The sequence below is a fragment of the Rheinheimera baltica genome (assembly GCF_030731985.1).
In the GTDB taxonomy this organism is placed as follows: domain Bacteria; phylum Pseudomonadota; class Gammaproteobacteria; order Enterobacterales; family Alteromonadaceae; genus Alishewanella; species Alishewanella baltica.
The window spans coordinates 288,358-346,028 of the sequence record NZ_JAPJDY010000005.1; the positions used below are offsets into that span (position 1 = coordinate 288,358).

Genomic DNA, 57,671 nt, shown 5'->3' on the forward strand with positions numbered 1-57,671 from the left:
AGACCTGAACCAAAACCTTGGTATGCCATATCAACTAGCGGCGTAAATCCACGTTCATTAGCAATATCAGTAAAACGCTGCCACTGAGCAAAGGTTAAATCCATACCACTGGGGTTATGGCAACAGGCATGTACCAGTACCACATCACCCGCGGGCACAGTAGCTAAATCAGCAAACATCGCCTCTTCGTTCAGGCCTTTAGTTGCGTAGTCATAGTACGTATATTCCTTTACATTGAGACCCGCGGCTTTAAACATGGAAATATGATTCGCCCAGGTTGGGCTGGTTACCCAAATTGTTGCATTTGGGTTCGCTTTTTTAATAAACTCAGCGGCAACACGAAGTGCACCGGTACCGCCAGGGGTATGTGCGGTAGTAATGCGGTTGGCCAACAATGCTTTATGTCCAACACCAAATGCCAGTTTTTCAATATGGTTATTAAAACCTAAGTCACCCGCCATGCCGATGTACGTTTTACTGTCTTCATTTTTTAGCCGCAGCGCTTCAGCTTCTTTCACACATTTAAGCACTGCAGTGTGGCCCTGCTCGTCTTTATACACACCAACACCAAGGTCAACTTTGTTTGGGTTAGTATCTTCTTTGTACGCTGCCATCAAGCCTAGGATGGGATCGGTGGCCACCGGTTGTAACTGAGCAAACATAAGGTTCTACCTGAATTAAAGTTGCATGAAAAAAGACTGCGCTTAAGGCAAATAAGCCGGTATGGTTAAACATACCGCCACTAACAATGCCATAGCATCAGCAGTAAATACGTTTTTATTAAAATCTTCAGCGTCAACAATGCCACATATTTTGCCTGATTGGTCAAACAGAGGCAAACATGCTTCAGCCTGAACTTTTGGATCACAGGTATAATACTCGCCACCAGAGCCTAAGTACGCCGCCACGTCATTAATCACTTTAGCCTTACCGCTTAACCCAACCGTGCTGTTATTACTGATCTGAGCAAAGGTCGCATTTAGCGGAAATTCCGCCCGAGACGCCGCGCCGTAATAGGCTAACTTCACCAAAACATTATCACCGCTCATGTTTGCTCTGGCTTGATAAATGCCAAACCAGTCTAAGCCAGAATGTTGACGATAAAATGCAGTAATTAATGATAACTGTGTCAGCGCACGTTGATTAACATCAGTCTGTCCACCTAAAATTGCAGTAAGATCATAGGGTTCATCAGCAAGTTGACCAAACAGTGAACACGCCCCGCCCTCACCCAATTCCGGTACGCGGTATTGCCACTGCAGCTGAGGTAACTCGGCATTAGCAATATATTCGTTTAATGCACGTTGAAACTGCTCAACCTTGGCCGCGATATCACCAAATTGCTCAGCCAAGCCTGAACGTGCTACATAATCAGACGCTGAAAAAACATGTTGAGACATTATAGCCATCCAGATTTCTAAAAATTAGAGGCATTTTAGCAGAAGTGATTAAAAAACCAAGCAAGCAACGCAGATCTGAGAGAAATTATTGCCGCACAGCAAAGGGATGTTTAAGCTGGCACTATTGTTAAGTAATCAACATTAAAACTTTATGGCATCCAATAAAATTTCACTCGCTGACTGGCAAAAAAAAATGAACCCGCAAGGCAATAAAGCTGCGGTAAAAGATGACCCTAACCTTGTGTTTAGTACCCAAAGTGGCCGGGTAACCCCAAAGCCAGTAGTTCAACAAGTAGCAGAAGCCTTTGCCGATGGTGCAATTCGTATTCGTCGTGAAACGAAAGGTCGCGGCGGTAAGGCTGTGCTAACCATAACGGGCATAGCCAGGACGCATGATGAATTAGTACTGCTAGCGGCAAAACTAAAAAAGAAATGTGCTTGTGGCGGCGCGGTAAAAGATGGCGTCATTGAAATTCAGGGCGACAAGCGCGAGCTGGTTGAGCAATTGTTGCAGGCAGAAGGCTTTAAAACTAAATGGGCCGGTGGCTGATCATTTAATTATGCTCAGCACCGACATCAGTGTTTCCGAACCAATTTGCTCACACTAACACGCCGTAACCCCATCCCTGGGGGCTCGTTTCAGCCCGTCCAGGGCTTCAACGGTTAGCTTAGAGCAAACTGGTTCTCACTGCGGCTAAAGTGATGGGCTGCTCACTTTACCGCTTCGCGATTATACGACTTGCCGAAAACCCCATTAAAGAAGCTGTCTTTTAGCCAGTAGGGCCGCTGCTCGGTATTGGCAATATCCAGCGCAATATTAAAATTAATATTAGTGAACACCGCCCCCGCATCGTAACGGATAGGGCCATACTCTTTGGTCAAACTAGCAATGTCATCCGATGGCTTGTGGTAATGCTTGGCAAAGAAGCTGCCCCATATTTTGCCACCGTCCTGGTTTGGGTCTTTCGACTTAAAACCTGTCATTAAAAATACTGCCGGTACGCCCTGCTTTACTAGGGTGTAGTGATCTGAACGGGTAAAAATGGCTTGCTCAGGCATGGGATCAGCGCTTAACGCGATACCTTCTTTTGCCGCAGCCTGCTCCACCACTTTGCCAAGCGATGAGTGGTTGGCGCCAAAGGCTATCATGTCGGCAAACGGATACAGCAACACCGGCATATCTAAATTAACATTACCTACCAGCGCTTCAATTGGCCGGGTCGGGTTATTAGCGAAATAGTCTGCGCCTAGTAAACCTTTTTCTTCACCCGTTACCACCACAAATAAAATAGAACGCTTTGGTGCCTCTGGCAGCTGAGCAAATAACCGTGCAGTTTCAAGCAAAATAGCGACACCAGCAGCGTTATCCATCGCGCCATTGTTTATTTTGTCATCACTGCGTAAGTCATTACTTAAGCCAATATGATCAGAATGTGCGGTAACCACAACATACTCATTTTTTAATACCGGATCAGAGCCGGGCAACACAGCAATCACGTTTGGACTGGAAATTTCTTCATGGCTGCTGGTGCGCTGTAATGTCGCAGACACGGCTAAATCAAACCCCTTTGGATTTTGTTTGTTTTCCAACTGGGTAAAAATATCAGCCAGCGATAACGGCGCCTTGGCAAATAAAGCCGCTGCAGCATCAGGATGCACATAAGCACCTGCCTTTAAATTTGGGTAACTATCTGCAGGTGAACCATCAGCTTGAAGCCATTCCATGCCAGGGGCTGTTAAATACAATAAGCTGTTGGCGTAAGGCCGGCTTTTTTCCTGTTTAGGGGTGTGTATGGTAACAACACCCACTGCGCCTCGTTCAGCAGCCAGCCTGGTTTTTAAACTGTTAAGATGGGCCGCTTCTTCACTGGGCAAACTGTCCGGACGGCCAGTTAATATCACGACGATTTTCCCTTCAACATCTAAGCCAGCATAATCATCCAGACCAAACTCTGTGGATACCAAACCATAGCCAGCAAACACCATAGGTGCAGTCACATCGGTTTGTGTGTACTGCATGCTAGGGCCGGTAAAAAACGCTTTTGGATAAGCTAGCGCGGTACTTTTACCATCGACATGTAATACAAATTTTGCACTGTCCTGCGCCAAACGCGCCTTGCGCATAGGTACGCGCTGAAAGTAACTGCCATGCTCTCCTGCAGGCTCTAAGCCCAATGCCTGCAGCTGGCTAGCGATATACAGAGAGGCAATCTCGTGCTCTTTACTGGCAGTCTCTCTCCCGGCAAGTGCGTCAGATGCCAAAAATTGCATATGCGCTTCAATGGCTTGAGCATTGGCAGTTGAGCCTGTTTCTGCAATATGTGGCGCATTGCCGGCACAGCCGGTAACAGCAGCAAAAGCCAATGCAGCAACTAAAAACCTGTGTTTCATCTTACTTCCTTAAAACAGCAGTGCCAGCGAAGGCTGGCACTGACAATGACACTAAAGCGGCACAATTAATAATGACTTAATTAATGCGCTGCTGATATTTATGATGCAATTGTTTGTGACGGTTATTGAGATCCACTTCACGACCATCAATCCATAGATGTGTAACCTTATGGCCTAAATAGTCAAAAATATCACCGTCGGAAACGACCAAACTAGCCGCTTTTCCAACTTCAATACTGCCAATTTTATCGGCAACACCGGCAATTTGCGCGGCATTAATCGTAACAGAACGTAACGCCTGCTCTGGCGTTAAACCAAAACTAATCGCTTGCCCTGCTGCAAACACCAAATTACGTGTATCCCAAAAACCATCCAATGACAGTGCATATTGTACGCCTGCATCTTGCAAAGTTTTGGGTACGATAAATGCTTGCTGATAATTTTCGTCGCCACGGCTGGGTAAGCCATAAGGCGCAGTATAAATCACGGCAACCTTTGCCGCAGCTAACTCATCAGCCATACGCCAACTGTCCCGACCGCCAACAATGGTTAACTTAAGGCCGTACTCTTTAGCCAGCAATATCGCTTGACGTATTTGCCTTTCATCGTCGGCATGAACAAATAAGGGGCGTTTGGCGTCAAACACGGCCAGCATTTCATGCCAGCGTGAATCTAGTCCGGTGTTTAATCCTGCCTTTTCAGCGTCATAATAAGCTTTTGCATCTTTAAAATACTGCTGCAGCTTTTCCAACTGTTCAGCATTGGCTTTACGAACTTCATCAGCCGGTTTCGGATTCCAGCGCGAACCTAAGGTACTGGCGTTTGGCCAACGAATATGCAAGCCAGTACCCTCTGCAACTAACGCATCCTGATGGTTCCAAGCGTCTAATTGCATCAGGCTGGATTGTCCCATCAGCATACTGCCAGAAGGGTATACCATACTGTAGGCGAAGCCGTTACTGCGGATCGTTGGTATCACTTCAGAATCTGCGTTGTAAGCTAGCCTGGCTTTAATATCTGGATTCGTCTGCGTCACTTCAGTCGTGTCATCAGTCGCACGTACGGCTTCAATCTCAATAAGACCCAACTGATTCGCCAGCGCGATTAATCCCGGATACAGATGTTTGCCGTCCAGGGCCATTACAGTGGCCCCGTCTGGTGCAGTTAAATCTTTGCCCACAGCGGCAATTTTGCCATCAACAAGCAACACATCGTTATCCACCTTCACGCCGTTGGTTACGGTGTGTACAGTAAGGCCGGTTAATAGTATTGGGGCTTTTTGCACCTGGCCCGGTACCATGTCATGTGCCAAAATAGCGCTTGTAGTTAAACTGCTAGCTAAGGCGGCAAACACGTTTATACAGATTTTCGTTAATTTCATGCTGCTACTCCTTAGTGCTTATGGCCATTGGCGTGAATATGACTACCTATCTGCCACCAGTCACCCTGGTCCTCGCAATGCCACTCGGGTTCGTCCTGTTTGAAACCTTCTTTATCACCCGCTTTAGCTGCGTCACCCGAGGTCAGTACTTTTTGTACCAGTGCGATTTTTTCCGCTTCCAGCTGCTGCTGCAGCTGCTTGTCTGTGTTGATATCAAAGTATTTGGTACCAGCAATCCAGGTTTGTTGGGCCTGACTATACACAGATAACGGATGCGTATTCCACAACACAAAATCAGCTTGCTTACCTTCTTTAATAGAGCCGGTAACGGTATCTATTTTTAACTGCATAGCAGGGTTAATCGTAACCATTTTTAGCGCTTCATGCTGATCCATACCGCAGTACATAACCGATTTAGCCGCTTCCTGATTCAAACGACGCTGCAAGCCTGCATCATCAGAGTTAATACTGACATTCACGCCCTGCTCTGCCATTAAACACGCATTGGTTGGAATAGCGTCCTGTACTTCAATCTTAAACCCCCACCAATCAGCAAACGTTGATGCACTTGCACCATGTGCTGCCATTTCTTTGCCGGTTTTGTAACCTTCCAGAATATGCGTAAAAGTGGTGATGTTAAAATCCATGTCATCTGCCAACTCAATCAGCATTAATATTTCAGAGGCAACATAAGAGTGAGTATGCACAAAACGTTGTTTATCCAGAATTTCCACCAACGCTTCTAAGCGATAATCTATGCGCGGTGCAGCAACTTGCTCGCGCTGACGCTTAGTCAATTTGTTATAGGCCGCCAGTTTGGCTTTGTATTCTTTGGCTGCAACAAAAGCATCACGAATTGTTGTTTCTACGCCTATGCGGGTTTGCGGGTAGCGCTCAGTAAAAGCATCGCCCCAATTTGCCTGTTTAACGTTTTCACCCAATGCAAACTTAATGCTTGGTGGTGCCGCTTTCATTTTCAGGCCCTGTGCATTTTCGCCCCAGCGAAACTGAATAACCTGCGCCTGCCCACCAATGGGGTTGGCACTGCCGTGCAAGAGTTGCGCTGTGGTTACACCACCAGCTAAACCACGATACAGGTTAATGTCCTCTGGATTTAACACATCGCCAATGCGAACTTCTGACGTAACAGCATCGGTCCCTTCGTTGACGCCAGCTTCTATGGCAACGTGTGAGTGCTCATCAATCATACCTGGAGTCAGGTGCATACCGTTGGCATCAATCACGTCAAAGCCGCGTGGCGTAGTTAAGTTTTTACCGATCTTATCGAACTTACCATTACGCACAATAACGTCGGTGTTTTGCAGCACACCTTCTTTCTCAGCTGTCCACACCGTCGCATTTTTAATATGTACGTTTTGCTGTTTTGCTAACTCAGGAAGACCATAAGCACGATTTGGAAACGTTATCTTTGACAGCATATTAATATCAACGCTGTCATCGGCTTTGTCATCAGTTTCAACACTAACTGGCGGTTGGCGTTTCGCAGTCAACATTTCAGTACCTGACATTAACTGCCATTTACCTGTCAAATTGTTGTCCAACAGCTGGCCACTAAATTGGGCAATCTGCTTATCGCCCGTTAAGTCAGCAAGATTCAAATTAAACTGCAACAGCTGCTGCTGTGTCTTTACCTGTTCGAGTTTTACAATTTTGGCTTCAGCATCGCCAGCATCTACCTTGACACTGCCACTAAGCATTTCTGCATCGCCGGTCAAACTAATTGTAAAAGGTTTACCCGCAACAGAGACTTGGTAATCACCAGCAAATTCAATCGGCGTTATCGGTTTAATGCTATGTTGTTTGCCGCGCACCCAAGTGGCAACAATTTCACCATCAGCAAATAAGTCACCACTGGCCAGCACTAAATCTGCCTGAAAACCAGGTGCAATTTTACCCAGCTTGTCTGACACCCCAGCAATAGAAGCGGGTACCGTGGTAAGCGCGGCTAACGCCGTATCCTCGGATAAACCGTGTTTTACCGCTTTACGTAAATTTGGCCAGAAATCTTTCTTGTCTTTTAACTTAAAGGTAGTTAATGCAAATGGGACACCCGCTTTTGCCAATGTTGCTGCGTTCGCTGGGGCACGCTCCCAATGCCGCAAATCTGCAAGATTTACATCAATCTGGTCTGATAGCTGCTCAACTTCTGGCGCTGCCGGGAAATTCAATGGCAGTATCAGCTTGCGCTGCATCGCTTTAACGTCATCAAGTCGCACATATTCATAACCCGATCCCACCATAGTGGCATTGGTCAGGTTGAACTCATTTAACAACAGATGTGCACGCAACATCGATCTGTCATCAGTGGTTTCAAAAATGGCACCTTGCTGATTAATGTTACTTAAGCCTTGCAGTGCAGCATTATACTCAATCGGCGCATTAAAGTAGCGCACATCTGTTTTTCCGTAAGCCTGGTTATACCAATTAGCGTCACTTAAAGTTTGACGAATCAGTGCAATACTGCCCATAAGAGAAGACGGATAACTTTGCTCTGACGTCCCTTTGCTAAACGCCATAAACTGCGGTCCCCTGGCGTTTAATACAACGTCGTTTGGCAAACCGTCCACTAATGCGCTGACAAAAGCCTGCCCACGAAAAATACCGTCAAATCGCGCTGATTGCGCAGCAGTAAAGCCTAACTGCCGCAGCGCTTCTGCTGCTTTCGCATCAGGTTTAAACTCGCTTATCCAGTCAAGCTCCGCATGGATAGCGGCATTGCTGGCATTGCCTCCTTTGCGGTCATTTTTGTAGACCGGCGCATCACGATAGCTACCACGAGCCGCCGGTTTTGCTGCCTCAATACCATATTGAGTATAGGGGTCAATAAAACCTGGATACACCGTGTAGCGGCTAGCATCAATTTGTTGATAACCCGCTGGAACGGCAACGCTTGTGCCAACAGCACTGATACGGCCATTGGAAATTAAAACGGTGGCGTTTTGTAGTTTTTTGCCCGGTTCGGTGTAAACAGTAGCACCGGTCAGGGCAATTAAATTAGGCGTTTTATCAATGATACCTTGTAACGGAGAGGTCTGATCAGCTTGGCTGCTCGCGGCAAAAGCGATAAGCAACGCAGAACCAACCTTCGACAGGCGGCTTATGGTCATAACGTGTTCCTGAATTAAAAGTTAACTACTAATAACAAAGTTCAGCCGACTAAGCTCTTGCTCTGCCAATGGCATGCTGTAGTAATAGCCCTGAACCTGGTAGCAAGCATTTTTTCTTAAAAAATCGGCTTGTTCGACTGTTTCTACTCCTTCGGCCACAACACGAAGATTCATCTTCTGTGCCATAGCGATAATTGCCGCGACAATATCCATGTCATTGCGGTCTTCAGGAATATCTTTGACGAACGAGCGATCTATTTTCAGCTCATCTACCGGAAATCGCTTTAAATAACTAAGCGACGAATAGCCTGTACCAAAGTCGTCAATAGATAAAGACACTCCGAGGCGCTTTAACTGATTTAGTTGGTTAATAGCCGCATCGGTGTCTCCCATTAACATACTTTCGGTAATTTCGAAAATTAAGTACGCCGGATCGGCCCCTGTGCGTTTAATAATTCGCTCAACAATTTCTGGCAAATTGTCATCATTAAATTGGCGAACAGATAAGTTAATGGATAACGATACGGTGTAGCCACGGCTATGTTGGCGGGATAAAAAGCGGCACGCTTCCCAAATAATCCACTCACCAATTTGTACAATTAACCCTGTACTCTCCGCCACGCCGATAAACCTCAACGGTGGCACAAGCGTATTGTCCGGCCGCAACCAACGCAGCAGGGTTTCATAACCTATGATAGTGTTATCGCGAATATCAATTTTTGGCTGGTAATAAAGTAAGAACTGGTGCTCACGAATCGCTTCACGCAATTGATTTTCAATGAGTAAGCGTTCATTTGCTGCTTCATTAAGATCAGGACTGAAAAAATGAAAGGTGTTTTTTCCACGGGCTTTAGCTTCGTACATCGCAAGGTCTGCGTGCTTTAACAGTAACTCTTCTTCTGAGGCATCTTCTGGCGCCACGGTAATACCGATACTGGCACTTATGGACACATCATGATTACCCAGTTTTACCGGTGCAGCGAATGCCTGTTGTAAATTTGCGGCTATCGTTGAGGCCTGAGCACGATCTTTAATGCCGCTTAATATTACCGCGAATTCATCACCGCCAAGACGGGCAATAGTATCTTCTTCACGTAATCGCGCCATCAAGCGTTTGGATATTTCTTTTAACAGCTCATCACCGGCATCATGGCCCAGTGTATCGTTTATGCGTTTAAACTCGTCTAAATCGAAATACAACAAGGCAAAGTTGTAGTACCCCCGGTGAGCCATCGCAATCGCTTTACGTAATTGATCTCTGAAGTAGCTTCGGTTAGCTAGCCCGGTAAGCACATCATAGTAGGCTAATTGCTCCATTTTCTTTTGGCTTTGCTTGATAAACGAAATGTCCTGCATTGCACAAACGTAATTGCTGATATCGCCTTTATCATCGCGAATAGGCGCAATAGCTAGCGACACCCAGAGCTGGCGTTGCTGGAACTGCAATAGCATGTCACCTCGCCAATGCTGACGCGCCAATACCGTTTGAGTTATCTCCTCACCAACATGATGCATTTCGGTGGCAAACAAACTATGTACAGGTTGCTGGTTAAGTTCATCTGCACTGGCGCCAATCATTTCCGTTAAAAACGGGTTAATGTATTCGATATTAAGGAATTGGTCGGTTAGTACGATACCCGAGCTGGAAAACGACACCGCTTTACTAAGTTTTCGCGCTGAACGTTCGGCCTGTTCTTTTTCTTCAATCCGCGCATTTAGGCCACTAACAAGCTCGGTAATTTCGGCAGACATGCGTCCAAAAGCGCGATTCAACAACCCGATTTCATCTTGCTTGTCATCAAGCATTACCTGCTGCAAATCCCCGCGAGACAACCGATTTATGGCTGCAGACAAGCGGTTTAATCGCTTAAGCAAAAAGTGATACACCACTAACTGCAAAAATAGTGCTACCAATATGGCGACAATAAAGAACGTCAGTAACAGCCGGGAACGTGACGCCGTTAATGCATCCAGTACTTTAGATTTTTCTGTATACACCGCGATATACCAATTTAGCCGTGTTAACGGCGCGGCATATATTAGCTGATCAGGTGTAATAGATGCAGCCCGACTCACTGCATTAGGCGTCGCCGCAACTTGAGTTGCGTAACGTTGCAACGCTTCATGCTCTGGTTTAACGCCACTGTAACGCGTATTCATTGCCGTATTTGCACTTAGTTGCTGCTCTGAAGCACCAAAAACAATGCCGTTTTCATCAAACAAAAAGGCACGGCTCTGAAACTGAGTGTCTGTGGGCGGCAATAATTCAATAATGTCATTCAGACTGTAATCAAAACCCGTAACACCGATAAACTCATCGTTTATATACAATGGAATTATCAGGCTCGTCATCCACTTTTTCCAAATGCTGTCGTAGTATACCGGGGTCCAGCGAGGCTGACGGGTAGGGTTTTGTTCAGGTAAGGCAACGCTGTAGAACAAATCGTTATTGAAATCATGTTCAACATTTACCTGCAAGGCCCAGTCACCTGGAGATATGCGGATAAACTGCTCTTTTGAAATAAAGTAAAAATTGAAGAAGTCTTGCAACACCAATGGCGACAATTGCTGCCATATCGGCGCTGTTCTGTCGAATAATGCGGCGGTGCGACGGTTATATTCATTGGCAGAAATAAACGCAGCGGAATAATCATCTTGTGAGCGGACACTACCATCTGCCAGTGCTTTTTGAGTTTTGGCAGCAACAAGTGGTTGCGATGCCAGCTCGCGCATGACTATCTGGTTTACTGTTATCGCTTTTTGCTCTTTTTCTACAAAGTCTTGGTTCAGCTGTCTGGCATAACGCTGAGCATATTGCTCCGTGACCTGTTGCTGCTGCTGCAACGCAATGCTCTGTTGCATTACCAGTACGGTATATCCCACCGCAAAGCCGGCAATAATAATTGCGACAAAAACCACCAACGCAAATTTACGCCCCAGTGAATCCATTCCGCTTGGTTTAATAAAAGTAACGTCCTTCACTCACTCTGCCTGTATTTTTAAAGACTATTGATTATTGGCAAGATATTGCATTCTGTTAAGATATGACGAATCCATTATTGCATGTAAATTCAACAAAAGAGAACGAATCAATGAAAAAACAACTAATAACGGCCCTTTTTATCTCAATCGTTTCGACCTCGGCTAGCGCCGGTAGTGCCTTTTCTGACGCGAAAGACAGTGTCACGTATCGCCAAGCCAGCTTTCAACTTATTCGCCACAACATGGCAGACATAGCAGACATGTTAAAAGGCGAAGTGAGTTATGACGCTGAACGTGTTACAAAACGCGCAACGGCACTTGCTACCTTAACATCGTTGCCTTGGGAGGCGTTTACAGTGCCAGGTGCGGAACAAGGCGGTGGCGATGCTAAGGCAGCTATTTGGCAGAATTTAGACGACTTTAATAGCCGTGGAGCGAAATTAGTCAGTGATGCAGCAACATTAAAAGCCGCTGCAGATGCGGGTGACCAGGCTGAAATTCGTAAAGCCTTTGGCAACTTTGCCCGCAACTGCAAAGCCTGCCACGAACAATACAAAGAATAATCAACCAGCAAACTGGTGGTGCGTTTACAGTAGCGCCACCAGTGCGGCGCCCTGCCACCAATATAGCAACACTAATATTGCTGTTAACAGTAGAAAAAACCAGCGGTTTTTCTTTAAGACTATCTCTTCAGATACCCCACTGTCTTTGCCGGTTATCATGGTCAGAATAACATTATGCACCCGTAAGCTATGCCACACAGCGGCAACGACATGAATGGCAATTGCCGCCATCAAAATATTAATGTTAATGCTGTGCACATCTGATGCTACCTCAACCCAGCTGGCAGGTAGCACACTCACGAGCGGGCCATCACTGAGGTAACTGTTATCAAAGGTAGCCAACCCACTTAGCAGCTGCACCAGTAGCAGCAACAGTAATAACACAATCATATAAAACGAAGCAGGATTGTGACCTGCAACAGCGGACGGTTTGCGCAAATAGCGCAGCGCTTTAGCCGGTGAGGCAGAAAAATGGCTAAATCTGGCCGTGCTGCTGCCGAAAAATCCCCATACTAGACGCGATATTACTAATGCCAACAAGCTAAAGGCACACAACTGATGTAACGCCATCATCCCCTCTTCGCCGGTATACCAAAGCAGCGCGACCAAAAGCAGCTGGCTCCAGTGAAAAAATCTGACAGCGATATCCCATACTTTTACTTTTTGTTGCATTGGTCTGGCTCTCCGTTATGCTAAGTTTCTGATTTTATACCAGAGAAGCTTAAATATGAATTGGTGGAAGTGGACCCTTAGCATCTTAATCGGGCTATTAACCGTAATCGTAGTGTTAATGTACACCCTGTTACGCCTTAGTTTACCCGCTTATGAGGGCGAAAAAACCAGTAATATAAGCAACACCACCCGACTTGAACGTGACGCTTTAGGCTATCTTAGCATCCATGCTGCTAACCGAGACGATGCCGCCTTCGCGCTGGGCTTTGCGCATGCACAAGAGCGCTTCTTTCAAATGGACATTTTGCGCCGCAACGCAGCCGGAGAGCTGTCAGCACTATTTGGTGAACGGGCATTAAACACAGATCAGGCGCAGCGGCGTCATCGTTTTCGCTTCCGGGCTGAGCGAGCATTGGCATTGCTAAACCCATCTGAACAACACCTTCTGAGTGCTTATACTAAAGGCGTCAATGAAGGCTTAACTTCACTTACACTGCCGCCGTTCGAGTATACCTTGTTACAACAAAGCCCTGAGCCTTGGAAGCCAAGCGATTCTTTTTTAGTGATCTATAGCATGTATATCGACCTACAAAGCAAAGTTGGTCGCGATGACTATGCGATGACCGTACTTAAACAGTCTTTGCCAGCACCATGGTACGATTTTTTACAGCAGCACTCGGATATTTGGCAAGCCGCGCTGGATGGAAGTGTTATTGCCCCTGTGCCGATGCCCACCTCAGCCTATCCTGAATTACTGCAAACGCAGAAAACCGCATGTAATGATTGCAGCTTAATGGATAGTGCCGATATTGGTAGCAATAACTTTGCCGTTGCAGGTACTTTAACCGAGCATGGTAGCGCAATTTTAGCCGACGATATGCATCTGGGTATTCGCGTGCCAGGCACCTGGTATAAAGCGCAGCTTAACTGGCGGGAAAACGGCAACCTGCATACCGTTAGCGGCGTGACGTTACCCGGCACCCCCGCAGTAGTTGCGGGCTCTAACGGCCATATCGCCTGGGGTTTTACCAACAGCACTGCAGACTGGCATGACTTAATCACACTGACACTTTCTGATGATGGCAAACGCTACCTCACACCTGAGGGCTGGCAACCTTTTATTTATCACTATGAAACCATTAAGGTTGCTGGCCAGCCTGACGAAACCTTGGAGCTGACAGAAACACAATGGGGCCCCGTTGTGCGTTTTGGCGACAACCACCTCTTTGCTCTGCGCTGGGTAGCCTATGATGCTATTGCGGTAAATCTCTCACTGCTGCAATTCGAATACAGCCGTAACGTCGCAGATGCATTGCGCCTTGCACCACACATAGGTGCGCCAGCACAAAACCTGTTGGTAGCAGATAGCCATGGTCAGATTGGCTGGAGCCTTATCGGGCCGATACCTAAACGGCAGCTGAGCGATTTTGATACTGCACAAGATTGGAGCACTGGTGAACAACGCTGGCTTGGCTACTACGATGCAGAGCAACAGCCGCAGTACAACGCATCAGACCGGCTATGGACTGCAAATGCCCGCATGATCGGCGGTGATGCTTACAATATCATAGGTAATGGCGGTTATGATTTGGGTGCCCGAGGCTGGCAAATCAAACAAGGCCTTGAAGCCTTACCTCAAGCCAATGAGCAAGATTTACATCATATTCAGTTGGATAATCGTGCCTTAATGCTCCAGCGCTGGCAGCAGCTTTTATTAAATGTCTTGGACCACGATACGGTTACCGAACATCAATTGCAGTCTTATCGACAGTTCGTTCAAACCAACAGCAACAACGCCAGCGTCGATGCTGTTGGCTACACGCTGGTTCGTGCCTTTCGCCAGCAATTGCTGACGTTACAGTTCGCATCGCTTTCTGCCTTGCTGGAGCAACAGGGTGCCCGCAGCCAGGATTTGAAATTTTCTCTTGAAACACCCATGTGGCAAATGCTGCAGCAACAGCGCACTGACACCTTACCCTACGGTTACGCAAGCTGGAAAGAGTTACTACTGGCAGCTGTGCTACAGAGTAAAACTGAACTGGAGCAAAAATACGGCAGTATTGCGCAAAGTAATTGGGGCCAGGTTAATCAAGCCAATATTCGCCACCCACTTGCGTCAGCAATACCCCTGTTAGGTGATTGGTTAAATATGCCGCAAACCCCGATGAAGGGTGACAGGCACATGCCTCGCGTACAACTACCTGGCTTTGGCCAGTCAGAACGAATGGTGGTTGCGCCAGGTCAGGAGCATAAAGGTATTTTAACCATTCCTGCGGGTCAGTCTGGCCATCCTTTGTCGCCTTTTTACCGTGCAGACCATCACTATTGGTTAAACGAAGTTGCATTACCCTTTTTACCCGGAGAAAAAAAATATCAGTTGTTGTTGACGCCTCAGGGTTGACTTTAGCCATCCAGACGGACTATTTTAGAGATCATGAAAATACTTATTATCGCGCTCAGCTTTTTTAGCTTTACCACCTTACATGGGAGGCGGTAAGCTGCGCGCGCAGTAAAACCAGAAAACCTCCCAACCAGGGAGGTTTTTTTTTGCCAATTTGCCAATACAAGAGATAACAACATGGAACTGGATGAAATACGTCACGCGATTAGCGACACCGATAAGCAGTTACTCGGTTTGCTGTCACGCCGGCGTGAACTTGCACTCGCTGTAGCCGACGCTAAACTGGCGCAAAATAAACCGATACGTGATCAAAAACGCGAGCAGGAACTTTTAGTATCTTTAATTGAACAAGGCAAGCCGCTAAAACTGGACGCACAATACGTTACCCGCCTTTATCATGTCATTATTGAAGATTCAGTATTGCAGCAACAGGCAAAAATTCAGGGCCAGCTTAACGGCACCGACAGCCCGGCTGTTCGGGTGGCATTTCTCGGCGGCCAGGGATCTTACAGTTACTGGGCGACACAAAAATACTTTACCCGCCGCGCTGAGCGGATTATCGAACAAGGCTGTGACAGCTTTAACGAAATAGTTCAGGCAGTAGAAACGGGCCACGCCGATTATGCCCTGCTACCGATTGAAAACACCTCGTCAGGTAGCATTAACGAAGTGTACGACATACTGCAGCACACCCGGTTATCCATAGTTGGCGAATTAACGCACCCAATTGCCCACTGCTTACTCGGCTTGCCAGGTACAGATTTAAGCAAAATTCGTCAGGTTTGCGCTCATCCGCAAGTTATCGCCCAGTGCAGCCAATACCTGCAGGGGTTATCGCAGGTAAAAATTGAGTATTGCGACAGCTCATCTGACGCCTTCAATCGCATTAAACAACAACAAGATCCAACCATTGTGGCAATTGGTGGTGAGGAAGGCGGACAGTTATACGGTTTGCAAGTGCTTACCCGTGATTTAGCCAACCAAAAAGACAATGTTAGCCGGTTTATTGTCGTCGCGCGTAAACCAGTTACTGTTGCTAAAGCCATACCGTCGAAAACTACCTTTATCATGTATACCGGCCAACAACCCGGCGCCCTGGTTGATGCCTTATTAGTATTGAAACAGCATGGCATCAGTATGGGTAAGCTGGAATCAAGACCGATTAACGGTAACCCATGGGAAGAAATGTTTTACGTTGACGTTTTTGCCAATCTAAACGACTACGCCATGACGCGAGCTTTAGAAGAGCTAAATAAAATTACTAAATTTATCAAAGTACTAGGCTGTTATCCTAGTGAGGATATTGAGCCAACTCAGGTAAATGCAGGCTGAATTTTCGTATGCCAGGTTTGGCAATACTCTTGATAATTTGGATAATTTGGATAATTTGGATAATTTGGATATCTTTGAGTCTTGCGCCTGCACACTAACCGAACAGAAGCTATTTTCGGTTAGTGTGCCTGAAACATTAGATAGCCTTACTGACTAAACGAAAAGCTTACAGCATTAATGTCTACCCACTTTGCTTCACCTTTGATTAAATCATTCGGTGCATCCAGCATTTGCATATTGGCGTGCAAGTTAGGTTGGGTAAAGCCACTATCTGGGTAGCGATCTTCATGTGTTTCAGACGACCAATTCCACGGACCATCCAACCATCCGGCAATGACATCGGCTTCGGGCTGAGGATAATTGATGTAGGTGTAAACAAACATTGGTGTCTGGGCGTCAATAAATCCTACAAGGGGGTGCGTTCTCACATCAACGTTGAATGTCAACACAGAATCATTTTGTTGAACCTGAACCATGTTAGCGCTATTACTTGAGGATGTAGTTGTTGTTCCTAGCGCCTGTTTTCGCGGAAACACTGCCCAAATATTAGCCCCCAGATTGGACAATGCAGTTTCCTCAGCGCTGCCAGATGCTGATTTAAAATGCTGTAACTGCACAAGTACATCGCCCGCATCCGCAACATTGTTGCGGTTTATATCAAAATGCACACCATACTGGTACTCCACCCGGCCAGTGAGTTGCACACCACGATTAATGCTGACCGCAGGAGGCAAATAGTCCAGCGCCAGCGAAAATGTCATGCTCCTTACGCTGCTTGCACTACCACAACCGTTAGATAAATCTGGATAATCGCCGGGGACGAACTCAAGTGTTACATTATCTTCTGTTACCCGCAAATTTCCGCCACTCATAGCAAAACGCGATGTGCTACGCTCGCTCGTCTCAACATCTTCAGTGACAACCGAGTTGGCGGTACTGGATAAAATGTTAAACAAGCCCACTTCCATGCAGCCTTGTGTAGGATCATTTACATAGGTCGTAATTGAGCGTTCGGAAATACCGACATAGGTATCACCATCAAGTTGCCACATGCCATAATACGCGGTACTAAGCGGAGCGCTAGATTCGCCCCCCGTTCCGGTATCACCTGTGTCAGAACTCCCACCACATGCCGTCAATAACAACGTGCCACAGAGCGCTGCCATTACAGTATTTAATGTCATATTTGTCCTTTAAAAAGAATATTTTGCTAAGGTTGAACTTACGTGGGGGTGAAGGTGTAAAAAACTTAATCAAACATATCCAAGGTTAAAATATTAAGCAATATGGTGGTTAAAATATTTGTGCCTATAACGTATAAACGTTTAATCAGTTAACAAAAAGTAATTAACCCTGATATATCTCCAGAGGTAAACCGTCAGGATCTTGAAAAAAGGTAAAATCCTTACCGGTAAATTCGTCGATACGAATAGGTTCTACTGTTACGCCCTCATTGGTAAGATAAGCGACAAATTCTGCAACATCTTCAACCAAAAAAGCGAGGTGACGCAACCCCTGTGCTTCTGGCTTACTTGGCCTCGGTGGTGGGTTTGGGAAGCTGAATAACTCAAGCTGATTACCGTTTGGCAGCGCCAGGTCGAGTTTCCAGGAGTCGCGCTCATGACGATAGTTTTCAGCGATGACAACCAAGCCCAAAAGCTCAGTATAAAAGCGTTTTGAGCGCGGGTAATCGCTACAAATTATTGCCACATGATGAATGGCTTTCAATGTTGGCCTTAACATAAAATGCCTAATGAACTACCCAAAGTTACTCACATTTTACACTAAGTGTGTTTAGCCGTTCAGAGCAATTTTTGCAGTTCATCCTTTAACTGATTATCTTTCGTTATCGCCATTAACGGTTCTAATATTGCAATGGCTTTTTCACGTTGTTGTTGTGCAATAAATAATTGGCCAAGTCGCAGTTTTGCCCAGCCAATGTTATCTGCCGCAGGCTGCTGTTGAATAAACTGCTGTAATGCTGCAATACCCTTGTTGTAATCGACATTCCCAACGACCGCTGAGCGGCCTATTTGATAGAGTGCCTGCAGTTTAGCTGCGCGCGCTTCTTCATCAGTGGCTTCCATGGCCTGTGCCTGTTCAAATAATGTGATAGCGGTAACATGTTCGTCCGCACGCGAAAAAGCAATTCCGCGCTGTAAATAAGCCTCTGGCCGCTGGGCTAGCAGTTCATCTTGCGCTAACAATGCGTTAAAGGCGGTATCGTCTGTTAAATCCGAGGCGTTCAATGCCAACAGTGCTCCTTGCAAGGGATCGAGTTGCCTTAACTGCTGCGCCAATTTTAAGGCTTCGTCTTTATCACCACCGGCAATGCCTGGTGCTTGTGCTAAAAAGCTACCCAGCGCGATATAGCTGCGCGGGTTTTGCGGTTCCAATTCAAGTGCTGCCTGATAGGCTTTTTTACAGCGTTTGGCATAACCCATGGCACTAAACATACTGGCAGAACTGGCCAAATTACAACTGGCTGTACCATACCAGTGCTGATAATCGGCATTTTGTGCATTATATTTTAGCGCTTTCTCTAGTAGCTCTTCAGCAACCTCCATATTTTGTAGCCCAGCTTCAGTCCGTCCCAGTAATGCTAATAACTGAGCATCTTTGGTTTTTTTATTTACCAACGGCGCCAATAGCGTCTGTGCTGCCGTATAATCCTGAGTTTTCCAAAGTGCGCTAACCTGGGCTGCCAGTTCGCTGTTGTCTGCCTGCACAGCATGGCTTAGCAGTAAAACGCTGCAGAGAATAAAAGGTTTATGCATCAACTCGTCCGTATGTCTTTTGGTTAATCTATATTAGCTGTCAACTATATGTCGGCGCATAATAACAAACCACACTTCAAAGGTAACAAATTGTATATTCTACATTACAGCTCGATAACATCTCCTTTCACAGGGATCTTAGCCTGTATACCCAGTGCTTTAAGCTCATTTTGCAAAACCAGCTGTGATTCTGGCTCGCCGTGTACCAGATAAAATTTTGGCTGCCCACCTATTGCCTGAGCCCAATCCAGCAGTTCGTTCTGACCGGCATGCGCCGAGAAGCCACCTATAGTATGTACTTTGGCTTTAACAACGATGTCCTGTCCAAACAGCTTCACCCGTCGCTCGCCATCAACCAAACGCCTGCCAAGAGTGCCATAAGCTTGAAAACCAACAAAAATAAGATGATTCGAACTTTTCCATAAATTGTGTTTTAAATGGTGCACAATACGGCCACCGTTACACATACCGCTGCCAGCGATAATAATGGCGCCCTGGGTAACACGATTTATCGCCATAGACTCTTCAACGCTTTCAGTAAAGCGCAGCATTGGCAGTAAATCTTCTAGCTGCATGCCAGGTTTAAAGCCGATAGCAGCCAAATCTTTTTGGTCCAATGTGCGCAGGTAATCGTTGTAAATAGCGGTGATACTAATTGCCATTGGGCTATCAAGAAACACCATGCGCTGCTTTAACCGCCCCTGATGATGCAACAGCGCAAGGTAATACAGAATTTCTTGCGAACGGCCCAATGCAAAGGCTGGTATAAACACGTTTCCGCCGTCTTTATCGGCCTGCTGTAGTGCTTGAGCCAACTCATCCAATGACATGTCCATATTTTGATGATTACGATTGCCGTACGTACTTTCCATCAACACGATATCAGCCTGACCTATCTCTGTTGGGTCGTACATCAACACCGTTGCTGGGTTGCCTAAATCGCCAGAAAACACTAATTTACGCATGCCCTTATGGCCTTTGAGCCAAAGTTGAACAATGGCAGAGCCCAGAATATGGCCGGCATCGGCAAATTCCAATTCAAGCCCAGGTAATGGGATAACCCGTTGTTTATATCCTATGGGGTCACATAACTTGGCAACACGGTCGGCGTCGTGTACCGACAACACTGGCTCCTGTATCTTTTTGCCGGCGCGGGCAGCCTTTTTGTTTTGCCATTCCAGGTCTTTCAAATACAAATGTACTGAATCTTTCAACAATACCGGTAACAACTCCGCAGTACCCGGCGTACAAATAATCTTACCGTCAAAGCCCCGCGCCACCAGTAATGACAATAAACCACTATGATCAATATGCGCGTGTGACAATATCACCAGGTCAATATCTTTGGGTTTAAAAGCAAAGCGAAACTTATGCCATTCACGAATTTGATCAGCGCCTTGCAACATGCCGCAATCCAATAATATTTGCATGTTATTAAGACGGATGAGATAGCAAGAACCGGTAACTTGTTGCGCGGCTCCTATAAACTCAAGCGTAGCAGAAAGAGGCATTGGATAGTCCTTGTCGGTTTACATACTGTAGTTATAACGCAATTGTACTGAGCAAAGATTAGCCTATATCAAAGTAACTGTTCGTTTTTACAGAGTTACGTATAGTAGTGCTAACATCATGAATACTCTTGCCAAGGATTTGCTATGACTACAGACCCGCATCAGTTAAACGAACGCCATTTGGCGTCCGCTCAGCAATCAATAGATGCTGTTGCCAAACTACAAAATAACCCTTCCTTTCGCCTGGCCTTTGCCGATCACGAGTTTCTAATGCAAGACGAACTTCGTCATGTGCGTTTACAGCTGGAATATTTAAAACCCCAACTGGTGTTAGAACAGCACAATATTAATGCCACTATCGTGGTATTTGGCAGCGCACGGTTTATCTCACCAGACCAGGCAAAAACGGCACTGCTGATAGCAGAACAGCAGCTATCACAGGCCGATACCGAGTTGCATCAACAAGCGTTAAACAGCGCTAAAAAACAGCTGAAAAACAGTAAATATTATGCGGCATCGCAGCAATTTTCCGCCCTGGCAACCCGCTTTAGCTGCTGCCATGATAACTGCAACATGACTATTATCAGCGGCGGCGGTCCAGGGATAATGGAAGCGGCGAATCGCGGTGCGATGGATGCCGGAGGTAAGAGTATTGGCTTAAACATTGTGCTCCCTAGAGAGCAGCAACCTAACCCCTACATTACACCTGAACTATGTTTTCAGTTTCATTACTTTGCTATTCGTAAAATGCACTTTTTACAGCGTGCTCGTGCCTTGGTTGCGTTCCCTGGCGGTTTTGGCACTTTGGATGAGTTGTTTGAGACATTAACGCTTATTCAAACCAAAAAAGCGGCGCGGGTACCGGTAATTCTTTATGATAAAAGCTATTGGCAGCGGCTAGTTAACTTTGACATGCTGGTAGAGGAAGGCTTAATTAGCCAGGAGGATCTTGAGCTTATCCAATACGCTGATACCCCAGAGCATGCCTGGAAGTTAATTACTGACTTTTACCAGTTAGAAGCCTAATGCATTTTCACGCCACTAAACGGTTTTAGAATGCTATAGTGCGCCGCAAAAAAGCACAGCAAAAACGCGAGGAAATCAACTAAATGTCCTCTGATACAGCGGCTGTGCTGGGTAAGATATCAAGCAAGATGTTTAGAGGAATGATATGACTCGCAGTTTCAAAATTAGTTTTTGTGGTGACACCAGTTTGGGGTATTACTACCTGGAACGCGCCAGTGAACGCTATCCTGCAGCCTTTTCCCGGCTACAACAACAACCTGAAGAATTCTTTAGCCAGGTATTGCCAGCGTTAGATGCCAGCAATGAAGTTATTATAAACCTTGAGGCTGTGCTTAGCAGTCTGCCGGCGCAAGCTATAGCAGGCAAGCAATATCCTGGACGTGACAACCCGGATGTATTTATTCCTATCTTAAAAAAAATAGGCGTAACAGCAGTGATGCTGGCTAATAACCACAGCATGGATTTTGGTGCCGATGCGCTGTTGGATATGATTACCCAGCTAGAGCAAGCCGGCATTGTCGTAATAGGTGCGGGACAAAACCAACAACGCGCCACCCTACCTTACATCATTAACCACCCAACAGATTGCGCTAAAAAAATCTATATTTTCAATGCCATGTTGGCTGGCAAGCGCTACCGTGACTATGGATTTTTTGCCAGCGACAATAGCGCCGGCGTGGCCGATGCAGACAGCGAGTACTGGGCTGATACCCTAATGCAACTTAGAGACGATGAGCCAGATGCAACCATTATCATGTGCCCACATTGGCAAGGTATTGACTACAAGCCGGTAACGGTAAAACAGCAAGAGTGGTGCCGCGAAATGGTCGCCGCTGGCGCTGATTATATTATTGCTCATGGTAGCCACACAGCCGATACGATCGAACAGTTTGGCTCTGGCCAGATTTTTTACTCTATTGGTAATTTTGTGTTTAATTCTCCCGGGCGATACCAAAAGCTAGGCGCTGCACCCCAAAGCCTGATTGTATCATTGGTTGATAACGGCGATGGGTGGCAAAGTGTCGCGCAAAAAATACTTACCGACAACAAACTAACCGATTTTCAAGTGCGCTTGGTCGATACTGAACACTCCGTTATTGCTCAACCTTTTAAGGTTGATGAAGAGGATGACAATCAGCGACTGAGTATTAGTCAATGGCTTGCTCACATTGCAGCTGATGGCTTGTATTTCTATCAAGGTGAGACTGCTGCACCTTGCGCAGGTTTTAGCTCCTCGTTTCATGATTATCGGCCGGACAGTTTTTTTGTTCTGCGTGACGAAAGTTGGCCCAAAGAGCAACATAATCAGGCGAATAAAACCCTTGCTGAAATACTCACTAAAGCGCAGCAACTGGGTTATAACAACTTCGTTGTTTCTAATGCCATGTCTGACTCGCTACTGGCGCTGGTGCCCGACGCTAACGTGCTGGTGATAGATAATACTTTTAGTTTGGTAAAAAAAGCCGCCAATTTTATGCGGGATTACTCACAGTGCCGGCTAATAGGCATTACCGGCTCAGCGGGAAAATCCAGCACAGTTATGATGTTACAGCAAGCGCTTTCGCTTAACCCTAACACCGGCGACTTATTCGTCACCAAAGGCAAAAACAGAAACTTATTTCAAGACTCGCTACATAGCCTAACTAAACTGCAAGGTGCAAACCATGCCGTACTGGAAGTATCGGCGTCGCAAAAGTTCGAACATCACCAGTTTTACGTCCGGCCAAATATTGCCATTTTCACCTCTTTATCTAATGCTCATGCCGAGTCGTTTGGTCATATTGCTGATATTGCCATGCTTAAATCGACGCTGTTTTACAACATGCCTGCAGGTGGCACAGCCATTATTAATGCTGATATGCCGTGCCTGGATTTTGTACTAATGAAAGCGCGCAATAGTAGTGTTCAGGTTATTCTATATGGTGAAAGTGTGCTTGCAGATGTTCGGTTACGCAGTTACAACTTTGCCACAGGACAGGTTGAGATCAGCGTTTTTGGTACGGCGTTTCACTACAACATGGGGCAACTTGGCAAGCACCTGGTGTTAAACAGTATGGCGGTATTAATCGCGCTGCGGCAACTGGGAATGAATTGGCAGCAGCATGCTTTGTATCTGCAACGCTTTAGCCCTGAAGCAGGTAAGGGCGAAAGAATCGAGATTGAAATAGCAGGAAAAAACGTTGTGCTATTGGACGAGTCTTACAATGCAAACCCAGCCTCGATGAAAGCAAGCCTGGAATTGCTGTATCAATATACCCAGCATCAAAATAGCCAACAACGCGATTGTCGTGCCATAGCCGTATTGGCAGACATGCTGGAACTTGGCACGCAATCGGAGAAACTGCACCGCGATTTACTAAAACCACTTTTGGCCGCCGGCGTAAATAAAGTGTTTTTGGTGGGTAAAAACATGGCCGCGTTATGGCCGCTGCTACCTGACAATATTCAGGGCGCAATTTTGCCAGATACCGCCACCTTGCCAGAATTACTCAGTTCAGCGCTTATCAGTGGTGACATAGTGTTGTTTAAAGGCTCAAATGCTATGAAGTTAAGCCAGGTTATAGCGAAATTAAAAAATAACTAACAATCAGACTACTACTTGAAAAAGCCGCCGTAAGGAAGCCGCCCTTTGACAGTATCTGTTGTTAGGGCAAATTTAACTGCGGCTATCGGCAGCTTTTTGCAGTAATTGCTTACTCTCGTGCAAAAATTGCCCGGCTAGCTGTCCAAAGAACTGCTGCCCTTTACCAAACTGCGCCATTAAACCCGCTTTATCTTTGTGTTTGAGCAATTCAAGTAACTCGCTAAAGCGCTGCTGGTAACGCTCAAGCAAAGTCGCGACATCACAGGAGGACAACATTATATCTGCATACAATTCAGCATTTTGGGCAAACAAACGTCCAACCATTGCCAGTTCCAGCCGGTATATTGGTGAGCTTAGCTGCAGCAATTCATTTAAGTCAGCATTTTCATCAGCCAAATGCACGCCGTAAACCAACGACGAAAAATGTCGCATCGCCTGAATAAGTTGCATTGCCCTATCATGCTCTGCAGCTGTTTTTTCAGTAAGTTCGGCGCCCCATACCGTTAATTGTTGTAATAGCCACTGATAACCTTCCACCTGATTACCATGACATACCACAACGACTTGCTTCACCAAATTGGTAATGTCAGGGCCAAACATAGGGTGCAAGCCTAGCACCGGCCCATGGTGTTTAACCTGCATCGCCTGCAACGGTTCAGCTTTAATACTGGTTAAATCTGCCAGAACACAGTTAGCCCCAAGCACAGGCAACTTATTAATCAGCTGCACGGTCAGCGTAATAGGGACCGCCATCAATACCAATACGGCATTTGAACAAAGCGATTCCGCATTTGGCCAATCTTGCTGTTCCAACACAACAACCTCATAGCCAGAGCGCCGAAACAAACTGACAAAGCGAGCACCTAATGCACCAGCACCACCAACAACGACCACTTTGCCGCCACCGTCTTTGCAGCAAACAAAACCACTTTCTTGCGTTTGGTATGACTCGCGCATAACGCGTCGCAACACGTCTTCAGTTAAATCAGCCGAAACGCCCAGCGCTTCGGCTTGCTCTCGCCGCGCAGTTAATAGCGCTTGTTCACGCTCCGGCACATACACCGGTAGCGCATACTGCTGCTTTATTTTACCAACTTGAGCAGTAACCTTGGCTCGCTTCGCCAGCAAGGCAACCAACTGGCTATCTATACTGTCAATTTGCTCACGTAAAGGTGCAAGTGCTTGCTGTGCTTCGAGCTTTATCATATTACGCCGCCGCTACCGCCGGTTGCATTTGCTGGTGCAAACTTGCCAGCAGCTTTGCCGTTGCATCCCAATCGATACATGCATCGGTAACGGACACGCCATACTTATCTGCTTTACCATCAACCAGGTCCTGGCGACCAGCATGAAGATGGCTTTCCAGCATAATGCCTATAATGGCATCATTGCCGGCCAGACGCTGCGCCAGCACATTGTGAGCGACTTCGCCCTGGCGGTTATGGTCTTTGTTAGAGTTGCCGTGGCTACAATCAACGACGATGCCGCGCGGTAGTTTTAGTTTGTCCAACTTGGCCAGGGCTTCGCCAATACTATGCTCGTCGTAGTTCGGTTTTGCACCACCGCGCAGAATAATATGACCATCCGGATTACCCGCAGTTTGCACCAGACTGACTTCACCGCGCTGATTAATACCAATAAAGCTATGACCACTGGCTGCAGATTGCAGGGCATTTAATGCAATATTTAAGTTGCCATCAGTACCATTTTTAAAACCTACCGGCATTGATAATCCACTGGCCATCTCTCGATGGGTTTGCGATTCCACCGTGCGCGCGCCGATAGCTGACCAACTAATTAAGTCTGATAGATACTGGGGGCTTATTGGATCCAGCGCTTCGGTGGCGGTAGGTAATTCCATCTCTACCATTTTTAGCAATAGCTCACGCCCCCAGGTTAAGCCGGTTTCCAAATCGAACGAGTCGTCCAAATGTGGATCATTAATAAAGCCTTTCCAGCCTACCGTAGTGCGTGGTTTTTCAAAATATACCCGCATCACTATGTACAGACTATCGGCATACTCAACCTGTAACTGTTTTAGCCTTTGTGCATACTCAATGGCCGCAACGGGATCATGAATAGAACACGGGCCAGTTACTATCAATAACCGCTTATCCCGGCCATGCACAATGTTAGCGATGTCATTTCTCGCCCGCTGCACAAACTCTGCGCCTTGCTCTGACAACGGCAGGACTTTTTTTAACACTGCCGGCGGACTTAACGGCTTTTCCGCCACAATACGTAAATCATCAACTTTCATACTCATGCTTAAACTCCACAATGCCGTGCTGTAGCTATAAAGCATAGGTAAAAACGCTGACCTTGCTAAGCTGCGCTAAAGTGTAAACTTATAAATACAACACGTATTTAATTAAATACAGTTTGCACATAGTAAAGATACAAGCCTTAAGCGTCAACCCAGTCTAAGCCAATAAAATCAAGATGTGAGCAATTAATTTTCAATACTGAAAACTGTACAATTTAACTTACACATAAAGCCTAAAAAAGCAGCAAAAGTTGCTGATAAGCCTGTCGTAACAGAATAAATTGCTGCTGATCGCCTCCACGGTCGGGATGTAGCAGTAAGGCTTTAACCCGATAGGCTTTCTTTAACTGTATAAGGCTAAAATCTTTTGGTAGGTCAAGCAGGCTGCGAGCATGCTGCTCAGGCACATTATTTAATGTCGTCTGCCGTGTATCGACATACTGCCAAAACGCCTCTAGTTGCTGCTCAAGTAATTGCTCTGTCATGCTGTAGAAATTGTACCAGTCCAGATAATAGTCGCGCCGGCCAATATCGCTATGCTGTTGAGGTGCCTGTGTAATGGCTAAAAATTGCACTTTGGCCAGGCCTATATTTAGAAAACCCTGCTGCTGTGCAAGCAACTGCCGTTGAATGCGATATAACAAATGGTACAACACAAAGTGTTGCTGAAATCGCGCGAGATCTTCACTAACGGCCATCTCAGTTTGTAATTTTAGACCTAATCGCCGTAGCAAGTAATGCTCTTCGATTACATGATCCGCAGGGGTATACGCCAGAATTATACTAAGTAACTGGCCTTCAAGCAGGCTAAGAATGGGTTCGGCTAAGGGAGCGGGCTGTGTGGTCATAGCAATACCATGCCACAAAGAAAAAAGGCCGACAAGAGTCGGCCTTTAAACAGTAGCTTAGTTAAGCTTTTCGCGGATACGCGCTGATTTACCTGAACGATCGCGTAAGTAGTAAAGCTTAGCACGGCGAACAGCACCACGACGTTTAACAGTGATACTATCTACCATTGGGCTGTGCGTCTGGAATACACGCTCAACACCTTCGCCATTAGAGATTTTACGTACTGTGAATGCAGAGTGCAGACCACGGTTACGTTTTGCGATAACTACGCCTTCAAAAGCTTGCAGACGCGTTTTATCACCTTCAGTTACTTTTACTTGAACGACAACAGTATCGCCCGGCGCGAACGCTGGAACGTCTTGCTTTAACTGCTCATCTTCAAGCATTTTGATAATGTTTTGGCTAACTTTGCTCATAACAATCTCACTTTACCTGGATTAACTGTCTTCTTGCTGCCCCGTCCGGCACTCTTGCTGATGTTCACGTTGGAACTCAGCCAGTAACCGTCGTTGCTCCTCAGTCAGAGCCAGGAAATTTAACATATCCGGTCGTCTAAGCCAGGTTCTCCCAAGAGACTGCTTTAAACGCCAGCGTCGTATATTTTCATGGTTACCACTCAGTAATACTGATGGCACCTGTTTGTCTGATAACACTTCAGGCCTTGTATAGTGCGGACAATCAAGCAAACCGGATGCAAATGAATCCTGCTCTGCTGATTGGTCATGCCCAAGTACACCAGGTACTAAACGAGAAACTGAATCTATCAGTGTCATCGCCGGCAATTCACCGCCACTTAACACGTAATCACCAATTGACCATTCTTCGTCAATTTCGCTTTCTATTACGCGCTCATCAATGCCTTCATAACGGCCAGCTACTAACAATAGCTTAGAACGTTGCGCCAGTTCAGTGACACCTTGCTGGTCTAGCTTGCGGCCTTGCGGCGACAAATACACCGTGTGAACACCCTCACCTGCAGCTTGCTTAGCAGCGCGTATTGCGTCACTTAGCGGCTGCACCATCATCAGCATACCTGGGCCACCACCATAAGGCCGGTCATCAACGGTGCGATGCTTGTCCGTGGCGTAATCCCGCGGATTCCAGCATTGCAACTGTATAATACCTTGCTTTACAGCCCGGCCGGTTACCCCATATTGCGTTATTGCTTCAAACATCTGCGGAAATAACGATACTACGCCAATCCACAACTTATTGTTCTCAGGCATTAAAACGCCGGGTCCCAGTCTACGATAATGCGACGCTCGGTTAAATCGACGCTTTTAATTACAGTATCAACTAAAAACGGCAACAACCTTTCTTTCTGACCAAATGCATCGGTACGATTAGCCTTAACCACGAGAACGTCGTTAGAGCCAGTTTCCATCATGTCGGTCACTTCACCTAAGTGGTAACCTGCTACGTTTATTACTGCCAGGCCCATCAGGTCTTTCCAGTAATAATCACCGTCTTCTAACGAAGGCAGTGCGTGGCTTGCTACGGCAATATCAGCATTAACATAACGCTGTGCCAGATCACGATCATTGACGCCGTCCAGTTTCGCTATCAGGCCATTACCATGGCGCTTCCAGCTGGAAACCTGCATTGGTTGCCAGTTACCCTGATAGTTAACTTGCCAGGGTGTGTAATCAAAAATCCCTTCCGGGAAGTCGGTGTAAGCATTAACTTTCAGCCAGCCATTGATGCCATAAACTGCACCAAATTTGCCAAGAACGACTAAATCTTTCTCACTCAAGCTGACTACTCCACACGACCTTTTGCTAATTAAGCAGATGCTTTCTCAGCAGTTTTTACCAGATTTGCAACGCGATCACTCAGTGAAGCACCTTGTGCTACCCAGTGATTAACGCGATCCAGGTCCAGACGCAGTTTCTCTTCAGTACCGCCAGCGATTGGGTTAAAGAAACCCACGCGCTCAATAAAGCGGCCATCACGAGCAAAACGGCTGTCCGCTACCACAACTTGGTAAAATGGACGCTTTTTCGCGCCACCACGTTGTAAACGAATAGTTACCATAAGGCCCTCTAATTTTATCGTTCAGGTTTTATAAAAAATAACAACACCTCCAGTCAGACTGAAGGGCTGCAGCATTTTACTGATTTAGAGCGCAATTGCAAGGTATTTCGCGGCTTTAGCCCTGTTTTGGCTTAGGTGCTGCAACTATGCCGGAATGGTTTGTTGCTGGCGAAACCCCAACTGTAGCAGCAACTCTGTTGCCTGGGCACTATGTTGTTGCGGCACAAATACCAAATCACGGCTAAAAGTAGATGTGAGCAAAATATCCACGCCTGCATTTGTCATGGCGGTAGAAATGGCGGTTAAGAAGCCGACACAGTAGAACGGGTTGGCGCAGTTAATCACGAATAGGTTCCACTGCTCTTTATTACGGGCAATCACATCAAGATCAGCCAGACCCGCTTCGGTGGTTATCACTGTTGTTTCTTTTTCATCCTGGCACACCAATCGGTGAAGGCCTGGCGTGTTCACCTTACTTACCTGCACAACATAAAAAAGCTCAGGCTCAAGGTAAAAGTCACTTTGTGCAATAACGTGTTGTGTACTAGTTGCTATCATAAATTCTCATCAATAATCAGTCATCTGAAATAACAGACAGCGCAAGCCAAAACCAGCGCTGCCATTCAACTTAGGTTACTTGGCCCAGATTGCGACAAAGCGTTGCCAGATTAGACGGTTGCCACACCATATTGTAAAACACACTGCCACTGACATTATAACCATCCAGCCAGCTTGGTTTAAAGCCAGAATCTGCCAGATGCTGAAACACCCCCTGATAGGCCTCACTTTTAACTGCGTGCCGCGCATAACGTGTGGTTACCGTTCTGGGAGCCCAAATCAGCTGGCTCCCCTGCGGAATAGTACTGCCTGCGAAACTCTTCCAGCTATCGCCATAAGGTTTAGTATTATAAGGCACTGTGGCAATACCGCGGTTAAATACTATTGGCTGGCCAACACCACTGCTATTTTGCAAATGTACATGCAGATGTGGCCCAGTTGAACTGCCACTATTACCGACCCGGCCAAGATATTGGCCCTTGCTGATCATAGCCTGTTGCGCAGGCTCTACGCCGACATAGATAAACTCACTATTGCTGCCCTTAGGAGCAGGGAACAGATTGTCACTGTGAGGGCAAAGCCGCGAGCTTATACTTCCGGGTATCATGTGTGCATATAACATACGAGTGCCATCGTCATGCTCAACCCACAACATGTTGCCACCACCGGGTATTAAACCGGACTTAAAATTAGCATGCAGCCATGGGCGAGTAAGTTCTGAATCCCCTGACAATTTTGGCCTTGGGTTTTCCGGTGCATTGCGCCAACATCCCACCACTTTACCCGCGCGCATTGCGTGCAGCGGTTTGTTGTAAATCATGTATTTATTGTTGGTAGGGCTGGCGTTGTAGGCATCGAGTGTAGTGGTTACCGATGTCCAGCGTGAATTGTCAAAGTCGTAGCGGCGACCTCCAAAGTCATAGCCATACTCCTGCGACGTAGTTACAGCATGATCACGGGTAAACACTTTTTCTGTGTCGGCAAAATGTTGCCCTTTAAAGGGTAAATCGTATTGGGCAGCTTGTAACGGCAAAGTCAGTCCAATGGTAGTTAATGTTGTAGCGATTAAAAGCAGTTTCATCTGAGCCTCCTTGTTGCGATTTGTCTACTCAAGCTCAGTTTAACCAAGCCAGGCCAAACAAAATGCTAACAAAGTGCTCATTTAAATTAACGCGACAACAGTTCCATCTGCCATAACTGCTGCAGCAAATGTTGCTGGGCCAGCTGCTGATGGCGGCGCAGCGTACTAAATGCCATATACTGCTGGTCCGCTAACGATAATTGGTCCTGCTTGTCTATGTAACGCGCATGTAAGATATTTCCCCACAACGCCGTTGCAGTGTGTTGACGCATAACTGCGATCGCTTCAACCAGCTGATGCTTCAATGCGCCCTGCGCTAAAGCAGTATTTGCCTTAGTTTGCTGCAGTAAAGCCAGGCGTTGTAAGGGCAACCTCTGCCAACGCCTATGGGTGTAGAAATGCTTTAATGCCTGCAGTAAAGTACTATTGAACTCCGCCTGCGTAAGCCAGTTTTCAGCGACTATTGAGTGTTGTTGCTCACCACGCGAGCCAGCGCTAAAAAACGGCTGGCGGCTTGTCATACGTGGGCGGACAATTAAGTTAGCAAGCCGTGGCCCAAGAATGGCAGCGAATGCTTCGGTGAATTGCTGCTGAGCCTGTCCGAAAAAACCCGCTTGGGCATGTTCAGCATCAAGTACGCCTATTATTTCGCCCTGATACACAATGGGCACACTAAGCTCAGCCGAGCGGCTGGCGTCGTCACAAACATAGTTGGGTATAAGTCTGGTATCAGTAATGCACAAACTGCGCGCGTGCAAAGCTGCCTGACCGACAACCCCCTCGGCATGCGCCAGGCAAAGTGGTGACAACACGCCCGTGCCAGGGGCAAACTTGGCTCCGGCCGCTGCAACTTGTTGTAACTGATTGTTGGTGTTATTAAGATATAACACCTGATCTGGCAGGTGCAGCACCTGTGCTAGCAGCTCGCAGCTGCGCTGACACAGTGAAATTATATCGTCGATTGGGTCAATTATTTGGTGAATGTGTAAAAGCTGGCTCAGTGTTGCCTGCATACAAAACCCTCCGTGGTCTTACATGTAGTTAACATACGCTTATCGCGCTAAGCGAACCAGAGTAAAAGTCGCCAGTTGCTGTGAGATATTGCTGACAAAAAAACCGGCATAAAGCCTAATGCCGATCAGTTAAGAAATATTTTCCTGATCGGTTGACCGATCCTGTGTAGATGTAAGAATCCGATGAGCCATTAAGCCATCGGATTTTTTTATGGAACTGTCAGAAGCATTAGCACGCACGTCAATCAACCGCCTTACCGAATTTGCATCGCTGTCCGATGTTCTGGAACCCGATATTATCCAGTCTTGCCTGGCTTCCAACGGCGTTGCCACCTTGCGCAAACGCAAACTCCCCATGGATGCCATGATTTGGGCGGTGATAGGGATGTCGCTCTTTCGCACTGAATCGGTACGTCAGTTAATTAATAAGTTGGATATTGTGTTGCCGCAGGACGTGGATTACGTCGCACGCAGTGCCGTGACCCAAGCCAGAAAGAAATTAGGCAGTGCTGTGGTTCGCGATGTATTTCACCTGTCAGCAAAGACGTGGCATGAGCGGGCGGAACATCCCCACTGGTGCGCACTGAATCTGTTTGGCGTTGATGGCGTGGTATGGCGTACACCAGATAGCCAAGAAAACAGTACCGAGTTTGCCAGGACGGCGAATAAGGCCAGTGAAGCTGGTTACCCTCAGGTACGCATGGTTTGCCTGATGGAGCTTAGCAGTCATTTAATCCTCGATAGCGCATTTGACAGTGTGTGTGAAAGTGAGATGAACCTGGCCGCTGAGCTCACAACGCGTTTACCGGATAATAGCCTGACTCTGTTCGATAAAGGTTTTTACTCGCTGGGGTTGCTGCATGACTGGCAGCAAAAAGGCACCAATACACATTGGTTATTGCCACTGAAAAAGAACGTACAGTATGAAGAAATCAAAAGTCTTGGCCGACACGATAAACTCATCCGTCTGACAACCACACCGCAGGCCAGAAAGAAGCGACCTGAGTTACCCCTGACCCTCGAAGCACGACTGCTGACTAAGCAAATCAAAGGAAAAGAGGTAAGGATACTCACGTCCATGCTAGACCCTATGGCTTATCCTGCCGCCGAGATTGTGGACCTTTATGGTCATCGCTGGGAAATTGAAATGGGCTACCGTGAAATGAAACAGCATCTGTTGGCAAGCCGGTTTACGTTACGTAGCAACCTGCCAGAGCTTATCCGGCAGGAGCTATGGGGGGTGTTGCTCGCTTACAATTTAATTCGATACAAAATGGTATTGATGGCCAAGTCCCTTAAAAGGGTATTCCCAAACCAACTGAGCTTTAGAGATGCCTCATCGCACATCATCCACAAGCTCACTCTGATGCCAATTTATGCGCCGGGTAATGTGCCCGGATTCATCTTGGAAATAGAAAAAAATGCCAGTCAATTCAAGCTTGAAGGAAAGCGAGAACGCAGTTATCCAAGGACGCTAAAGGTATCGAAAAATCGCTACCCGGTGGCTAAAAGTAAAAATGCCGCTCACCTTAAGTGAACGGCATTAGGCATAAAGCCGGTTTTTCGGATCAAACTAACGCCTTAGCGCGGTGGTAGCATACCGGGAGGAAGCTTTCCGCCCATGCCACGCATCATCTTCATTAAGCCGCCTTTACCTGACATCTGCTTCATCATCTTTTGCATCTGGGTAAATTGTTTCAGCAGCTGATTAATATCCTGCACCTGTGTGCCAGAACCTGCGGCGATACGTTTTTTACGCGAGCCTTTTAGTAAGTCTGGAAATTCTCGCTCTTTTGGCGTCATTGAATTGATAATGGCTTCCATTTTCACAAACTGCTTATCGCCCATTTGGTTCATGGCACCGGCAGGTAAGTTTTTCATGCCCGGCAGCTTGTCCATCATAGACATCATGCCGCCCATACCACGCATTTGCACCAGCTGTTCACGAAAGTCTTCTAGTGAAAAGCCTTTACCCTTCATCATTTTTTGCGCCATTTTGGCGGCTTTGTCTTTATCGACTTTCTGCTCAAGCTCTTCAATCAGGCTCAGCACATCGCCCATACCTAAAATACGGGAAGCTATGCGGTCGGGATGAAACGGCTCTAATGCATCCGTTTTTTCACCGGTACCAATAAATTTGATTGGCTTACCCGTAATATGCCGGATTGACAACGCCGCACCACCGCGCGCGTCACCATCGGCCTTGGTTAAAATAACGCCCGTCAGTGGCAGAGCATCATTAAAGGCTTTAGCTGTGTTGGCTGCATCCTGGCCGGTCATTGCGTCAACAACAAACAGCGTCTCAATGGGTTTTACTGCGCTATGCAAAGCTTTAATTTCGTCCATCATCTCACTGTCAACGTGAAGACGACCGGCGGTATCAACCAACAGCACATCAAAAATGCGCGTGCGCGCATGAGCAATAGCCGCGTTAACAATATCAACTGGCTTTTGCGAAATATCGCTGGGGAAAAACTCAACACCAATATCTTTAGCTAGCGTTTCCAACTGTTTAATTGCCGCAGGGCGGTAAACGTCCGCTGACACCACTAATACTTTTTTCTTTTTCCGTTCAGTTAAAAACTTGGCCAGTTTTCCTACAGAGGTCGTCTTACCGGCACCTTGTAAGCCTGCCATCATAACTACAGCAGGTGGCTGTGTATTTAATGCCAGTTCTTCATTTGCGTCGCCCATGGCCTCTTCTAAGGCTTTACGGACAATTTTTAGAAACTCCTGCCCTGGTGTTAAGCTTTTACTGACTTCAAGCCCGACAGAACGCTCTTTAACGGTAGCAACAAAATCCCGCACTACTGGCAGTGCCACATCGGCTTCTAGTAATGCCATACGCACTTCGCGCAGGGTATCTTTAATATTGTCTTCAGTTAATCGCCCGCGGCCGGTAATGTTTTTTAACGTGGCACTTAAACGATCAGAAAGGTTTTCAAACATGATTTTGCACTCAGCTGCGATAATGTAATCGATTATATCAAAGACTGCCGCCATAAGCAGCCGTTAAGAAACTGTTGACTACAGCGCTGGGCATATGGTGAAAGTTGCAATACAATATCAAGTCATCGAAATGAAAGGAAATACCACAGATGTCCACGGCGTTGCTAACTGCACTGGCTTTAATTGCATATCTGGTTGCCACCGGTTCAGTGTTGTTGCGCATATTTCATCCGCAGGGACCACACTTCAAAACCACCTTTAGCGCTGCAGTAGCCGGTTTGGTTCTGCATATGCTGGTACTGGCTGGCATGTTATTTACCGATCAGGGTCAAAATTTTAGCCTGCTAAATGTCAGCTCCCTGGTGTGTTGGCTTATTACTATGGCTGTAACGTTAACAGCACTTCGCACGCCAACAATTTTACTATTACCGGTGGTGTATGGCTTTGCTGCGCTGGTGCAGCTAGCAGTACTAACGTTACCACACAGTATCCAGTTACAGCATTTTGAGCAGAATATTGGCTTGCTGGTACATATATTACTGGCGTTCATTGCTTACGCCATTCTGATTATGGCGATGCTGTATTCGTTTCAAGTGAGCTATATCAACAATAAATTAAAACAAAAAGATTTTGCAGCAATGACACGCCATATGCCGCCGCTTGTTCAAGCTGAAGTTTTGCAGTTTCGTCTGTTGTTGGCCGGCACCGTATTGCTGGGTTTGGCGCTATTGGTAGCGGCACTGTTTATGGATAACTGGCTTGCACGAGAAAATTTGCATAAAAATGTGTTTAGCTTACTCGGCTTCATAGTATTTTCTGTACTGTGCTGGGGGCATGCCCGTAAAGGTTGGCGCGGTAAAACAGCCAATATTTTAACCATCAGCGGTGCCACCTTGTTAACACTAGGCTATTTTGGCAGCCGTTTTGTCCGCGAAGTGCTGCTTAATACACTTTAACCCTTGACTCAACAGACACTTCGTAATATCAAGTACAGGTGTTTGGCAATACAGGTAATTTACTCTTGGACGACATATCGACGAGTACGCTGTTTATTATTTTAGGCGTACTTCTATTCATCTCTGCCTATTTCTCAGGATCAGAAACAGGCATGATGTCTGTTAACCCTTATCGTTTAAAGCATTTAACAAACGAGAATCATAAGGGCGCTATTCGGGTCAGCGACCTGTTAAAACGGCCTGATCGCTTAATTGGCCTTATTCTTATTGGCAATAATCTGGTTAATATCGCCGCCTCGGCTATAGCAACTATTATTGGCATGCGCTTATATGGCGACGTTGGTATTGCCATCGCGACGGTCGCGCTGACAATGGTCGTGCTAGTATTTGCTGAAGTTACGCCTAAAACTATCGCAGCATTGCACCCCGAACGCGTGGCGTTTCCAAGCTCAGCATTGTTAAAACCACTGCTAAAAATATTCTACCCATTGGTATGGCTGGTGAACTTCATTACTAATGGCATCCTCGCGGTAATGGGAATTAGCCCGGAAAAACATCAAGGCAATAGCTTAAGTGCTGAAGAATTACGTACAGTTGTGCATGAGGCAGGGGCGTTAATCCCTGAGCAGCACCAAAGTATGTTGGTAGGCGTATTGGATTTAGAAAACGCCACCGTTGAAGATATTATGGTGCCGCGCAATGAAATTGTCGGTATTGATATAAATGACGATTGGAAAGACATAGAACGCCAACTGGCTAACGTGCAGTACAGCCGTATTTTGCTTTACCGTGACAGCGTTGATGACGCCATCGGCTTTGTGCACCCTCGGGAACTTATGCGTTTACTGTTGAAAGAACAGTTGACTAAATCGACGTTAATGCGCGCGGTTAGCGAAATTTACTTCATTCCGGAAGGAACACCGCTTAATACCCAACTGATGAAATTTCAGCGCACTAAAGAGCGTATAGGTTTGGTTGTCGACGAATACGGCGATATACAGGGGCTGGTGACACTGGCAGACATTTTGGAGGAAGTGGTGGGTGAATTTACCACGGATATCGCAGAAGACAGCAACGAAGATATTAAACCGCAGCCTGATGGCTCTTATCTGATAGACGGCAGTATTAACTTACGCGATTTAAACCGTGAAATGCATCTTGAACTACCCACCGATGGTCCCAAAACACTTAATGGCTTAATCCTGGAATATCTTGAAGAAATACCTCAGGGCAACCTTAGTATTCGGTTATCTGGCTATCCAATGGAAGTAATAGATGTACAAGATAATATGATTAAAAGCGTACGGTTATTGGCGCACCTGAAGAAAGATTAAATCGATGGTAAAAAACCGGCTCTGCCGGTTTTTTTATGCGCTAATTTAGCTAAAAAACATGCGCCACAACCAGCCTCTTTGCAAATCTTCTTCACATGTTTTTAATTGCGAAGCATAGTCTTTTGCCCGACTATCAACCTTTTTGGCCACTTGAACTAACCAGGCCTTGTTTCGATAGGTACCGCGTTTATAACCACCCCATCCTTCGTGATAATTAAGATATTGGGCGTAAGCATCCCATTTCGACACACCATTTATACGCTGGCTCTTGCTGATATACCAGCCCATAAAATCAATGGCATCATCAAAGTTATCGCGACTGGCCCAAAACCGGTTTGCCTCTTTAACATATTCATCCCAGGTAACGGTTTTAGCCTGTGAATAGCCATAAGCTGAGCTTGCACGACCATAAGGAATGAAACCCAAAAACCAGCGCATTGGTGGCTGGGCATTATGTTTAAAGCTGCTTTCCTGGTACATCATGCTCATAGGAACATGGATAGGCACGCCCCACTTATCACGCATATCGGATGCTGCATTATACCAGTCGCGGTGTTCTAAAAAGATGTCACACAGGTTGGAGGTATTTTTCGGCGGTGGTGTAGCGCAACCAGCCAACAAGGTCGATGAGATAACCACTACTAACGTAGTTTTGAATGCTAATTGAACTTTTTTCATACACCTGATTCTAACAAGGTGAATGGACGCAACCAAGTTTTATTCTCCCTGGATACCAATTACGGCTACCTACTCGGTAGCCGATTTTTTATTGTCGCATTCAGGCACTTCAGCAAAGTATTGAGAAATATATTGCTCGAAACTCACGTCATCTTGCTGCTCAATTTGGTATTGTTGCGCTAAAGATTGTGTCGCTGCCTCAATAAACTGCTGCTCACTATAAAACAGGTAGCTCTCTTGCGATAACTGCTGTTTATATTGTGCAGACAGTTGCAACATAAAATGACCATTATCTTGCTGTTTCGCCAGCAATTGGTTTAACACCTGGCCCGACAGTGTATGAGCGGGGTCTAATAAACATAAATAAAACTGTTTTAATGCCGCAGAATAGTCATTAACGTTGTGCGCACTATCAAGATAGTGCGCTACCGGCATCATATCGGCAAACAACTCTTCTGCCCAATCAAGCATTAATCTGGGTTGGCCGTTTTGCATAATCTCTAAATTATTGCGCCGGCCGTCCGTAACCACTTTCTTTAAATTCTGCTCAGTTATCGCTTGCTCTGCAGCAGATAATTCCGGACTGTCCTGCAACAAACAGTACAGTAAAAACACATCTAAAAAGTACATTTGCTCGGCACTAATGCCAATGGGGCTAAAAGGATTTACATCCAAAGCCCGTACTTCAATATATTCAACACCACGCTTTGCTAGCGCACAGGTTGGCCGCTCGCCAGATTCAGTAGTCCGTTTAGGCCTGATAGTGGAGTAAAATTCATTCTCAATCTGCAAGACATTGGCGTTTAGTTGCTGATATTCACCGTCTACCTTAACACCAATATTGCGGTATTCTTCCGATGGCATACTAATAGCGGAATGCAAACCCGCAATATATTCCTCTAAATTATTGTAAGTAATATTAAGGCTGGATTGTGCACTGTTGGTATAGCCTAAATCACTCATACGTAAAGAGGTTGCATAAGGTAAGTACACTGTCCCCTTACCTAACTCTGCAAAGTTATAGCGGCTTGATCGCCCCTCTAAAAATGATTTACACATTGCCGGCGAGGCGCCAAACAAATAAACAATTAGCCAAACATAGCGCTTATAATTGCGGATCAACGATAAATACTGTGATGAAATAAAGTTCTGTAATTCACCAGACTGCTCCAGCTGTTGCTGATAATGCTGCCAAAATACTTTGGGAAATGAAAAATTAAAGTGCACGCCACTTATCGCCTGCATCATACTGCCATAGCGGTTATGTAACCCTTTACGATACAAGGTTTTCATCTGCCCAACATTAGAGCTACCGTACTGAGCAAAGGGTATTTGCGTTTGCTCTTTAATAAAACACGGCATACTGCCTGCCCAAAATTGCTCGTCATCAATATTATTAATTGCAAAACGATGAATATCGGCCAGTTGGGCTAAGGTAGTGTCAATTTTGTCACTGGCAGGTGTAATAAACTCAAGAAGGGACTCGGAAAAGTCAGTTGTTATCCAGGGGTGCGTTAAAGCCGCACCTAATTGCTTAGCATGGGGTGTCAGTGCAAGTTTACCATCGGCTTTTACCCGCAACGTCTCGCGTTCAATACCGTGCTTAATGCCAACTATTGCTTGCTTATGTTGCGCTGAATTAAGCACAGCCAGGCGTTGTTGTAAAGTTGAGCCCAAGGTAATTCCTTAATAAGGTAAATGTCTGTGTTGAAATTGGGGCGCGAAAACAAAACTCAAGACTAAGGTTGAATTTAGCCAATTAATTTCAACAGTATCACAATACAAGTTAAGCATTTAATGTCTCAATACGTTAACTTGCCTGAATGCTTACTGCAAATAATGATTTTGTCACCTACCGAGCACTAAAGTGGTTATAGCGCCAACTGACAAACGAACAGGTTAACCACACGCAATGAAACCGGCCGCATTATTGAAAAGTGTGGTTACAAAAAACTCCGCCAAAGCGGAGTTTTTTGTAACCAACGACCATTTTTAGGATTTATTATCCTCTGGCTTTAAAGGCTCAGCTGCAGCATTCTCTGTAGGTGTTTTTTCTGACTCGTCCAACTCGGCATCATCTGAATCCCCTACGACATGTTCGAGTTTTAACTTACGCACGCTGCGGATTGTAGTAATTGGCCCTGAACAGGCGTAAATAAAGAATATACCAAACAACATTTCTGCAGGACGCGCGGCAATAACCACAAATACCAGTACCACTAACAGAATCGTCAGAAATGACACACGGTCGCGCCAGTTCAAATCTTTAAACGAGTTATAGCGGAAATTACTGACCATCAGTAAACCCGTTATGATAGTGAGTAACCCGACCAAATACCCAATATTACCACCATTAATTTCATAGGTACTGCCGGTCCACACCATACCTGCAACAATGGCCGCTGCAGCGGGGCTAGCTAAACCTTGAAAGAAGCGACCGTCTGTAACACCTAAATTTGCATTAAAACGTGCCAAACGCAGTGCAGCGCAAGCCACATAGACAAAAGCAGCCAGCCAACCAAACTTGCCATATTCTGCCAAACCCCAATTATAGGCGACAAGCGCAGGGGCCATGCCAAAAGACAGCATGTCAGACATACTATCGTACTGAGCACCAAACTCACTTTGCGTGTTGGTTAAACGAGCCACACGGCCATCTAAGCCATCAAAAATCATTGCGACAAAAATAGCCACAGCGGCGGCCTCAAAGTGCCCGTTCATCGACGCGACTATGGCATAAAACCCGGAAAACAAGCCCCCTGTAGTTAGCAAATTGGGTAACAGAAAAATGCCCTTACGTGGGGCGGTGTCATTAGTCTTTGACTCAGTCATATAGCAACTTCTGCGTTATGGAATTACGAATGATTATAAGTGACATACCTTAACATGGATAGCCTAATGGCAAAAGTGACCGTCTGGACGGTCACTTATAAGGCAGAGGCAAACACACTTTCATGGTTTAAACATGGCTACTTACCAAAAACTCAGTACCATTGTGGTCTAAAACAATCGTGCTACCGGGCATGACGTCACCTTGCAGCAACGCCTGCGCCAAAGGGTTTTCCAGATATTGCTGTATAGCCCGTTTTAATGGCCTTGCGCCATAAAGTGGATCAAAGCCAACGTCGGCTAATTTATCCAATGCCAGATCTGTAATATTAAATTTATATTGCCGTTCTACCAGCCGCTGCTCTAATCGCGCAAGTTGGATCTTAGCAATACTGCGTATTTGCGTGTTATCCAATGGATGGAATACTACCGTTTCGTCCAGCCGATTGATAAACTCCGGACGAAACTGCTTGGTAAGTACCTCCATCAGCATCGTTTTCATTTGCTCATAACTGTACTCACGATAATGCTCTTGAATAAGATCGGATCCCAGGTTGGACGTCATAATAATAACGCTGTTTTTAAAATCGACAGTACGGCCTTGACCATCTGTCAACCGGCCATCGTCCAACACTTGTAGCAAGATATTAAACACATCCGGATGGGCTTTTTCCACTTCATCCAACAGCACCACGGAATAGGGTTTACGCCGCACTGCTTCAGTTAAATAGCCACCTTCTTCGTAACCAACATATCCCGGTGGCGCTCCCACTAAGCGAGATACGGCATGCTTTTCCATAAACTCTGACATATCAATGCGGACCATGGCATCAGGGCTATCAAATAGAAACTGCGCCAGTGATTTAGTAAGCTCCGTTTTACCCACCCCGGTAGGGCCTAAAAATAAAAACGAGCCTATCGGTTTATTAGGATCTGAAAGGCCGGCGCGGGAGCGTCGAATGGCATTAGCAACAGCAGCAACCGCCTCATCCTGGCCGATAACTTTTTCGTGCAGTGCTAGTTCCATTCGTAGTAACTTGTCACGTTCACCTTCAAGCATTTTACTCACAGGAATGCCGGTAGCTTTGGACAACACATCAGCAATTTCCTGCTCGGTCACTTTGTTACGCAGTAAGGTGTTGTCATGCATTTCAGCTTGAGACGCTAAGTCGAGTTTTTTCTCCAATTCAGGAATACGACCATATTGTAGCTCAGACATACGCTGCAAGTCGCTGGCACGGCGTGCCACCTCTAAGTCCAAACGCGCCTGCTCCAGCTCGGTTTTAATGTTTTGTGTGCCTTGCAATGCAGCCTTCTCTGACTCCCAAACTTCGTCCAACTCATTGTATTTACTATCAAGTTCGCGAATTTGTTCCTGGATCATGTCACGGCGCTTTTTCGTTGCGTCGTCGGTCTCTTTAGCCAAAGCATTATCTTCGAGTTTTAACTGAATAATGCGCCGCTCTAACCGATCTAGTTCTTCCGGTTTAGAGTCCATTTGCATACGAATACTGGAAGCAGCTTCGTCAATTAAATCAATAGCTTTATCTGGTAGCTGCCTATCAGACACATAACGATGCGACAAGGTGGCCGCCGCAACAATTGCCGGATCGGTGATTTCTACTGCATGGTGTAACTCATAACGCTCTTTTAAACCGCGCAGTATGGCAATGGTGTCTTCAACACTGGGCTCTTCCACCAACACTTTTTGAAAACGTCGCTCAAGTGCAGCGTCTTTTTCAATATATTTTCGGTATTCGTCCAGCGTTGTGGCACCAAGACAATGTAGTTCACCACGGGCCAGCGCAGGCTTTAACATATTGCCCGCATCCATGGCGCCTTCAGCTTTACCTGCGCCCACCATGGTATGAATTTCATCAATAAACAGAATGACCTGCCCTTCTTCTTTGGCCAGTTCATTAAGCACAGCTTTTAACCGCTCCTCAAATTCACCACGGTACTTGGCGCCAGCTAACAACGAGCCCATATCCAGCGACAACACCCGCTTGTTTTTTAATCCCTCAGGCACTTCTTTATTAAGAATACGTAGCGCCAGCCCTTCGACAATGGCCGTTTTTCCGACACCGGGCTCACCAATTAGCACAGGGTTGTTCTTAGTTCGACGTTGTAAAACCTGTATACAGCGGCGGATCTCTTCATCCCGACCAATCACCGGATCTAACTTACCCGCCTCTGCGCGCGCTGTTAAATCTACCGTATATTTGGTGAGTGCTTGTCTGGAATCTTCAGCATTAACGTCATCAACTTTTTGACCTGCTCGCATATGTTCTATTGCTGCCGTTACATTTTCTTTAGTCACGCCAATTAAACGCAGAATTTTACCCAAATCAGACTTATCTTCAGTGGCTGCCTGCACAAACAACTCACTGGAGATAAACTGATCTTTGCGTTTTTGCGCCAATTTGTCGCATTGCTGCAGTAACTGCGCAGTAGCAGAAGATAACTGTAGGTTTGCGGCATCGCCCTCAACCCGAGGTAAACGATCAATGACTTGGCTAACCTTTGAACGTAGCTCGTTAAAATTAACAGCAAGACGATTTAACAGCTCTCGAACAGTGCCGCCCTCCTGGTTTAGCAACGCAAACATCAGATGTACCGGTTCAATAAACTGCTGATCCCGGCCAAGCGCCAGTGACTGCGCATCGGCAATAGCCTCTTGAAACTTACTGGTAAATTTATCTAGTCGCATTTATGGCTCCTACAAGCACAACACTGTTATGTCATAAGATTGGGTGCTATTGCTGGAAATTCAAGCATAAAAACGTCAAAAAATTGACTTAGATCAGTCTAGCCAGATTGCACTAGCCATCCGGCCTGTTTGTCCGTCACGACGATAGGAAAAAAATAGTTCTGATTGCTCATAGGTACAGTAGTGACCACCAAAAATCTGTGTCACTCCACATTGCACTAAACGTTGCCTTGCCAACAAATAGATATCTGCCAGCCACTTTCGGTTTGCTTTTGCTATAAACGCCAGTTCAGCTTGGGCGGAATGTGCAGTAAAAGCGGCTCTAACCTCATCCCCCACTTCAAAAGCAGTAGCACCGATAGCTGGCCCCAAATAGGCTAGCACGTTAACCGGCTGACTAAAATGTGCTACGGTTTTTTCAATCACGCCATGGCATAAACCCCGCCAACCAGCATGCACAGCAGCCACCTGAGTACCATCAACATCACATAGCAAAAGTGGTAAACAGTCTGCTGTCATTACGGTACTCACTATGCCTTTTACCGAGGTAACACTGGCATCTGCGCTCAGCCCCGACACACTGTTATGTGATAGCCTTATCACATCAGTACCATGCACCTGATTTAACCAAACTGGAGCAGACGGCATGCATGCAAGTTGCTGATACCGCAAGCGGTTTTGCGCAACATCACTGGCTATATCGGCAACGTGCTCACCCAAATTGAGGCTGCTATACACACCAGTGGAGCAACCACCATCACGGGTGCTGCACACTGCACGCACATGTTGTGGTGCAGGCCAGTCAGGAATGAGTAACGCGGCGCGGTTAGTCATCACTTTATACGTAGTCTAAGCCATGCTCTTCAGTGTCGGCTCGCAACGCAGCATTTAACTGCACCATGTCATCAGGAATTGGCGCATGCCACTCTAATATTTCGCATGTAATAGGATGAGCTAAACGTAACATAGCGGCATGTAATGCCTGGCGCTTAAAATTGCGCAATACCGTAAGTAAATGTTCATCTGCTTTGCGCGGCGGACGGGGCCGACCTGCATATACCGGATCGCCAACCAATGGATGGTTAACAAAGGTCATATGTACACGAATTTGGTGCGTGCGGCCAGTTTCCAGGCGTAACCGCAGCCGGGTATGGGCCCGGTATTTTTCCATCACCCGAAAATGTGTAGTGGCCGGTTTACCCGACTGGCTTACCGCCATGTGCGTGCGTTTGGTTGGGTGTCGGCCAATAGGTTCATCAATTGTGCCACCACCGGTCATGGCACCATGACATACGGCCTCATACTCGCGGGTAATTTCACGTGCTTGCATTGCTTCAACCAAATGGGTCTGGGCAGGAATAGTTTTCGCCACTACCATTAAGCCGGTTGTATCTTTGTCTAAGCGGTGAATTATACCGGCACGCGGCACTTCGCCAATACCCGGGCAATGGTGCAACAACGCATTTAGCAAAGTGCCATCTGAGTTGCCCGCGCCAGGGTGAACCACTAAACCGGCAGGTTTATTGATAACCAGGATATGTTCATCTTCGTAGACAATATTCAGGTCAATTGCTTCAGCTTCAAAACGCTCGTCTTCAGGCAATTCAGCCAAAATATCAATCTGTTCACCGCCAAGCATTTTTTCCCGCGGTTTATTGTGTACTTCGCCACTAATTTTCACTGCGTCGGCTAAAATCCACTCTTTTATGCGAGATCGCGAATAATCGGGGAACATTTCTGCCAGAACCTGATCTAAGCGTTTACCAAAAAGATGGTCTGGTACAATTTCTGAAAGTTTTAGCTGTTTTGTCATAACGGAAGCAGTTATCCTGTGTGCAACCCCGGCAGGTCTGGGGTAGAATCGCAATAAGATGTATTTTAGCGATTTTACGTCAGACTAGACAGCCATTTAGCTCAAGTAGTAACGGATTTTTAAATGAAAGCAAATTTTTTACTGATTTCAATGCTGGCGTTAACGTTAACAGCTTGCGCTGGCAAGCCAAAAGACGTGCCTAATAGCACACAAACAGCACAAACCATGTATCAACAAGCAAAGGAAGTGCTAGATAAAGGGTTATATAACAGAGCAATCGAAATGCTCTCTGCGGTTGAAAATCGCTATCCATTTGGCCCTTTAGCCCGCCAAATACAATTAGATTTGATTTACGCCTATTACAAAGCGGGTGACGTGCAAAAAGCCCTTGCCAGTATTGACCGTTTTATTCGTTTGAACCCGAATCATCCTGAATTGGATTATGTGTATTACATGCGGGGATTGAGTAACTTACAAGCTGATGAAAATGCGTTACATGACGCTATGGGTATTAATCGGGCTGACCGCGATTTAGCCAGCACACGCCAAGCGTTTGACGATTTTAAAATTATGATTTCAAGCTTCCCGCAAAGCAAATATGCGGCTGAAGCTAAAAAACGCATGCTAAGTATAAAAGATACTCTTGCTCAGCATGAACTGCTTATTGCGGACTATTATATGCGCCGAGGAGCCTACCTGGCTGCAGCCAACCGCGGTAAGTATATTGTAGAGTTTTATCGAGACTCTGTACTGGTAGAGCAAGCTTTGGAAGTTATGGTAGAAAGCTATGACAAACTGGGGCTAACCAAGCTTAAAGAAGATACCTATCAAGTACTTAAACTTAACTTCCCGCAGAATAACACCTTCTGATAAAACAACCCCGCCTTTGCGGGGTTGTTTGTTTTAGCACTGTTGCAAGCAATGATTACAATAAAACCAGAACGTTGAAGGATAATCGTTATTTGATTGACTAAATAGCTTCCAGCGCCTCAGCTAACTTGCTGACGGCAATAACTTCCATACCAACGATGGGGTCTTTTGGACAATTCGCTGCCGGCACTATTGCTCGTTTAAACCCATGCTTGGCCGCTTCTCGCAAACGCTCCTGTCCACTGGGAACAGGTCTAATTTCACCAGCAAGCCCTACTTCACCAAATACAACTAAGTCATTTGGTAGCGCTTTATCACGAAAACTAGACACTAGCGCCAGTAAGGTAGCTAAATCTGCGCTGGTTTCATTTACTTTAACGCCGCCAACCACATTCACAAAAACGTCTTGATCTGCCATTTGGATACCCGCATGACGATGCATTACCGCCAGCAACATTGAAATTCGGTTTTGCTCCATCCCCAACGTGACGCGACGCGGATTGTTTAGGGGGGAATAGTCAACCAAACCCTGTATCTCTACCAATAGGGGGCGGGTGCCTTCCCAAAGCACCATAACAATACTGCCAGACTGATCTTCCTTACCACGCGTCAGGAAAATGGCAGAAGGATTCTTAACCTCTTTCATACCTTGTCCAGTCATGGCAAAAACACCCAGCTCGTTTACTGGCCCAAAACGGTTTTTATTTCCGCGTAAGGTGCGGTAGCGATTGTCACTGTCGCCATCAAGCATGACCGAGCAGTCAATACAATGCTCCAACACTTTAGGGCCTGCCAAAGAGCCGTCCTTCGTAACATGGCCCACCATAATAATGGCTATGTTATGCTGCTTGGCGAAACGGGTTAAAAAGGCAGCACTTTCACGCACCTGTGACACACTGCCCGGTGCAGACTGAATATCGGCCAAATGCATTACCTGAATAGAGTCGATAACAATAATGCGTGGTTTTTCCTGCTGCGCAAGATGAGAAATGGTTTCAACGTTGGTTTCTGCTAACATTTTAAGCGCATTGGTTGGCAAGCCCAAACGCTGCGCCCGCATAGCCACTTGCTGTAACGACTCTTCACCGGTCACATAAAGCGCATTACCTTGCTGCGCCAAACCGCACATTATTTGCAACAATAAAGTACTTTTACCCGCGCCTGGATGACCACCAATCAAAATGGCAGACCCTGGTACAATCCCCCCGCCCAATACACGGTCAAACTCAACAAAGCCGCTACTAAAACGCGGCACTTCTTGCAAGTCAACTTCATCTAGCCGCATGACTTTGGCTACCGCCGCCCCAGCGTACCCCTCTAAACGGCTATTTTTACTGTTACCGCTTCCCAACCTGACTTCACTGACCGTATTCCATGCACCACATTCTGTGCACTGGCCTTGCCAACGCACAAAATCTGCGCCACAGTCGCTGCAAACATAAGCTGTTTTCACTTTTGCCATATTTATTTTCTCAGACCAAATGAAAGGCATGGATATTGCTTTTCAATTTGTAACAACGTAGCGTACTACAGATTATAACCCTAAGATGCCGGTATTTTGGCATTTAACCTGACTGAATTATGACAGCAGCAGATTTACAACAATATATCGGCGTTATAGACCGGATGAAAAGTTTGCTTAACTCAGCAGACTTTGATCAGGTATTTAGTTTATTGACGTCAGACCTGCCTAAATCAAAACAATTCCTATTGAAAATGGAACTGAAACGCATGGCACAACCATGCAATTATTTCATTGATTTACGTGGTCATGTAGATGGTGATGTAAAGCCGTACGATTATATGGGTAAAACCCATTACATGGATGAGAATGCGGTTAAGGTATTTGAAGCAGGCTTAAAACAATATGGCAGTTTTACGCTGGGTTTATATGAAGAAGTACTAAATACCGAGAACAATTTTCGAGTAATGCATCGTAAACAAACAGAAGACCGTGTTCGCGATGCGTTACAAACTAATACTGCCAAGCTGTCACCACTGCCAGACAACGAAGAACGCAGTGACGCAAACTACGCGACCATCATTCACTTTGGCAACTATAATGCCCGACGTGATGAGCGTATGCATTACAGTATCGATATAGAGCTTGAGCTAGACAATAGTGCCAAGCGGGTGCGCGCCAGTACAACAGACCTATCCGTATCAGGCAGTAAGATAAAGTTACAGCAACCGATTAAAGGCGTCATTGGTAGTATTGTTAAAGTCCATTTTACCGGGCTAGAGCAAGAATTTGTGCTTGGTTTAGCCGATGGCGTGTCTTATAAAGTTGTCGATATCGATCAACAAAGTAACAATACGTATTGGCGCTTGCAGCGGCAGCAAAATGAAAACGAACAACAGTTTGTCGAATTTCTGCAAAACTTTATCAATGCGAACAAAAGACGTTATAAAGTTAATCTTGATAACGTTAGTCAAAGCATGCTGAGCAAAGGTTATGAACAGTTTTACTTACCCAAAACGAATACATTACCGGTTTTTATTGCGGTAAAAAATAGCCAACCAGTGCCCATTTGCGCACTAACCACTGACTATAACAAAGCGGTATGGCAGTACTTTCTTGATGAACAACATCAAGCAGTGTTTATCAGTATCTGTCATGTAAAACGACTTAAGCGTTTATTACAACAAACGTCATTGGAAATGTCGACGACCCTATATAGCTTTACTCACGCGGTGAAAGGTAAGTTATTTTACTATTCAGCCACGCGTGAGGAACTCTCTGAATCCGAAGCATTAAAGGAGCTATTTCTTGGCTTTGGTTCCAGCAAACCTAGCTGGCGGGTGTTTCATCTAAGCTTATTACGTACTAACGCTGCACAGGCTGAAATTCCGTCGACCATACCGGAACAAACGCAGGCAAAAACTGAGACAGGACTGAGTAGCCTGATTAAAAACTTTATTCAGGATATACGCTATATCGTTAACCTGACGGATATCACTGGCAGTGACAATACTTTTTGGTATCAAACTTATCCTGTTGATCAGCAAAAACTCAAGCTACTGGCACAATTTGGCCATAAGAAACTTGCAAGTCAGCCGCCCTGTGAGGCTGTTGCAGTGCAATACGTCAACTTGCGGTCGGAGTCTCGCTACCTATATAAAACCGCAGTTACGATCAGTGACAACGAAAATCAAGCTGAATTAAATGGACATAGCCGTGACTTTTCGTCAAAAGGGTTTCAATTAGAAACGGTTTTACCGGTTAGATTTCAAAAAGGTGATTTACTGCTACTAAATTTGCCTGACATGCAGAAGATTAGCAGTAAATATGAACTGCAGGCTTTGCCATACGAGGTAATGGCCGTTAGCAAAAGTCGCACAATTATGAACTTACGCGCAGCTGAAGGCACAGAACCACATGTAGGAAGATTATTTTTTCAGCAATTGATACAAAACAATCGAGCCAAGCTGACACTTGCTGAGGAAAGTCCTAAATACCCTGGTTTAAATGTTGCACTACGTAATTTATATTTAAATTCACAACACCATTTTGCACTTTATGTACACAGAAAAGGTATTCGCTACGAAATTGATACTATCGCTAAAGGTAGCACAGGCAACAGTTTGCACACCTTGCTTAGCATTTACAGTAAAGACCCGGCAAAACTTGATGTATGTCTGATATTACAAAATCATGCCACCAGCCTGCAGTTCGCTCAGCAATTGAAGCAAATGAAGCGGTTTGATAATCCCAAACCTAGCGAACTTTTGATCACCGTTAGTCGCTTAACTGCAACGGATAAACCCAATCTGCAATGCCGTTATGATTACGAGTTTAGTTCTGAACAAGCTAAGCAAGAATATGTACTTAATGCGCTGCAACACAATGTGCTGTTTTGCTACAAACTACAATTGTCGCGTACAGGCAGGCCTGACACTGACTTTATCGCGCCAGAATTAAGCTACATTAGTGCGTACGCGCTTCACAAAGCAAAACAGTTAGAAGAAGAACTCTGGAGTGTCGCTGGCGTAATTGATGCAATTGATATTTCATCCGAATTACCTTGGCGCTTCGGCGCAAAGACAGATTTAATTCAAAACCACGACCAACGCAAACTGACTTTACTGGCTCAATTGCAGCAACCAGTCGCGTAACTCTACAAAGTGATCATCAACCGCATTTGGATGCGTTAGCATAGAAATATGGTCATAATCTTGCAAATAGCCGGCATCTTTTGCTAGCAAGGTAAAGCGTGCTTGCTGCGAGGTTTCAGCAATAAATGCTTTCACATCGTCAGGATGCCCCAATAATCGATCATTCTGGGCGGCAAAGTGCCAAACTGGTGGCCAATTCAGTTGTTTACTGGCGTGCGCATAATCAAAATGATCACTAATGTCTTGATAGCTATCGCCTTTAATCCAACACACGGTATCCTGTAAAAATTGGTAGGGCTCATCATCATTACCCATTCGCCATTTACGGGCCGGGAAATAACCATATTTGCGACCGAGCCAAGGAGCAATGATATTCCATACCAGGTCAATCTTCAGTTTTCGTTCAAGGCTTTGTACGCTGATTACCCGTTTACTGCCAAAACACACTTTAACAGCAACTTTTGCAGCCAGCTCAGGAAATCGCGCTAAACACGCCGCGGCTAATACACCGCCCCAAGAGTGTGCCACTAACACCACAGGTTGCTGATGTAACGCAAATACATAGTTAATAAGCGCAGGAATGTCTTGGGTGATCATTTGCTGTTGGCTTTGCGTAAACCCTTCAGATACATGAGGTTTAGACAACCCCCTGCCAGCAAAATCCGGGCAATATACCATAAAGCCATTGTCGGCAAGGTAGCTGCCTAGCCCCTTACCCGAAGCACTATAAAATATACGGCCGTTCTCAATGGCGCCATGCAACATTAACGCAGGAGCGTTTGCCGGTTGAAACGGCAATAATCGGCGCACATGCAGTTGATATGAGCCTAAATCCAAATAATGCGAACTTTGCTGATGCTTCATGCTTAGTCTAGTAAGTACAAGAGTTGCAACAAAGAACCTTGACGAATAGCCGCCTTGGCCTGCGCCTGTACCTTGGGTTTAGCATGAAATGCAACCCCTAGAGCCGCCGCGTTAAGCATGGGTATATCGTTCGCGCCATCACCAATAGCTACGGTCTGACTAACGTCTATATGATACTGTGCAGCTAATAAATTCACCACTTGCGCTTTAGTATTGGCGTCAACAATATCACCCAATACCTTACCAGTAAGCAGGCCATCCGCAATTTCCAATACATTGGCAAAGGTAGCGGTTAAATTCAGTTGTGTTTTTAACGCATCAGTAAAGTAAGTAAAACCACCCGACGCAATAGCAACTTGCCAATTATGGGCTTTCAAGTGTGCGACTAACTGTATTAAACCTGGCATCAAGGGTACAGCGTCTAATACTTGCTGTAATACTTGTTCTGGCGCCCCTTGCAGTTTAGCTACGCGTTGCGTAAGGCTTTGAGCAAAATCAAGCTCTCCATTCATTGCTCTGGCTGTTACACTGGCCACCTGCTCACCTACTCCGGCCAATTTTGCTATTTCATCAATACATTCAATCTGTATTGCTGTCGAGTCCATATCCATAACAAGTAAACCAGGCAGATTTAACGTTGGCCGGGCGCTCAAATACACCAATTCAATATTCAGTCGCTGTGCCAAATCAGTAAGTTGTTGCTGCAAGTCTATCGTCAGAGGTTGCGTAAGCTGTAGCTCCAATGCCCTATCCAATTCAGGATGCGGTTGATACAAGCGGCAAGATATTGCGGTATCGGGGCTTAGATGCTTAAACAGTGAAACCATAGCCGTCCAGATAAGCCCATCGCCGAATAGACGTATCACGTTTGTTGTTGAGTTCGAGCAAATGGGAAATGCTGCACCTTCTGGTAGCGACAAAACATGATTACTATGCAGTAAAACAGTATCTTGCTGACAAAGTAGCGCGTAGTGATTGTTAGTAGTTAGCAGATCAAGGGGCGACTCAATCTGTTGATGAATAGTTGGGATCTGATAAAAAAACGACACGCTAGTACCTATACTTGGCAGCACAGCCATGGCATGCTACACGCCTTTACGACGTTATTTTAATGTAGCAACTACTATTTTAGCCAGTGCTTGATGGAAATTATGCAGAACCATATCCCAATACCGAGCAGTACTTCAAGCACTATTAAGCTGCTGCAAATTGCTATTGCAGTAATGGGTATTTGGTTGCTATTACATAGCTGGGTATTAACGCAACAACAAGGCAAACTGTTACTGCAGCAACAAAGTAGCCAGTTAATGCGCGAAACGCTTACCGCCTTGTCTCACACTGCGGCCTATTTGATTGAACATGATGAGCTGGACGGGCTGGAACAGCTTACTCAGCACATTGCCGCCAGTCCTTATTTGTACGATGTTGTGGTATATGATGCCAACGGCGTTCGTATGAGCTGGTCAGAAAACAGCGCCCCGGCACGTTTGCTATATGGACCCAACCAGAAAGAACAACTACAAGCCATGGTGCAGCCTATTACCAAGGATCAGCAACTACTTGGCTATATGAAACTGAGCTTAAGGCTGGATACATCACTAAACCAGATCAGTATGTCTTGGCAACAATTAATGCAGCAGTTGTTAGGCATGCTAATTTTGGCTGGGGCAGTTGGTTTTTTATTACGCCGAGGATTTTCGCGTTTGTCACGCCAGTCATTGCGACTACGAGGACCGAAGTCTTAATACATTGCTACTATTTTGCCAAAGTTGCTGAGCAATAACCTCTGGAGACTCTTTTCTTAGCTGACATAACGCGCTAAACACTCTTGCCAATTGAGCGGGAGTATTTACCTCGCCCTGAAAACCGGCTAATGGCATAGCAGGCGCATCGGTTTCTAATACAAAACAGTTTAATGGTAGTTTTTGCACCGTATTACGGGTTTTACTGGCTCGCTCATAGGTAATAGTGCCACCAATACCCAATTTAAAGCCCAAATCAACAAACGCCATAGCTTGCTGCTGACTTCCAGAAAAGGCATGCAAAATACCCCCCTCATTAAACTGCTGCCGCTTTAGCTCAGCCAGCAGTTGCGGCTGACTTTTGCGATGATGCAGGATAACCGGCTTATGGTGTTGTTTTGCCAGTGCCAATTGTTCAACAAATAGCTGTTGCTGAATATCGAAGCTGTTTTCAGCTAGCGCATAATCTAGTCCAATTTCACCAACAGCAACAACTGCAGTATCATTTGCTATCAGGAGCTTATTAAGCTCAACCACCGCATCTAACGAATGCTCAGCCGCCCACCAGGGATGAATACCCAAAGCAACGTACCAATGTGGCTGTTGCTGGTGTAACTGAAGCACATTTTGCCAGGCAGACTGTTGTACGGCGGGGATAACTAAAGCTGCAACACCGGCAAGCTGTGCCTGTTGCCAGTGCAGAGCTTGCTGTATTGCCAGTTCAGGTAAATCAAAGTGACAGTGGGTATCGAACAATTTGAAACCACTACTGCCAGCATTTTGCGCCGCAGCAGTGTCATTGAGAACAGTGTTGTCCGTTAAGGGCATAACCTGTCTATATTCCAGCTGTTATCGCTTTGTTTAGTGTACATAAAGCGATCGTGCAGGCGGTGCTCACCGCCTTGCCAGAATTCAATTTTATGCGGTTTTACCAAAAAACCGCCCCAAAAAGAAGGTAACGGCACTTCGCCATGTTCAAACTTATGTTTTATTTCGGCAAACTTTTGCATTAACGCCTGACGAGTAGACACTGGCCGGCTTTGCTCTGACGCCCACGCTGCCAACTGGCTTTCTTTAGGACGCGACAAAAAATACTTCATTACCTGTGAACTCGGTACACGTTCAGCGGTACCGTAAACAATAACCTGCCGCTCCAGTGGGTGCCACGGAAAGTGCAAACATACTTTGGGGTTAGCGCTTAGCTCACTCGCTTTGCGGCTACCTAAATTAGTGTAGAAGGTAAACCCCTCAGTGCTGACATCTTTTAGAAGTACCAGTCGCTGAGACGGCTGGCCATGCTCGTCGACACTCGCCACACACATTGCTGTCGGGTCTGGTAGTTCAGCGGCTATCGCATCCTTTAACCAGCCTTCAAACTGGGAAATGGGATCCTCGTTCAATTTATCCAGCTCCAACTTATCTTTGGTATAACTACGGCGAATATCGTCGACTTTCATGCTACATACGCTCCATAACCTCAATGCCCAGTAACTCCAGACCTTGCTTTAACAGGCGTGAAGTAAAAATACTTAGCATTAAACGGCTATTACGCTGCGTTGGTTCAACACCGTCTTTTAAAATTGGGCACGCTTCGTAGAATGTCATATACAAGCTTGCCAGCTCATACAAATAGTTACATAGCAGGTTTGGCTGTGCATCTTTCATAACCTGCTGCAACGTTTCTTCAAAGCGCAGTAATTTAACAGCCAGCTGCTTTTCAGCTTCTTCGGTTAACGCGAATTCTGCGGTGAAACTGTCAGCAATATCAGCTCGACGTAAAATGCTACGTACCCGGGTGTAGGCGTATTGCAAGTAAGGGGCTGTAGCACCCTCAAAGCTTAGCATTGCATCCCAACTAAAGATGTAATCACTGGTACGGTTCTTCGACAGGTCGGCAAACTTCACCGCACCAATACCTACTTTACGCGCTACTTCGTCGATTTCTTCAGCAGATAAATCGGTAGCTTTGTCTTGCACAACGGCCTTGGCACGCACTACCGCTTCTTCCAGCAACTCGGCTAATTTTACCGTGCCGCCGGTACGCGTTTTAAACGGCTTGCCATCTTCACCCATCATGGTGCCAAACGGACAATGATCATAGGCAGTGGCATCGCGTAAATATCCGGCTTTGCGCGCGACCAGTTCAACTTGCTTAAAGTGTAAGCCTTGTCGTGCGTCAGTGAAAATAATTACCCGGTCGGCATTAAGGGTATGACTTCGATACTGACACGCCGCTAAATCGGTCGTCGCGTACAAAAACCCCCCTCCGGTCTTTTGCACAATAAAGGGTGATGGGTTACCTTCTTTATCAGCTAGCTCGTGCAAAAACACCACTAACGCGCCCATACTTTCTACGGCTAATTGTTGCGTTTTTAAATCATCAATAATGCCATGCAGCATATCGTTATAAGCACTCTCTGGCTTAATGTCAGCATGCGTTAGGGTGACGTTAAGCTTCTGATAGACTTCATCACTGTGTTTGATCGAGGTGTCGATAAATAACTGCCATAGCTTTTGGCAATGTGCATCACCGCTTTGCAGTTTAACCACATAAGTGCGCGACTTATCAGCAAAGCCTTCTTCATCATCAAAACGTTTTTTCGCTTCGCGATAAAAATCTTCCAGATCAGCGAGCGCCACCTGTTCTAAATCTACCCCGGCGGCAAGCTTATCTTCCAGGTGAGCGATTAACATACCAAACTGAGTTCCCCAATCCCCCATATGGTTTTGGCGGACGACCTTATCGCCCCAGAACTCTAACGAACGTACTACCGCATCACCAATGATGGTTGAGCGTAAATGCCCCACGTGCATTTCTTTGGCCAGATTAGGCGCAGAGTAATCTACCACTACCGTTTGTGGTGAGGTGTTAGCCGCCACGCCTAAACGCGCATTGCCGCTGGCATGTTGTAGCTGCTGAGCCAACCAGCCCTTTGCTAAAGTCACATTAATAAAACCTGGGCCCGCAATCTCCGTTTTTACCGCAATGCCATCTAAATCCAACTGCGCGAGTAGTTGTTCTGCCAATTGGCGCGGATTGGTTTTCAATAACTTGGCCGCGGCCATTGCACCATTAATTTGATAATCACCAAACTCGACGCGTGTACTTACTGTCACCGCCGCATTGGTGTCAGCGGGTAAGCCCAAGGCAACAAAGGCAGCTTGAGTTTTTTCGGTTAATAAATGCTTAATGTTCATCCGGCTTACCTATTAGTGTTCACGTGTCTTGTGGAATTTAATTTTTGGATAGCGCTCAATCGACAGGTTCAGGTTAACCATTGTCGGTGCGATATACGTTAAGGCATCGCCACCATCCAACGCCAAGTTCTGACTGGCTTTATTTTTAAACTCATCCAGCGCTTTACCGTCATCAGAGTAAACCCAGCGTGCGGTAGACACGTTAACGCTTTCATATAGTGCATCAACGTTATATTCTGATTTTAATCGGCTAACAACCACGTCAAACTGAAGTACACCTACTGCACCAACAATTAAATCGTTATTATCCAATGGACGGAACACCTGTACTGCGCCCTCCTCAGACAACTGTACCAAGCCTTTTAGAAGCTGCTTCTGCTTTAACGGATCGCGCAAACGAATACGGCGGAACAGTTCAGGCGCAAAGTTAGGAATACCCGTAAACTGCATGTTCTCGCCAGTACTAAAGGTATCACCAATTTTAATGGTGCCGTGATTATGTAAGCCAATGATATCACCCGGATAGGCTTCATCTAAATGCTCACGGTCACCGGCCAAAAAAGTTAACGCCTGAGGTATTAGTACGTCTTTACCAATACGAACATGACGTACTTTCATGCCTTTTTCATATTTACCCGACACAATACGTAAAAAAGCGACACGGTCACGGTGTTTAGGATCCATGTTTGCCTGAATTTTAAATACAAAGCCGCTAAAGCCTGTTTCGGTGGGCTCTACAGTACGGCTGTCTGTCGCTCGTGACTGTGGTGTGGGAGCCCAATCGGTTAGGCCATCAAGCATATGGTCAACACCAAAGTTACCCAACGCCGTTCCAAAAAATACCGGTGTTAACTCCCCCTTTAAAAACAGCTCACGGTCAAACTCATGGCTGGCACCTTGCACCAATTCCATTTCGTCCCGCAGCTGAGCGGCGTAATAACCAATACGCTTGTCCAATTCAGGGTTATTCAAACCTTTAATAACATCCAGGTCTTGAATGGTATGTCCCATGCCGGATTTATAAAGGATCACCTCATCACGCAAAATGTGGTAAACACCTTTAAATTCTTTACCAGAGGCAATTGGCCAGGTGATGGGGGCACAAGCAATTTTCAGTACGCTTTCAACTTCGTCTAACAAATCAACCGGATCTCGGATATCACGGTCCATCTTATTCATAAAGGTAATAATAGGTGTATCACGCAGACGGGTTACTTCCATTAACTTAATGGTGCGCTCTTCAACACCTTTAGCGCCATCAATTACCATTAAACAGGAATCAACTGCGGTAAGCGTGCGATAAGTATCTTCAGAAAAATCTTCATGGCCGGGTGTATCAAGCAGGTTTACCAGGCAATCGGCATACGGAAATTGCATTACAGAGGTCGTGACAGAAATACCGCGCTCTTTTTCCATCTCCATCCAGTCAGATGTGGCAAACTGGCCAGATTTCTTTCCTTTTACCGTACCGGCTTTTTGGATCAACTGTCCGAATAACAGTACCTTTTCGGTAATCGTCGTTTTACCAGCATCCGGGTGGCTGATGATAGCAAAGGTACGCCTTTTGCTGACTTCTTGTTGAATTACACCGTTTGTCATTAATATCGTCTTCTGATTAATCGTATTTAAACTGATAAACACAACAACCCAGTTTACATGGGTG

The 57,671-nt window shown here is 46.0% G+C and carries 47 protein-coding genes (1 of these 47 running past the window's edge); 12 read left to right on the forward strand and 35 right to left on the reverse strand.

Annotated features, from left to right (window positions below):
- Positions 1-662, reverse strand: the 5' portion of a protein-coding gene (locus tag ORJ00_RS10770; RefSeq protein WP_027671567.1) for an amino acid aminotransferase. 535 nt of this gene lie to the left of the window's left edge; 662 of the gene's 1,197 nt are visible here — the first part of the coding sequence; the start codon lies at positions 660-662; its stop codon lies off the left edge, out of view.
- Positions 663-704: 42 nt separating this feature from the next.
- Positions 705-1,400, reverse strand: coding sequence for a GAF domain-containing protein (locus ORJ00_RS10775; protein ID WP_306126011.1), 696 nt, complete (start codon positions 1,398-1,400; stop codon positions 705-707).
- Between the two features lie 151 nt (positions 1,401-1,551).
- Between ORJ00_RS10775 and ORJ00_RS10780 the strand changes: the two genes are divergently transcribed.
- A complete protein-coding gene (locus ORJ00_RS10780) occupies positions 1,552-1,950 on the forward strand; it encodes an SUI1 family translation initiation factor (RefSeq protein WP_440480648.1) in 399 nt (132 codons plus the stop codon).
- A gap of 161 nt (positions 1,951-2,111) precedes the next feature.
- Here the strand turns inward: ORJ00_RS10780 and ORJ00_RS10785 are convergent, their stop codons facing one another.
- From ORJ00_RS10785 to ORJ00_RS10800, 4 genes are all read right to left on the reverse strand, one after another.
- The gene (locus ORJ00_RS10785; RefSeq protein ID WP_027671564.1) at positions 2,112-3,791 is read right to left on the reverse strand and encodes a M28 family metallopeptidase; all 1,680 of its coding nucleotides are present in this window, start codon (positions 3,789-3,791) and stop codon (positions 2,112-2,114) included.
- 76 nt (positions 3,792-3,867) lie between these two features.
- Complete coding sequence (locus tag ORJ00_RS10790) at positions 3,868-5,172, reverse strand: amidohydrolase family protein (RefSeq protein WP_306139831.1); 1,305 nt, start codon at positions 5,170-5,172, stop codon at positions 3,868-3,870.
- An 11-nt stretch (positions 5,173-5,183) separates the two neighbouring features.
- Complete coding sequence (locus ORJ00_RS10795; protein ID WP_306139832.1) at positions 5,184-8,300, reverse strand: amidohydrolase family protein; 3,117 nt, start codon at positions 8,298-8,300, stop codon at positions 5,184-5,186.
- A gap of 21 nt (positions 8,301-8,321) precedes the next feature.
- Entirely contained in the window at positions 8,322-11,282 is a 2,961-nt protein-coding gene (locus ORJ00_RS10800; RefSeq protein WP_306139833.1) for an EAL domain-containing protein, read from the reverse strand.
- Between the two features lie 110 nt (positions 11,283-11,392).
- Here ORJ00_RS10800 and ORJ00_RS10805 point away from each other — a divergent pair, with 110 nt between their 5' ends.
- Complete coding sequence (locus ORJ00_RS10805; RefSeq protein WP_305976621.1) at positions 11,393-11,845, forward strand: c-type cytochrome; 453 nt, start codon at positions 11,393-11,395, stop codon at positions 11,843-11,845.
- A gap of 24 nt (positions 11,846-11,869) precedes the next feature.
- Here ORJ00_RS10805 and ORJ00_RS10810 read toward each other — a convergent pair whose 3' ends face one another.
- Positions 11,870-12,517, reverse strand: coding sequence for a cytochrome b/b6 domain-containing protein (locus ORJ00_RS10810; protein WP_306126016.1), 648 nt, complete (start codon positions 12,515-12,517; stop codon positions 11,870-11,872).
- Positions 12,518-12,572: 55 nt separating this feature from the next.
- Between ORJ00_RS10810 and ORJ00_RS10815 the strand changes: the two genes are divergently transcribed.
- A complete protein-coding gene (locus tag ORJ00_RS10815; protein WP_306139834.1) occupies positions 12,573-14,918 on the forward strand; it encodes a penicillin acylase family protein in 2,346 nt (781 codons plus the stop codon).
- Positions 14,919-15,095: 177 nt separating this feature from the next.
- Positions 15,096-16,250 carry a chorismate mutase gene (locus ORJ00_RS10820; RefSeq protein WP_027671557.1) on the forward strand — a complete coding sequence of 385 codons (1,155 nt, stop codon included), beginning with the start codon at positions 15,096-15,098 and terminating at the stop codon, positions 16,248-16,250.
- A gap of 146 nt (positions 16,251-16,396) precedes the next feature.
- Here ORJ00_RS10820 and ORJ00_RS10825 read toward each other — a convergent pair whose 3' ends face one another.
- The 4 genes from ORJ00_RS10825 to ORJ00_RS10840 form a co-directional block, all read right to left on the reverse strand.
- Positions 16,397-17,434, reverse strand: coding sequence for a hypothetical protein (locus tag ORJ00_RS10825; RefSeq protein ID WP_306139835.1), 1,038 nt, complete (start codon positions 17,432-17,434; stop codon positions 16,397-16,399).
- Positions 17,435-17,597: 163 nt separating this feature from the next.
- Positions 17,598-17,993, reverse strand: coding sequence for an SMU1112c/YaeR family gloxylase I-like metalloprotein (gloA2, locus tag ORJ00_RS10830; protein ID WP_306139836.1), 396 nt, complete (start codon positions 17,991-17,993; stop codon positions 17,598-17,600).
- Between the two features lie 59 nt (positions 17,994-18,052).
- Positions 18,053-19,027 carry a tetratricopeptide repeat protein gene (locus ORJ00_RS10835; RefSeq protein WP_305976988.1) on the reverse strand — a complete coding sequence of 325 codons (975 nt, stop codon included), beginning with the start codon at positions 19,025-19,027 and terminating at the stop codon, positions 18,053-18,055.
- Positions 19,028-19,131: 104 nt separating this feature from the next.
- A complete protein-coding gene (locus ORJ00_RS10840; RefSeq protein WP_306139837.1) occupies positions 19,132-20,538 on the reverse strand; it encodes an MBL fold metallo-hydrolase RNA specificity domain-containing protein in 1,407 nt (468 codons plus the stop codon).
- Positions 20,539-20,682: 144 nt separating this feature from the next.
- Here ORJ00_RS10840 and ORJ00_RS10845 point away from each other — a divergent pair, with 144 nt between their 5' ends.
- On the forward strand, positions 20,683-21,564 hold the full coding sequence (locus ORJ00_RS10845) for an LOG family protein (RefSeq protein WP_306139838.1): 882 nt from the start codon (positions 20,683-20,685) through the stop codon (positions 21,562-21,564).
- Between the two features lie 145 nt (positions 21,565-21,709).
- Positions 21,710-24,148, forward strand: coding sequence for a CapA family protein (locus ORJ00_RS10850; protein ID WP_305976991.1), 2,439 nt, complete (start codon positions 21,710-21,712; stop codon positions 24,146-24,148).
- 72 nt (positions 24,149-24,220) lie between these two features.
- Here the strand turns inward: ORJ00_RS10850 and tyrA are convergent, their stop codons facing one another.
- The 10 genes from tyrA to ORJ00_RS10900 all read right to left on the reverse strand — a co-directional run bounded on the left by tyrA (position 24,221) and on the right by ORJ00_RS10900 (position 31,949).
- Positions 24,221-25,354, reverse strand: a complete 1,134-nt coding sequence (gene tyrA / locus ORJ00_RS10855; protein ID WP_306139839.1) for a bifunctional chorismate mutase/prephenate dehydrogenase — start codon at positions 25,352-25,354, stop codon at positions 24,221-24,223.
- A 1-nt stretch (position 25,355) separates the two neighbouring features.
- Positions 25,356-26,414 carry a 3-deoxy-7-phosphoheptulonate synthase gene (locus ORJ00_RS10860; RefSeq protein WP_306139840.1) on the reverse strand — a complete coding sequence of 353 codons (1,059 nt, stop codon included), beginning with the start codon at positions 26,412-26,414 and terminating at the stop codon, positions 25,356-25,358.
- 233 nt (positions 26,415-26,647) lie between these two features.
- Positions 26,648-27,262 (reverse strand): DNA-J related domain-containing protein, encoded by a 615-nt coding sequence (locus ORJ00_RS10865; protein ID WP_027671548.1) that lies wholly within the window; start codon positions 27,260-27,262, stop codon positions 26,648-26,650.
- Between the two features lie 57 nt (positions 27,263-27,319).
- Positions 27,320-27,679, reverse strand: a complete 360-nt coding sequence (rplS, locus tag ORJ00_RS10870; protein WP_027671547.1) for a 50S ribosomal protein L19 — start codon at positions 27,677-27,679, stop codon at positions 27,320-27,322.
- 21 nt (positions 27,680-27,700) lie between these two features.
- On the reverse strand, positions 27,701-28,489 hold the full coding sequence (gene trmD / locus ORJ00_RS10875; protein ID WP_027671546.1) for a tRNA (guanosine(37)-N1)-methyltransferase TrmD: 789 nt from the start codon (positions 28,487-28,489) through the stop codon (positions 27,701-27,703).
- Positions 28,489-29,016 carry a ribosome maturation factor RimM gene (rimM, locus tag ORJ00_RS10880; protein WP_027671545.1) on the reverse strand — a complete coding sequence of 176 codons (528 nt, stop codon included), beginning with the start codon at positions 29,014-29,016 and terminating at the stop codon, positions 28,489-28,491. The genes trmD and rimM overlap by 1 nt, the downstream gene beginning before the upstream one ends.
- Positions 29,017-29,045: 29 nt before the next feature.
- Entirely contained in the window at positions 29,046-29,297 is a 252-nt protein-coding gene (gene rpsP / locus ORJ00_RS10885; RefSeq protein WP_027671544.1) for a 30S ribosomal protein S16, read from the reverse strand.
- Positions 29,298-29,441: 144 nt separating this feature from the next.
- Positions 29,442-29,855, reverse strand: a complete 414-nt coding sequence (locus ORJ00_RS10890) for an ACT domain-containing protein (protein ID WP_306139841.1) — start codon at positions 29,853-29,855, stop codon at positions 29,442-29,444.
- Positions 29,856-29,925: 70 nt separating this feature from the next.
- Positions 29,926-30,936, reverse strand: a complete 1,011-nt coding sequence (locus ORJ00_RS10895; protein WP_306139842.1) for a hypothetical protein — start codon at positions 30,934-30,936, stop codon at positions 29,926-29,928.
- Positions 30,937-31,022: 86 nt separating this feature from the next.
- Positions 31,023-31,949, reverse strand: a complete 927-nt coding sequence (locus ORJ00_RS10900; RefSeq protein WP_306139843.1) for a GAF domain-containing protein — start codon at positions 31,947-31,949, stop codon at positions 31,023-31,025.
- A 211-nt stretch (positions 31,950-32,160) separates the two neighbouring features.
- Here ORJ00_RS10900 and ORJ00_RS10905 point away from each other — a divergent pair, with 211 nt between their 5' ends.
- Complete coding sequence (locus tag ORJ00_RS10905; protein ID WP_306139845.1) at positions 32,161-33,486, forward strand: IS4 family transposase; 1,326 nt, start codon at positions 32,161-32,163, stop codon at positions 33,484-33,486.
- A 44-nt stretch (positions 33,487-33,530) separates the two neighbouring features.
- Here ORJ00_RS10905 and ffh read toward each other — a convergent pair whose 3' ends face one another.
- Entirely contained in the window at positions 33,531-34,898 is a 1,368-nt protein-coding gene (gene ffh, locus ORJ00_RS10910; RefSeq protein WP_027672066.1) for a signal recognition particle protein, read from the reverse strand.
- Positions 34,899-35,047: 149 nt separating this feature from the next.
- Here ffh and ORJ00_RS10915 point away from each other — a divergent pair, with 149 nt between their 5' ends.
- Together ORJ00_RS10915 and ORJ00_RS10920 are read left to right on the forward strand one after the other, a co-directional pair.
- A complete protein-coding gene (locus ORJ00_RS10915; protein WP_027672065.1) occupies positions 35,048-35,854 on the forward strand; it encodes a cytochrome C assembly family protein in 807 nt (268 codons plus the stop codon).
- 38 nt (positions 35,855-35,892) lie between these two features.
- A complete protein-coding gene (locus ORJ00_RS10920) occupies positions 35,893-37,188 on the forward strand; it encodes an HlyC/CorC family transporter (protein WP_477996714.1) in 1,296 nt (431 codons plus the stop codon).
- 45 nt (positions 37,189-37,233) lie between these two features.
- On the opposite strand, the gene ORJ00_RS10925 is transcribed toward ORJ00_RS10920, so the two are convergent.
- The 6 genes from ORJ00_RS10925 to rluD form a co-directional block, all read right to left on the reverse strand.
- A complete protein-coding gene (locus ORJ00_RS10925; protein ID WP_027672063.1) occupies positions 37,234-37,866 on the reverse strand; it encodes a transglycosylase SLT domain-containing protein in 633 nt (210 codons plus the stop codon).
- Between the two features lie 69 nt (positions 37,867-37,935).
- Positions 37,936-39,543 carry a glutamate--cysteine ligase gene (gene gshA, locus ORJ00_RS10930; RefSeq protein WP_306139846.1) on the reverse strand — a complete coding sequence of 536 codons (1,608 nt, stop codon included), beginning with the start codon at positions 39,541-39,543 and terminating at the stop codon, positions 37,936-37,938.
- 315 nt (positions 39,544-39,858) lie between these two features.
- Positions 39,859-40,698, reverse strand: coding sequence for a CDP-diacylglycerol--serine O-phosphatidyltransferase (pssA, locus tag ORJ00_RS10935; protein ID WP_306139847.1), 840 nt, complete (start codon positions 40,696-40,698; stop codon positions 39,859-39,861).
- Positions 40,699-40,825: 127 nt separating this feature from the next.
- Complete coding sequence (clpB, locus tag ORJ00_RS10940) at positions 40,826-43,405, reverse strand: ATP-dependent chaperone ClpB (RefSeq protein ID WP_306139848.1); 2,580 nt, start codon at positions 43,403-43,405, stop codon at positions 40,826-40,828.
- A gap of 93 nt (positions 43,406-43,498) precedes the next feature.
- Positions 43,499-44,239 (reverse strand): peptidoglycan editing factor PgeF, encoded by a 741-nt coding sequence (gene pgeF / locus ORJ00_RS10945; protein WP_027672059.1) that lies wholly within the window; start codon positions 44,237-44,239, stop codon positions 43,499-43,501.
- 4 nt (positions 44,240-44,243) lie between these two features.
- Positions 44,244-45,218: a 23S rRNA pseudouridine(1911/1915/1917) synthase RluD gene (rluD, locus tag ORJ00_RS10950; protein ID WP_305976853.1), complete on the reverse strand. Its 975-nt coding sequence runs from the start codon at positions 45,216-45,218 to the stop codon at positions 44,244-44,246.
- A gap of 123 nt (positions 45,219-45,341) precedes the next feature.
- Between rluD and ORJ00_RS10955 the strand changes: the two genes are divergently transcribed.
- Complete coding sequence (locus ORJ00_RS10955) at positions 45,342-46,088, forward strand: outer membrane protein assembly factor BamD (protein WP_027672057.1); 747 nt, start codon at positions 45,342-45,344, stop codon at positions 46,086-46,088.
- 100 nt (positions 46,089-46,188) lie between these two features.
- Here ORJ00_RS10955 and radA read toward each other — a convergent pair whose 3' ends face one another.
- On the reverse strand, positions 46,189-47,550 hold the full coding sequence (radA, locus tag ORJ00_RS10960; protein WP_306139859.1) for a DNA repair protein RadA: 1,362 nt from the start codon (positions 47,548-47,550) through the stop codon (positions 46,189-46,191).
- A 119-nt stretch (positions 47,551-47,669) separates the two neighbouring features.
- Between radA and ORJ00_RS10965 the strand changes: the two genes are divergently transcribed.
- Positions 47,670-50,204: a PilZ domain-containing protein gene (locus ORJ00_RS10965; RefSeq protein WP_306139849.1), complete on the forward strand. Its 2,535-nt coding sequence runs from the start codon at positions 47,670-47,672 to the stop codon at positions 50,202-50,204.
- On the opposite strand, the gene ORJ00_RS10970 is transcribed toward ORJ00_RS10965, so the two are convergent.
- Positions 50,172-51,068: an alpha/beta fold hydrolase gene (locus tag ORJ00_RS10970; RefSeq protein ID WP_305976851.1), complete on the reverse strand. Its 897-nt coding sequence runs from the start codon at positions 51,066-51,068 to the stop codon at positions 50,172-50,174. The two genes, ORJ00_RS10965 and ORJ00_RS10970, sit on opposite strands and share 33 nt — an antisense overlap.
- 2 nt (positions 51,069-51,070) lie before the next feature.
- Positions 51,071-52,147, reverse strand: a complete 1,077-nt coding sequence (gene serB / locus ORJ00_RS10975; protein ID WP_027672053.1) for a phosphoserine phosphatase SerB — start codon at positions 52,145-52,147, stop codon at positions 51,071-51,073.
- A 72-nt stretch (positions 52,148-52,219) separates the two neighbouring features.
- Between serB and ORJ00_RS10980 the strand changes: the two genes are divergently transcribed.
- Positions 52,220-52,813: an AhpA/YtjB family protein gene (locus ORJ00_RS10980; RefSeq protein WP_027672052.1), complete on the forward strand. Its 594-nt coding sequence runs from the start codon at positions 52,220-52,222 to the stop codon at positions 52,811-52,813.
- Here ORJ00_RS10980 and ORJ00_RS10985 read toward each other — a convergent pair.
- The 4 genes from ORJ00_RS10985 to prfC are packed head-to-tail and all read right to left on the reverse strand — an operon-like array spanning position 52,793 to position 57,607.
- Positions 52,793-53,638 (reverse strand): TatD family hydrolase, encoded by an 846-nt coding sequence (locus ORJ00_RS10985; RefSeq protein ID WP_027672051.1) that lies wholly within the window; start codon positions 53,636-53,638, stop codon positions 52,793-52,795. The two genes, ORJ00_RS10980 and ORJ00_RS10985, sit on opposite strands and share 21 nt — an antisense overlap.
- Positions 53,629-54,267 (reverse strand): pyridoxamine 5'-phosphate oxidase, encoded by a 639-nt coding sequence (pdxH, locus tag ORJ00_RS10990; RefSeq protein ID WP_306139850.1) that lies wholly within the window; start codon positions 54,265-54,267, stop codon positions 53,629-53,631. Before pdxH ends, ORJ00_RS10985 begins: the two co-directional genes overlap by 10 nt.
- Before the next feature lies 1 nt (position 54,268).
- Complete coding sequence (gene argS / locus ORJ00_RS10995) at positions 54,269-56,008, reverse strand: arginine--tRNA ligase (RefSeq protein ID WP_027672049.1); 1,740 nt, start codon at positions 56,006-56,008, stop codon at positions 54,269-54,271.
- Positions 56,009-56,020: 12 nt separating this feature from the next.
- Positions 56,021-57,607, reverse strand: coding sequence for a peptide chain release factor 3 (prfC, locus tag ORJ00_RS11000; RefSeq protein WP_027672048.1), 1,587 nt, complete (start codon positions 57,605-57,607; stop codon positions 56,021-56,023).
- Positions 57,608-57,671: the final 64 nt, after the last annotated feature.

Excerpts from the sequence above, each read along its gene's own strand:
- ORJ00_RS10775 (WP_306126011.1), bottom strand. The coding sequence starts at position 1,400 with ATGTCTCAACATGTTTTTTCAGCGTCTGATTATGTAGCACGTTCAGGC.
- ORJ00_RS10780 (WP_440480648.1), top strand. The coding sequence starts at position 1,552 with ATGGCATCCAATAAAATTTCACTCGCTGACTGGCAAAAAAAAATGAAC.
- ORJ00_RS10785 (WP_027671564.1), bottom strand. The coding sequence starts at position 3,791 with ATGAAACACAGGTTTTTAGTTGCTGCATTGGCTTTTGCTGCTGTTACC.
- ORJ00_RS10790 (WP_306139831.1), bottom strand. The coding sequence starts at position 5,172 with ATGAAATTAACGAAAATCTGTATAAACGTGTTTGCCGCCTTAGCTAGC.
- ORJ00_RS10795 (WP_306139832.1), bottom strand. The coding sequence starts at position 8,300 with ATGACCATAAGCCGCCTGTCGAAGGTTGGTTCTGCGTTGCTTATCGCT.
- ORJ00_RS10805 (WP_305976621.1), top strand. The coding sequence starts at position 11,393 with ATGAAAAAACAACTAATAACGGCCCTTTTTATCTCAATCGTTTCGACC.
- ORJ00_RS10810 (WP_306126016.1), bottom strand. The coding sequence starts at position 12,517 with ATGCAACAAAAAGTAAAAGTATGGGATATCGCTGTCAGATTTTTTCAC.
- ORJ00_RS10815 (WP_306139834.1), top strand. The coding sequence starts at position 12,573 with ATGAATTGGTGGAAGTGGACCCTTAGCATCTTAATCGGGCTATTAACC.
- ORJ00_RS10820 (WP_027671557.1), top strand. The coding sequence starts at position 15,096 with ATGGAACTGGATGAAATACGTCACGCGATTAGCGACACCGATAAGCAG.
- ORJ00_RS10825 (WP_306139835.1), bottom strand. The coding sequence starts at position 17,434 with ATGACATTAAATACTGTAATGGCAGCGCTCTGTGGCACGTTGTTATTG.
- gloA2 (WP_306139836.1), bottom strand. The coding sequence starts at position 17,993 with ATGTTAAGGCCAACATTGAAAGCCATTCATCATGTGGCAATAATTTGT.
- ORJ00_RS10835 (WP_305976988.1), bottom strand. The coding sequence starts at position 19,027 with ATGCATAAACCTTTTATTCTCTGCAGCGTTTTACTGCTAAGCCATGCT.
- ORJ00_RS10840 (WP_306139837.1), bottom strand. The coding sequence starts at position 20,538 with ATGCCTCTTTCTGCTACGCTTGAGTTTATAGGAGCCGCGCAACAAGTT.
- ORJ00_RS10845 (WP_306139838.1), top strand. The coding sequence starts at position 20,683 with ATGACTACAGACCCGCATCAGTTAAACGAACGCCATTTGGCGTCCGCT.
- ORJ00_RS10850 (WP_305976991.1), top strand. The coding sequence starts at position 21,710 with ATGACTCGCAGTTTCAAAATTAGTTTTTGTGGTGACACCAGTTTGGGG.
- tyrA (WP_306139839.1), bottom strand. The coding sequence starts at position 25,354 with ATGATAAAGCTCGAAGCACAGCAAGCACTTGCACCTTTACGTGAGCAA.
- ORJ00_RS10860 (WP_306139840.1), bottom strand. The coding sequence starts at position 26,414 with ATGAGTATGAAAGTTGATGATTTACGTATTGTGGCGGAAAAGCCGTTA.
- ORJ00_RS10865 (WP_027671548.1), bottom strand. The coding sequence starts at position 27,262 with ATGACCACACAGCCCGCTCCCTTAGCCGAACCCATTCTTAGCCTGCTT.
- rplS (WP_027671547.1), bottom strand. The coding sequence starts at position 27,679 with ATGAGCAAAGTTAGCCAAAACATTATCAAAATGCTTGAAGATGAGCAG.
- trmD (WP_027671546.1), bottom strand. The coding sequence starts at position 28,489 with ATGCCTGAGAACAATAAGTTGTGGATTGGCGTAGTATCGTTATTTCCG.
- rpsP (WP_027671544.1), bottom strand. The coding sequence starts at position 29,297 with ATGGTAACTATTCGTTTACAACGTGGTGGCGCGAAAAAGCGTCCATTT.
- ORJ00_RS10890 (WP_306139841.1), bottom strand. The coding sequence starts at position 29,855 with ATGATAGCAACTAGTACACAACACGTTATTGCACAAAGTGACTTTTAC.
- ORJ00_RS10895 (WP_306139842.1), bottom strand. The coding sequence starts at position 30,936 with ATGAAACTGCTTTTAATCGCTACAACATTAACTACCATTGGACTGACT.
- ORJ00_RS10900 (WP_306139843.1), bottom strand. The coding sequence starts at position 31,949 with ATGCAGGCAACACTGAGCCAGCTTTTACACATTCACCAAATAATTGAC.
- ORJ00_RS10905 (WP_306139845.1), top strand. The coding sequence starts at position 32,161 with ATGGAACTGTCAGAAGCATTAGCACGCACGTCAATCAACCGCCTTACC.
- ffh (WP_027672066.1), bottom strand. The coding sequence starts at position 34,898 with ATGTTTGAAAACCTTTCTGATCGTTTAAGTGCCACGTTAAAAAACATT.
- ORJ00_RS10915 (WP_027672065.1), top strand. The coding sequence starts at position 35,048 with ATGTCCACGGCGTTGCTAACTGCACTGGCTTTAATTGCATATCTGGTT.
- ORJ00_RS10925 (WP_027672063.1), bottom strand. The coding sequence starts at position 37,866 with ATGAAAAAAGTTCAATTAGCATTCAAAACTACGTTAGTAGTGGTTATC.
- pssA (WP_306139847.1), bottom strand. The coding sequence starts at position 40,698 with ATGACTGAGTCAAAGACTAATGACACCGCCCCACGTAAGGGCATTTTT.
- clpB (WP_306139848.1), bottom strand. The coding sequence starts at position 43,405 with ATGCGACTAGATAAATTTACCAGTAAGTTTCAAGAGGCTATTGCCGAT.
- pgeF (WP_027672059.1), bottom strand. The coding sequence starts at position 44,239 with ATGACTAACCGCGCCGCGTTACTCATTCCTGACTGGCCTGCACCACAA.
- rluD (WP_305976853.1), bottom strand. The coding sequence starts at position 45,218 with ATGACAAAACAGCTAAAACTTTCAGAAATTGTACCAGACCATCTTTTT.
- ORJ00_RS10955 (WP_027672057.1), top strand. The coding sequence starts at position 45,342 with ATGAAAGCAAATTTTTTACTGATTTCAATGCTGGCGTTAACGTTAACA.
- radA (WP_306139859.1), bottom strand. The coding sequence starts at position 47,550 with ATGGCAAAAGTGAAAACAGCTTATGTTTGCAGCGACTGTGGCGCAGAT.
- ORJ00_RS10965 (WP_306139849.1), top strand. The coding sequence starts at position 47,670 with ATGACAGCAGCAGATTTACAACAATATATCGGCGTTATAGACCGGATG.
- ORJ00_RS10970 (WP_305976851.1), bottom strand. The coding sequence starts at position 51,068 with ATGAAGCATCAGCAAAGTTCGCATTATTTGGATTTAGGCTCATATCAA.
- serB (WP_027672053.1), bottom strand. The coding sequence starts at position 52,147 with ATGGCTGTGCTGCCAAGTATAGGTACTAGCGTGTCGTTTTTTTATCAG.
- ORJ00_RS10980 (WP_027672052.1), top strand. The coding sequence starts at position 52,220 with ATGCAGAACCATATCCCAATACCGAGCAGTACTTCAAGCACTATTAAG.
- ORJ00_RS10985 (WP_027672051.1), bottom strand. The coding sequence starts at position 53,638 with ATGCCCTTAACGGACAACACTGTTCTCAATGACACTGCTGCGGCGCAA.
- pdxH (WP_306139850.1), bottom strand. The coding sequence starts at position 54,267 with ATGAAAGTCGACGATATTCGCCGTAGTTATACCAAAGATAAGTTGGAG.
- argS (WP_027672049.1), bottom strand. The coding sequence starts at position 56,008 with ATGAACATTAAGCATTTATTAACCGAAAAAACTCAAGCTGCCTTTGTT.
- prfC (WP_027672048.1), bottom strand. The coding sequence starts at position 57,607 with ATGACAAACGGTGTAATTCAACAAGAAGTCAGCAAAAGGCGTACCTTT.